Annotated in this window: 38 protein-coding genes, 2 tRNA genes and 1 other RNA gene; 19 read left to right on the plus strand and 22 right to left on the minus strand. The window is 66.3% G+C overall.

From position 1 onward, the window contains the following. Together O5O53_RS03265 and O5O53_RS03270 are read left to right on the plus strand one after the other, a co-directional pair. Positions 1 to 3,326: SdrD B-like domain-containing protein (locus O5O53_RS03265; protein ID WP_302470898.1), on the plus strand; the 3,326-nt coding region annotated here is incomplete at its 5' end. A 183-nt stretch (positions 3,327 to 3,509) separates the two neighbouring features. Beyond that, the gene (locus tag O5O53_RS03270; protein ID WP_269508982.1) at positions 3,510 to 5,723 is read left to right on the plus strand and encodes a hypothetical protein; all 2,214 of its coding nucleotides are present in this window, start codon (positions 3,510 to 3,512) and stop codon (positions 5,721 to 5,723) included. A gap of 63 nt (positions 5,724 to 5,786) precedes the next feature. Here the strand turns inward: O5O53_RS03270 and O5O53_RS03275 are convergent, their stop codons facing one another. Then, entirely contained in the window at positions 5,787 to 6,791 is a 1,005-nt protein-coding gene (locus tag O5O53_RS03275) for a prephenate dehydrogenase (protein WP_269508984.1), read from the minus strand. 50 nt (positions 6,792 to 6,841) lie between these two features. Between O5O53_RS03275 and O5O53_RS03280 the strand changes: the two genes are divergently transcribed. The 6 genes from O5O53_RS03280 (at position 6,842) to tgt (ending at position 11,928) form a co-directional block, all read left to right on the plus strand. After that, entirely contained in the window at positions 6,842 to 7,324 is a 483-nt protein-coding gene (locus O5O53_RS03280; RefSeq protein WP_269508986.1) for a tRNA adenosine deaminase-associated protein, read from the plus strand. Positions 7,325 to 7,346: 22 nt separating this feature from the next. Beyond that, positions 7,347 to 7,781, plus strand: coding sequence for a nucleoside deaminase (locus O5O53_RS03285; RefSeq protein WP_367616711.1), 435 nt, complete (start codon positions 7,347 to 7,349; stop codon positions 7,779 to 7,781). 76 nt (positions 7,782 to 7,857) lie between these two features. Next, complete coding sequence (locus tag O5O53_RS03290) at positions 7,858 to 8,085, plus strand: CsbD family protein (RefSeq protein ID WP_239218283.1); 228 nt, start codon at positions 7,858 to 7,860, stop codon at positions 8,083 to 8,085. A gap of 38 nt (positions 8,086 to 8,123) precedes the next feature. After that, a tRNA-Ser gene (locus O5O53_RS03295) sits at positions 8,124 to 8,211 on the plus strand. 109 nt (positions 8,212 to 8,320) lie between these two features. Next, positions 8,321 to 10,684, plus strand: a complete 2,364-nt coding sequence (locus O5O53_RS03300) for an MMPL family transporter (protein ID WP_269508990.1) — start codon at positions 8,321 to 8,323, stop codon at positions 10,682 to 10,684. Then, positions 10,681 to 11,928 carry a tRNA guanosine(34) transglycosylase Tgt gene (tgt, locus tag O5O53_RS03305; RefSeq protein ID WP_269508992.1) on the plus strand — a complete coding sequence of 416 codons (1,248 nt, stop codon included), beginning with the start codon at positions 10,681 to 10,683 and terminating at the stop codon, positions 11,926 to 11,928. The genes O5O53_RS03300 and tgt overlap by 4 nt, the downstream gene beginning before the upstream one ends. An 83-nt stretch (positions 11,929 to 12,011) precedes the next feature. On the opposite strand, the gene O5O53_RS03310 is transcribed toward tgt, so the two are convergent. Together O5O53_RS03310 and O5O53_RS03315 are read right to left on the minus strand one after the other, a co-directional pair. After that, complete coding sequence (locus O5O53_RS03310; RefSeq protein WP_269508994.1) at positions 12,012 to 13,292, minus strand: zinc metalloprotease; 1,281 nt, start codon at positions 13,290 to 13,292, stop codon at positions 12,012 to 12,014. 536 nt (positions 13,293 to 13,828) lie between these two features. Then, the gene (locus O5O53_RS03315; protein ID WP_269508996.1) at positions 13,829 to 14,470 is read right to left on the minus strand and encodes a queuosine precursor transporter; all 642 of its coding nucleotides are present in this window, start codon (positions 14,468 to 14,470) and stop codon (positions 13,829 to 13,831) included. Positions 14,471 to 14,489: 19 nt separating this feature from the next. Here O5O53_RS03315 and gluQRS point away from each other — a divergent pair, with 19 nt between their 5' ends. Beyond that, a complete protein-coding gene (gene gluQRS, locus O5O53_RS03320) occupies positions 14,490 to 15,410 on the plus strand; it encodes a tRNA glutamyl-Q(34) synthetase GluQRS (RefSeq protein WP_269508998.1) in 921 nt (306 codons plus the stop codon). 1 nt (position 15,411) lies between these two features. Here the strand turns inward: gluQRS and O5O53_RS03325 are convergent, their stop codons facing one another. From O5O53_RS03325 to O5O53_RS03335, 3 genes are all read right to left on the minus strand, one after another. Continuing rightward, complete coding sequence (locus O5O53_RS03325; protein ID WP_269509000.1) at positions 15,412 to 17,136, minus strand: alkaline phosphatase D family protein; 1,725 nt, start codon at positions 17,134 to 17,136, stop codon at positions 15,412 to 15,414. A gap of 89 nt (positions 17,137 to 17,225) precedes the next feature. After that, positions 17,226 to 17,735 (minus strand): ferritin, encoded by a 510-nt coding sequence (locus O5O53_RS03330; protein ID WP_269509002.1) that lies wholly within the window; start codon positions 17,733 to 17,735, stop codon positions 17,226 to 17,228. 55 nt (positions 17,736 to 17,790) lie between these two features. Further along, positions 17,791 to 17,879, minus strand: a tRNA-Ser gene (locus O5O53_RS03335). A 122-nt stretch (positions 17,880 to 18,001) separates the two neighbouring features. On the opposite strand from O5O53_RS03335, the gene ffs reads away from it, so the two are divergent. From ffs to O5O53_RS03365, 6 genes are all read left to right on the plus strand, one after another. Beyond that, positions 18,002 to 18,097, plus strand: an RNA gene (gene ffs, locus O5O53_RS03340) — signal recognition particle sRNA small type. Between the two features lie 21 nt (positions 18,098 to 18,118). Continuing rightward, positions 18,119 to 19,399, plus strand: a complete 1,281-nt coding sequence (locus tag O5O53_RS03345) for an aspartate aminotransferase type Ic (protein ID WP_269509004.1) — start codon at positions 18,119 to 18,121, stop codon at positions 19,397 to 19,399. 10 nt (positions 19,400 to 19,409) lie between these two features. Continuing rightward, a complete protein-coding gene (locus tag O5O53_RS03350) occupies positions 19,410 to 21,581 on the plus strand; it encodes a DNA polymerase III subunit gamma and tau (protein ID WP_269509006.1) in 2,172 nt (723 codons plus the stop codon). Positions 21,582 to 21,620: 39 nt separating this feature from the next. Next, entirely contained in the window at positions 21,621 to 21,995 is a 375-nt protein-coding gene (locus O5O53_RS03355; RefSeq protein ID WP_070475125.1) for a YbaB/EbfC family nucleoid-associated protein, read from the plus strand. A gap of 63 nt (positions 21,996 to 22,058) precedes the next feature. Next, a complete protein-coding gene (gene recR / locus O5O53_RS03360; protein WP_070845387.1) occupies positions 22,059 to 22,685 on the plus strand; it encodes a recombination mediator RecR in 627 nt (208 codons plus the stop codon). 116 nt (positions 22,686 to 22,801) lie between these two features. Further along, positions 22,802 to 23,884 (plus strand): HNH endonuclease signature motif containing protein, encoded by a 1,083-nt coding sequence (locus O5O53_RS03365; protein WP_269509009.1) that lies wholly within the window; start codon positions 22,802 to 22,804, stop codon positions 23,882 to 23,884. A 54-nt stretch (positions 23,885 to 23,938) separates the two neighbouring features. Here the strand turns inward: O5O53_RS03365 and O5O53_RS03370 are convergent, their stop codons facing one another. The 6 genes from O5O53_RS03370 to O5O53_RS03395 form a co-directional block, all read right to left on the minus strand. Continuing rightward, entirely contained in the window at positions 23,939 to 24,658 is a 720-nt protein-coding gene (locus O5O53_RS03370; RefSeq protein ID WP_269509011.1) for a type 1 glutamine amidotransferase, read from the minus strand. Beyond that, the gene (locus O5O53_RS03375; protein WP_269509013.1) at positions 24,651 to 25,919 is read right to left on the minus strand and encodes a Mur ligase family protein; all 1,269 of its coding nucleotides are present in this window, start codon (positions 25,917 to 25,919) and stop codon (positions 24,651 to 24,653) included. The genes O5O53_RS03370 and O5O53_RS03375 overlap by 8 nt, the downstream gene beginning before the upstream one ends. A gap of 10 nt (positions 25,920 to 25,929) precedes the next feature. Further along, positions 25,930 to 26,922, minus strand: coding sequence for an exonuclease domain-containing protein (locus O5O53_RS03380; protein ID WP_269509015.1), 993 nt, complete (start codon positions 26,920 to 26,922; stop codon positions 25,930 to 25,932). 14 nt (positions 26,923 to 26,936) lie between these two features. Further along, positions 26,937 to 28,154 carry a hypothetical protein gene (locus O5O53_RS03385; protein ID WP_269509017.1) on the minus strand — a complete coding sequence of 406 codons (1,218 nt, stop codon included), beginning with the start codon at positions 28,152 to 28,154 and terminating at the stop codon, positions 26,937 to 26,939. A gap of 54 nt (positions 28,155 to 28,208) precedes the next feature. Further along, a complete protein-coding gene (leuA, locus tag O5O53_RS03390) occupies positions 28,209 to 30,020 on the minus strand; it encodes a 2-isopropylmalate synthase (protein WP_269509019.1) in 1,812 nt (603 codons plus the stop codon). A 181-nt stretch (positions 30,021 to 30,201) separates the two neighbouring features. Next, positions 30,202 to 31,053 carry a DMT family transporter gene (locus tag O5O53_RS03395; protein ID WP_269509021.1) on the minus strand — a complete coding sequence of 284 codons (852 nt, stop codon included), beginning with the start codon at positions 31,051 to 31,053 and terminating at the stop codon, positions 30,202 to 30,204. Between the two features lie 90 nt (positions 31,054 to 31,143). Here O5O53_RS03395 and O5O53_RS03400 point away from each other — a divergent pair, with 90 nt between their 5' ends. Both O5O53_RS03400 and O5O53_RS03405 read left to right on the plus strand, forming a co-directional pair. After that, complete coding sequence (locus O5O53_RS03400) at positions 31,144 to 32,409, plus strand: aspartate kinase (protein WP_239357539.1); 1,266 nt, start codon at positions 31,144 to 31,146, stop codon at positions 32,407 to 32,409. Positions 32,410 to 32,421: 12 nt separating this feature from the next. Then, a complete protein-coding gene (locus tag O5O53_RS03405; protein WP_269509023.1) occupies positions 32,422 to 33,447 on the plus strand; it encodes an aspartate-semialdehyde dehydrogenase in 1,026 nt (341 codons plus the stop codon). A 173-nt stretch (positions 33,448 to 33,620) separates the two neighbouring features. On the opposite strand, the gene O5O53_RS03410 is transcribed toward O5O53_RS03405, so the two are convergent. The 8 genes from O5O53_RS03410 to O5O53_RS03445 all read right to left on the minus strand — a co-directional run bounded on the left by O5O53_RS03410 (position 33,621) and on the right by O5O53_RS03445 (position 41,726). Further along, positions 33,621 to 35,144, minus strand: a complete 1,524-nt coding sequence (locus O5O53_RS03410) for a YkvI family membrane protein (RefSeq protein WP_269509025.1) — start codon at positions 35,142 to 35,144, stop codon at positions 33,621 to 33,623. Between the two features lie 80 nt (positions 35,145 to 35,224). After that, positions 35,225 to 35,776, minus strand: a complete 552-nt coding sequence (locus O5O53_RS03415) for an RNA polymerase sigma factor (RefSeq protein ID WP_269509027.1) — start codon at positions 35,774 to 35,776, stop codon at positions 35,225 to 35,227. Between the two features lie 7 nt (positions 35,777 to 35,783). Then, on the minus strand, positions 35,784 to 36,098 hold the full coding sequence (locus tag O5O53_RS03420) for a Na+/H+ antiporter subunit G (RefSeq protein ID WP_269509029.1): 315 nt from the start codon (positions 36,096 to 36,098) through the stop codon (positions 35,784 to 35,786). Continuing rightward, on the minus strand, positions 36,098 to 36,364 hold the full coding sequence (locus O5O53_RS03425) for a cation:proton antiporter (protein WP_181890126.1): 267 nt from the start codon (positions 36,362 to 36,364) through the stop codon (positions 36,098 to 36,100). The genes O5O53_RS03420 and O5O53_RS03425 overlap by 1 nt, the downstream gene beginning before the upstream one ends. A gap of 3 nt (positions 36,365 to 36,367) precedes the next feature. Continuing rightward, complete coding sequence (locus tag O5O53_RS03430; RefSeq protein WP_269509031.1) at positions 36,368 to 36,805, minus strand: monovalent cation/H+ antiporter subunit E; 438 nt, start codon at positions 36,803 to 36,805, stop codon at positions 36,368 to 36,370. Continuing rightward, positions 36,805 to 38,352: a monovalent cation/H+ antiporter subunit D family protein gene (locus tag O5O53_RS03435; RefSeq protein ID WP_269509034.1), complete on the minus strand. Its 1,548-nt coding sequence runs from the start codon at positions 38,350 to 38,352 to the stop codon at positions 36,805 to 36,807. The genes O5O53_RS03430 and O5O53_RS03435 overlap by 1 nt, the downstream gene beginning before the upstream one ends. Further along, the gene (locus O5O53_RS03440; protein ID WP_181890123.1) at positions 38,352 to 38,813 is read right to left on the minus strand and encodes a sodium:proton antiporter; all 462 of its coding nucleotides are present in this window, start codon (positions 38,811 to 38,813) and stop codon (positions 38,352 to 38,354) included. Before O5O53_RS03440 ends, O5O53_RS03435 begins: the two co-directional genes overlap by 1 nt. 3 nt (positions 38,814 to 38,816) lie before the next feature. Further along, positions 38,817 to 41,726 (minus strand): DUF4040 family protein, encoded by a 2,910-nt coding sequence (locus O5O53_RS03445; protein WP_269509037.1) that lies wholly within the window; start codon positions 41,724 to 41,726, stop codon positions 38,817 to 38,819. Between the two features lie 148 nt (positions 41,727 to 41,874). Here O5O53_RS03445 and O5O53_RS03450 point away from each other — a divergent pair, with 148 nt between their 5' ends. Both O5O53_RS03450 and O5O53_RS03455 read left to right on the plus strand, forming a co-directional pair. After that, positions 41,875 to 43,263: an ABC-2 family transporter permease gene (locus O5O53_RS03450; RefSeq protein ID WP_269509039.1), complete on the plus strand. Its 1,389-nt coding sequence runs from the start codon at positions 41,875 to 41,877 to the stop codon at positions 43,261 to 43,263. A gap of 363 nt (positions 43,264 to 43,626) precedes the next feature. Beyond that, complete coding sequence (locus O5O53_RS03455) at positions 43,627 to 46,857, plus strand: alkaline phosphatase (RefSeq protein ID WP_269509042.1); 3,231 nt, start codon at positions 43,627 to 43,629, stop codon at positions 46,855 to 46,857. Between the two features lie 86 nt (positions 46,858 to 46,943). On the opposite strand, the gene O5O53_RS03460 is transcribed toward O5O53_RS03455, so the two are convergent. Together O5O53_RS03460 and O5O53_RS03465 are read right to left on the minus strand one after the other, a co-directional pair. After that, the gene (locus O5O53_RS03460) at positions 46,944 to 47,768 is read right to left on the minus strand and encodes a hypothetical protein (RefSeq protein WP_269509044.1); all 825 of its coding nucleotides are present in this window, start codon (positions 47,766 to 47,768) and stop codon (positions 46,944 to 46,946) included. Positions 47,769 to 48,047: 279 nt separating this feature from the next. Further along, the coding region (locus O5O53_RS03465) for a DUF3800 domain-containing protein (RefSeq protein ID WP_269509047.1) at positions 48,048 to 48,800 on the minus strand (753 nt) is incomplete at its 5' end.

The following is a 48,800-nucleotide window of genomic DNA, read 5'->3' on the forward strand; positions in this document are numbered from 1 at the left end:
AGCAGCAGGTTGTGGTTTCTGATCTGCCGGGGTATTCGATTGAGTACCCGGGCACGGTGACTGTCAGCCCGGAGGGCACGCCGTCGGTTGATGTGACGGTGACCCCGGTGCCGACGACGTCGAAGCCTGCGCCGACGACTACGGCTCAGCCGACGACGTCCGCTCAGCCGACCACGTCGAAGCCTGCGCCGACGACTACGGCTCAGCCGACCACGTCGAAGCCTGCGCCGACGACTACGGCTCAGCCGACCACGTCGAAGCCTGCGCCGACGACTACGGCTCAGCCGACGACGTCCGCTCAGCCGACGACGTCCGCTCAGCCGACGACGTCCGCTCAGCCGACGACGTCCGCTCAGCCGACGACTACGGCTCAGCCGACCACGTCGAAGCCTGCGCCGACGACTACGGCTCAGCCGACCACGTCGAAGCCTGCGCCGACGACTACGGCTCAGCCGACCACGTCGAAGCCTGCGCCGACGACTACGGCTCAGCCGACGACGTCCGCTCAGCCGTCCACGCCGAAGCCGACTGCCGCACCCGCACCTTCCACGGACTCCAAGCCGGAGCCGAAGAAGCCGAGCATCGTCGGCACCATCACCGACCCGGAGGGCAACCCGCTGCCGCCGTCGAAGGATAAGGACGGCAAGCCGCAGCCTCCGACGGTGACCGTCAAGGACAAGGACGGCAACCAGGTCGTCGACCCGATCGAGGTCGACGAGAACGGTAACTTCGAGGTGCCGGCGCTGCCGGAGGACGGCGATTACGTGGTAATCGTCGATGCACCGGACGGCTTCAATGATCCGAAGCCGCAGGTTGTGCCGGTGGAGAAGGACAAGACTTTCGAGCTGCCGCCGATCAAGGTGGGCAAGCCGGAGGTTGAGCTGGACAAGGACAAGCCGGCTGCAAAGCCGGGTTCGGTTCACGGCTGGTTGGTCGATGACTCGAACCGTCCGATCACTGGCTCCGACATCAAGCTGGTGAAGAAGGGCGTCACCGACCCGGAGACCGGTGAGAAGTTCGACTACGAGGTCCCGATTAAGGTCGACGCAGACGGCTACTTTGTCACCCCGTCGATCGACTTCAAGTACTTCCCGGACGGTAAGGCCGACTTCGACCTCGAGGTCACCCTGCCTGAGGGCTGGCCGGATGTGGACGTCAACGGCGACAAGATCAACCGCACCGTGACCGTCAAGTCTGGCGAGTCCACCCCGGTGGAGATCAAGGTTGAGGCACCGAAGACCCAGTCCATCGTCGGCCGCGTTGACGACGGCAACGGCAATGCTGTGCCGGGCACCGTCGTTGTGGTCACCGACCCGCGCGGCAACTCCCGCGTCATTCCGGTCGAGGACGACGGCTCCTTCGAGATCGACGACGTCATTCCGGGCGTCCACGACGTGGAGATCCTCACCCCGGGCCGCGGCAACGACGTGGACCCGATCAAGGTGCCGGTGCGCGCTGGCGAGGACGTCGAGCTGCCGGAGATCCACCTGACCAAGAACAAGTCCCTGAAGCTTGAGAAGCGAGTTTGGGGCCGCGACGCCGACAACAACGGCAAGGTCAAGAACAAGGACGGCGAGCTTGTCGACGATGTGATGACCGTCAAGGACGGCGAGGACCTCCTCTACGCCCTGATCGTCACCAACGACGGCGACGAGCCGATCAAGAACATCACGTTCGACGATCCGGAGCTGGATAAGCGCAACATCGAGCTGACCATGCCGGAAGGCTGGACCGCCGAGTCTGAGCTGGCTCCGGGCGACTCGAAGGTCTTCAACGCCAAAATGAAGGCGCCGGAGGACGCGTTCGACTTCAACAACGTCGCAACCGCAAGTGGTGTCACTTCCAAGGGTGAGAAGGTCAGCTCCCTGCCGGATTCCGCCTACACCAAGTTCCTGCGTGGCGCTGTGGAGAAGAAGGTCAATGCCCGCTTCGCCACCAACAAGGACAAGCCGGTCAAGGCCTCGGCGAACTCCCCGCTGGGCTTCACCTACGAGGTGAAGAACACTGGTTCCACGCCGATGGTCAACGTCAAGCTCACCGACATCGTCTACGAGGACGGCGTTGATGAGGACAACTGCAAGCCGGTCAAGGCGTCCGAAAAGGCGGAGGACGGCCAGTGCTACCAGCTCGACGTGAAGGAGCCGGAAGGCTTCACCGGCACGCTGCTGCCGGGCGAGCGCGTCGTCTTCAGCGCTGAGTTGCCGGAGGGCCTCAACCCGGGTGCTAAGCACCACAACGCCGCTGAGGCTCGTGGCGAGCTGCCGGCACGTCCGGGCCGCGGCGACGGCTACACGGGTGAGCCGGAGTACGGCGAGGATCCGTCGTCCGTGCTGATCATCTCCCCGAAGGACAACATCAAGGGCAACGCCCACGTTGTGGTCTCCGAGGGTGCAGAGCTGGACGCTAGCGATGTCCAGGTGGTTGCTTGGGTCGACGAGAACGGCAACGGCAAGCAGGACCCGGACGAGGGCCTGTCTGGCCTGAAGATCTCGCTGGCACCGACCGACGGCACCCCGTCCTTCGCCGGTGAGTCCAATGAGGACGGCAATGTCCTGTTCGAAGGCTCGCCGTACGGCAAGTACACGCTGAAGATTGATAGCCCGGGCAACCTGCGCCTGGTCGATCCGAAGGATCCGGAGAACAACTCCTTCGATCCGGGTGCGGTCCTCGAGTCCAAGGAATTCGAGGTCAACAAGGCCGAGCAGGTGATCAACCTCCAGCTTGAGACCCCGCGCACCGCTGGTATCTCCGAGGGCGGCGCTCAGGGCGAAGAGGAAGACAGCTCCCTGGGTAAATGCCTGGCGTCTGCGTCCTCCGTGTCCAACCCGGTTGCGTGGCTTGTTCCACTCGGCCTGCTCGGTGCCGTCATGGGCGGCATCGGCGTGATGTTCGAGGATGAGCTGAACCAGATCTCCGCTCAGGCCAACGCAGCGATCCGTGGAGCAATGCCGAACGTCGACCTTGGCATCGGCTTCCAGCAGCCGGAGTGGGTCACTGAGATCCAGGGTCAGTGGCAGGCACAGATCGACCAGGTGAACCGTCAGCTGGCACAGATCAACCCCGCAGCCCCGGCTGCTGCGGGCGGCGTCGCTCTGCTGGCTATCGCTGGTTTGCTCACCGGTGTCTTCTACGCCGGCTGTGAGGCTGGCTGGTTCGAGCCGAGCGAGGAGAGCAGCTCCGCTGGTAGCTCCTCCAAGGCAGACGCTGAGGGCACTGAAGATGTCGCTGGCTCCAGCAGCTCCAGCTCCGAGGGTGGCAGCTCCAAGAAGAATGAGGCTGACGCTGACGCCCAGCCGGAGGCAAAGCCGGAAGAGGCCGCCAACTAAGGCCCCGAGGGCTCTAGTCCATGGCTGAGTTCTAGAACGTGCCCCGGTCTCGTCGATACGCATCGGCGAGACCGGGGCGCTGTGTTTTTACAGGCAATAAATATTGAGACAGCGCGATGAAACGTATACATTCGTAGGTGCTTTTTGGGCTTTCGCGCGCTTTTTCACATTCGAGAGGTAATAATGGCTGCAAACTCCAAGGTCAACCGCATCGCCGGGCTGTCGCTCGCCGCTGCTGTCGCGGGCACGCTGACGCTCGTGCCCGTTGCGAAGGCAGAAACCACGTCTCTGTCCTCGGAGTCCACTACGTCGAAGGCTCCGGTCGTCTCCACGGAGGACACCAGCTCCGCCGCCCCGGCAACCTCTTTCACCGCCGCTCCGGTAACGACGTCGGTGAAGTCGGCTGAGGGGACACCGAAGGCGTCGACAAGCAATGTTGCCCCCACGACCAAGGCTGACAAGTCTGAGGAGTGGGCCGACATCCTCAAGGGCTTCGCCTCCCTGATCGTCTCGGCGACCGCTGCAGGCTCCGGCACCTCGGGTGTGCAGTACACCTCCGACAATCACACCTACAGCGCCGTGGCCAGCAACCCGACCAACGGCCGCCTCTACGCCGTGTCCGACGAGGGCCACCTGCTGCGCATCCACCCGCAGACCGGCAACCTGAAGGGCCTGGGCGAGATCCCGGGCGTCGACGCGAAGAAGATCACCTCCGCAGCCTTTACTCAGGACGGCACGCTCGTGCTTTTCGACGGCGAAACCGTCTACGCCAAAGACCTCGCCGACGACGAAACCGGTCCGAAGAGCAAACCGGAAAACCTCGAATTTGTGAAGAAGCCCGTCGAGGGTGTGCGCGACCTGCCGGAGCTTGCGTGGGCTCCGACCGACAACGACGGCGAGCTGGTCGCCCTGGCCACCAAGGACGGCAAGGCGACGCGCTACACCCTGAACGTGAAGGACGCGAAGGTCGCTGAGGCTCCGGCAGAGGTGAACAAGGGCGTCGACCTGGCCGACGTCGCCGCGTTCGAGTACGCTTACCTCGCCGACGACGCCACCTTCTTCGCTGACGGCGAAGGCAACGCTGTCAAGCTTGAGGACGGCAAGATCGTCGACGTTGAGACCGACCGCACCGAAGAGGACAACTACAAGGCCGTGGCCGGCCTGGAGGCGAAGCCGAAGTCCGCCGCTGGTGAGACCCCGGCCTCCGGTGAGCCGACCACTACGGCCGCTGATGCTCCTGCTGGCGCTGACTCCGCGACCGTTTCCCCGACCACCACCGCTGAGCCGACCCCGTCCAAGAAGGCCCCGAGCGTTGGCCAGCGAAACGCCGAGGTCGTCGAGCTTGACGTGGAGGTTGTCACCGCGGATGGCGGCCTGGTGCGGGACGCCAGCTTTGTGAGCGCAGACGGCACCGTCGACGGCGCGACCGACGAGTCCGGCAAGGGCAAGGTTTCCCTGAAGCTGGACGAGGCCTCCCGCGGCAAGGACACCTTTAACCTGGCGATCGACCAGGCGCCGGAAAACTGGGGCGTGGCTGTCGCCGAGGTTCAGCGCGGTGCCAAGTCCGTGAAGTTCGTCCTCCCGAAGGGGGAGGATGCTTCCGCGACCACCACCGTCGCGGCGCCGAAGGACACCACGTCCTCGACCACTATGAAGACCGCTGCGCAGGGCGATGACGGCCTCATCGAGGTGGACGTCCTGGTCAAGACCGCCGACGACAAGCTCGTCGAGGGCGCCGAGTTCAAGAGCGAGGATGGCCGCGTCTTCGGCACCACCGATGCGAACGGCCGCGGCAAGGTCACTATCGACCCGAAGAAGGACAACGCCAAGCTCGTCCAGCTCACGCTGAAGGAAGCTCCGAAGGGCTACAAGAACGCTGATGTGGTTATTCGCCGCGGCGACACTGAGGCCGAGCTGGTGCTCCCGCGCGACCCGAACGCGACCCCGTCCTCCACGCTGAGCAAGCCGGATCAGGTGCTGAAGGTCCTCGACCAGGTGCGTCCGGTGGCGTCGTCTTTCCTCGCCCCGGCGGCTGCGCTGGCCGGCGCTGGCGGACTGGCGGGTGCCGCGGGTGCGGGCGGCTCGAAGAGCACCAAGAGCACCAACACCACGTTCGGCGGCACGAAGGTCACTTCCAGCAGCACCACGGGTCGTTCCACGGGCCGCTCCACCAGCGTGACCCCGTCCGCGAAGGTGGTCACCCGCAACGGCAACTCCACCAAGGTGGCCAAGGCGAACACGTCTACTCGCGCTACCTCCTCCGACAAGGACACGGAGCGCGACGGTGATCTCGCGGATACCGGTACCCCGATGCGCGCAATCATCGCGCTGGGTGTGCTGTCCGTGCTCATCGGTGGCGCCTACCTGGCCCTGGGCCGCCGCCGCGAGAACCAGTAAGCCCGCGTAGAACACAAAAGGCGGTTCCCAGCCTCGGGAGCCGCCTTTTGTCATCCCGGAAAGCTAGAACACCTCGACGCGCCCGCCCACGGACTCGATCTGCACCAGCTGTTTCTCCCAGCCCGGGGTGCCCGGGTGCACGCGCATGATCGGGCGGGAGGAGATCTCCACGGGCGAGACGGACTCGCGTCGCGCTCCTTTGCGCGCGGCCATGCGCAGGTGGGCGCGGTGGCCGGACTTGGTCAGGTCCTCGAGCGACGGGCGCTCGCCGGACAGGGAGTCGCGGGCGCCTTGGAGCAGGTTGATGAACTCGTCGAGCACCGGCACCAGGGATTCCGCGTTGGTCTCGCACATGTTGCGCACGAGCTCCGGGTCGGTGCTGGCCACGCGCGTGGCGCCGCGGAAGGAGCCGGCGGACAGGGACTGCGCCAGGGTCCCGCCGTGGTCGCCGACCAGCGCCAGTGCCTCGGCGATCACGTGCGGCAGGTGGGACACGCGGGCGACGGCTTCGTCGTGGCGGTCCACAGAGACCGGCACCGCCTCCGCGCCGACCACCGACGCCAAGCGGCACACCACAGTGAACAGCTCGGCCCACGCGGGGTCGCCGGGGTGCTCGCGGGCGTAGTCGAAGGTCACGGCCCACGCGGCGCTGGCGAACAGGCCCTCCTGGGACGCGGTCCACCCGGAAAACTCCGTGCCGGCCATGGGGTGCCCGCCCACGTAGCGGGACTCCAACCCGCGCTCGACCACCAGGTCGTAGACCGGCTTTTTCACGCTGACCACGTCGGTGATGCCGCACGACGGCGCGAACTCGGCCACCTGGTCCAGCACCGAGGCCACGGCCCGCATGGGCACGGCCACGACCACCAGGGCGCCGTCGTCTTCGGCGCGGCGCAGCACTTCTTCCACGGAGTCGGACACGTCGAAGCCGTCCCTGCGCGCGGCACCCGCGCCGTGCAGCGTGAACCCGTAGACGCGCTCGCCGCGCGAGTGCAGGTCGCGCATGAGCGATCCGCCGATGAGTCCGAGGCCGACGATGCACACTGGGGGCAGCTGATGTGTAGTCACCGCACACAGTCTAGTGACACCTCCGCGGACGCGGACTACGCTTCGACACCATGAGCCAGGATTTCCCGGACGGGTACGCAGTCACCGTCGAGCGCACCGGCGGCACGTGGCGTGTGCGCGAGTTCGACGACGACTTTTCGGACCTTTCCACCTCCATCACCGCGGTGCGCAACCTGCGCGCTGAGGGGCCGGCGTTCGCGCTGCTTAATGTGGAGGAGGATTACCTGGTCATCGTGCGCCCGGGGCCGTCGCAAACCCGCGTGCTCATCTCGGACGCGACGATGGCGGTGGACGACGATTTCGCCGCGGACATCCTGGACGAGGCGGGCGCTGAGATCCCGGACATCGACCCGGACGAACTGGACAATGTGGACGCGTGGGCGGACGGGGACTTCGACATCCTCGCAGATCTCGGCCTGTCCGAGGAACAGATGAGCATTTTGCTTGACGACGACGCGGACCCGGCCGACCTCGCCCAGGCAATCGCCGACGAACTCGGGTTTGGCGACGAGTTGGACGACGTTGTCGGCTAGCCTGCGGCGCGCCGAGGAGCGCATGCGCGTCGCGCTCGAGACCACCAAACAGACTCCCGCCGGCGACGTGCCGGTGGGCGCTGTCGTGTTTGATGCTGGCGGGGAGGTGGTGGGCAGGGGCGTGAACCGTCGAGAAGCGAACTGCGATCCCACCGCTCACGCCGAGGTGGAAGCGATCCGCGACGCCGCGCGGACGTTGGGGACGTGGCGGTTGGACGGCTGCGAGCTGGTGGTGACGCTGGAGCCGTGCACGATGTGCGCCGGCGCGATCCTGGGCGCGCGGGTGTCCTCGCTGGTCTTCGGCGCGTGGGAGCCGAAGACGGGCGCAGTGGGCAGTGTGCTGGACGCGATCCGGGACCCGCGCCACCTGCACACCCCGGAGGTGCGCGCGGGTGTGCTGGAGGCGGAAGCTGCCAGAATGCTGAGCGAGTTCTTCGAAGATCTGAGGAGTAATTGAATCGTTACCCACGGCGGGCCGTTTTGGGCCTACAGTGGGGAACCTAGCTGATCCCAACGAATAAAGGAGTAAGACAATGGGTATTGAGGACAAGGCAGACCAGCTCAAGGGCGGCGCTAAGGAAGCGCTGGGCAACGTCACCGATAACGAGAAGCTCGCCAACGAGGGCAAGGCTGACCAGCTGATCGGCTCCGCCAAGGAGAAGCTCTCCGAGGCTGGCGACGCGATCAAGGACAAGGCCAACGAGGTCGCAGCCAAGGTCGAGGACAAGCGCGACGAGGCTGAGGACGCTGCTGAGCGCTAATTTGGTTATCCGGCAGCGCTGCCGTTAATCTGTTCGGCGGTAGCGTGTCCGAGCGGCCGAAGGTACTCGCCTCGAAAGCGAGTGAGGGTAAAACCTCCGCGGGTTCAAATCCCGCCGCTACCGCCAAAGTGTTAAGCCCCCGGAAACGGGGGCTTTTCGCATGTCGGGGGTGGCCACTAGGATGGGCCGGGTTACGCTCGCGCGGGCCGCGGGCGGGAAGGAACGGGTCTTTTACGTGGCGAAACTGCTGTACAAACTCGGGCGCTGGTCGTACCTGCACAAGTGGCGGGTGGTCGTCGCCTGGCTGTTGCTGCTCGGGGCGACGGCTGCTGGCGCGTTGTCGCTGATGAAGCCGTTCACGGACGAGTTCGCCATCGAGGACACCCCGGCTATCGACGCGCTGGACACCATGGCGGAGAACTTCCCGGACGCGGGCAACGTGGCCACCGCGCCGAGCGTGAACCTGGTCTTCGCCGCGCCGGAGGGCGAGCGGCTGGACACCCCGGAGCACATGGCGGCGATGGACAAAACCGTCGACTACATCCGCGACCACCTGGGCGTGGAGGGTCAGCGCTTTGGCAACCCGGTGCAGGTCAACGAGGAGCTGCAGCGCACCATCATCGACCAGATGTCGCAGATGGGCATGCCGTCCGAGCGCGCGGAGGCCGACGCGCACAACATGCGGATGCTTTCCGACGACGCACGTATCGCCTACACCACCTTCGACTTCGATGCCCCGTCCTCGATGTCCGTGGACCAGGCGGACCGCGACGTGGTGACTGAGGCCATGCAGCTGGGCCGCGACGCCGGGCTGCAGGTGGAAGCCGGTGGCGCCGGCTTCGGCGACCCGATCGCGGTGAAGACCACCTCCGAGCTGGTGGGCCTGGGCGTGGCGTTTGTGGTGCTGGTGGTCACGTTCGGCTCGCTGGCCGCGTCGGTGATCCCGCTGATCTCCGCCGTGGTGGGCGTAGGCATCGGCGCCCTGTTGGTGCTGCTGACCACCCACTGGGTGGAGCTGAACAACGTCACCCCGGTGCTTGCGGTGATGATCGGCCTGGCCGTGGGCATCGACTACGCCCTGTTCATCCTCTCCCGCTATCGCCAAGAGGCGCGGGACCTGCCGCCGGACGAGGCCGCGGGCATGGCGGTGGGCACCGCCGGTTCCTCGGTGGTCTTCGCCGGCACGACGGTGTTCACGGCGTTGGTGGCGCTGGCGCTGGCGGGCATCGAGTTCCTCACCTGGATGGGACTGGCGGCCGCGGCCACCGTCGCGATCTCCGTGTTAGTGGCGCTCACCCTCGTGCCGGCGCTGCTGGGCCTGTGGGGCTCGAAGGCGTTCGCCGGCAAGATCCCGGGACTTGCCGGCAATCCCGGGCCCGGCAAGCGCCCGGGCAAGGACCTGGACGAAAACTCCCTGGGCCGGCGCTGGGTCCGCTTCGTGGAAAAGGCCCCCGGCCTGGTCATGGCCGTGGTGGTGCTGGGCCTCAGCGCCCTGAGTATCCCGGTGCTGAACCTGGAGATGGCGCTGCCGTCTGACACCACCTCCAACCTGGACACCACCCAGCGCAAGTCCGCCGACCTGATGGCGGAGGGCTTCGGCCCCGGCGTCAACGCCCCGCTGCTGTTGGTGGTGGACGCACACAGCGTCAACCCGGATTCGGAGATCCTGCAGCCGTACATGGACGCCATCCCGGACGAGGCCGGCGGCGACGCCGAGAAGGCCGCGATGGCCAGCTTCATCTACACCGTGGGCGAGGTCGGTGCCGTCGGCGGCATCACCCACGCCCAGCTCATCGGCGCCAACGATGACCTCACCGCCGCGCAGATCCTGGCTACCCCGGACGGCGGCCCCGAGGAGCAGCGCACCCTCGCCGTCGCCCACGGCGTGCGCGACGTGGTCGGCCAGGTGGAGGATGCCACCGGCACCGACATCGGCCTGACCGGCCTGACCGCGGTGCAAATGGACATCACCGAAGAGCTCGCCGAGGCCATGCCGTTGTACTTGTCCATCGTGGTGGGCCTGGCCATCGTGCTGCTGATGGTGGTGTTCCGCTCCATCCTCGTGCCGCTGGTGGCCGGACTGGGCTTCTTGCTCTCCGTCGGCGCCGCGTTCGGCGTGACCGTCCTGGTCTTCCAGGAAGGGCTGTTCGGCCTGGTCAACACCCCGGGCCCGATCCTGTCGTTCCTGCCCATCTTCATGATCGGCGTGACCTTCGGCCTGGCCATGGACTACCAGGTCTTCCTGGTCACTCGCATTCGTGAGGCGTATCTGCAACGTGGAAACGTCGATAAGCTTCGCGCCGTCCACGAATCCACCGTCGAAGGCTTCGCGCAGGGCGCACGCGTGGTCACCGCCGCCGCGATCATCATGATCGCCGTGTTCATCGCCTTTTTGGACCAGCCGCTGCCGTTCATCCAGATCTTCGGCTTCGCCCTCGGCGTCGCCGTGCTTTTCGACGCCTTCTTCATCCGCATGGCGCTTGTCCCCGCCACCATGTACATCCTGGGACGCTCCACCTGGTGGATGCCGAAATGGCTCGACCGCCTCCTGCCCGAAGTGGACGTCGAGGGCACCGAACTAGAAAAGGAACACGCATGACCGACGTGACGTTTGAGGCCCACACCCAACTCGAGCCCGCGCCGGGCCGCCACGGCCGCACCGGCGTGATCCACACCCCACACGGCGACATCCAAACCCCGGCGTTCATCCCCGTGGCCACGAAGGCGACGGTGAAAACGCTCACGCCGGAGCAGATCCGGCAGACCGGCGCGCAAGCGATCCTGTCCAACGCGTACCACCTGTACCTGCAGCCCGGCCCCGACATCGTGGACGAGGCCGGGGGCGTGGCCGCCTTTGAAAACTGGCACGGCCCCACCTACACCGACTCCGGCGGCTTCCAGGTGATGAGCCTCGGCGTCGGTTTTAAGAAAGTCCTGGCCATGGATGTCGCCGGGCTGACCGAGGGTGATATCCGCGCCGCCAACAAAGACCGCATGGCGCGCGTCGACGACGACGGGGTGGACTTCAAATCCGTCATCGACGGCTCCTCGCACCGCTTCACCCCCGAGGTGTCCATGCAGATCCAGCACCAGCTCGGCGCCGACATCATGTTCGCCTTCGACGAGCTGACCACCCTCGTGGACACCCGCGCCTACCAGGAGCATTCCGTCGAGCGCACCCGCCGCTGGGCCCGCAGGTGCCTGCTGGAGCATGACCGCTTGACGACGGCACGTTCCGACAAACCCCTCCAATCCCTCTGGGGCGTGGTCCAAGGCGCCCAATACGAGGACCTGCGCCGGCAGGCGGTGCGTGGCTTGCTGGACCTGGATAAGGAGGCCCGCGACGAGGGCCGCCGTGGCTTCGGCGGCTTCGGCATCGGCGGCGCGCTGGAGAAGGAGAACCTGGGTACCATCGTCGGTTGGGTCACCGATGAGCTGCCCGTTTCGATGCCCCGGCACCTGCTCGGCATTTCCGAACCCGACGACATCTTCACCGCAGTCGAAGCCGGCGCCGACACCTTCGACTGCGTCGCACCGACACGCTTGGGTCGCCGCGGCGGGGTGTACACCCTGGACGGGCGCCTGAACCTCGCCGGCGCCCGGTTCAAGCGCGACTTCACCGGGGTGGACGAGGAGTTCGGCGGCTACGTCTCCGAGAACTATTCCCGCGCCTACATCCACCACCTGCTCAAAGCCAAGGAGTATTTGGCCGGAACGCTGTGCACCATGCACAACCTGGAGTTCATGATCCGGCTGGTGGACAACATCCGCGCCGCCATCGACGCCGGCGACTACGAGGCCTACCGTGACGAGTTCCTCGGCCGCTACTACGCGGGGAAGTAGCAGACACAAAAGCGGGCCCTTCCCTTTTCGGGAAGGGCCCGCTTGTTGGTTTCTACCTACCTGCTGGCCTTAGCTTTCAAGCCTTAGCGCATTGCGAGGAATGCTGCGCCGATGCCGAGGGCTGCTAGGGCTGCGATGACGCCGCCGATGATGGCTGCGATGTTGACCTGGCTGTCAGCCTTCTTCGGGGCCTCGGCCTTGGCCTTGGCTTCCACCTTCTGCTCGGCCTTGGGCTGCTCGGCGGGGACGACGCCGGGTTGTGCCTCAGCCTCTTCAGCCTCGTCGACCTCAGCTACTTCTGCTTCGATCTCGGCGGGGACTTCGGGTTCTGCGACCTCGACGGGTGCCGGGGTTTCGATTTCGATGTCTTCTTCGACCTTTTCGGCTTCGACTGGTGCGGTGACGCGGGCGCCGATGGACTCGGCGTAGGCGCCGATGCGCGGGTTGTCGAGTACCAGGCTGTCCCAGTCGGCGGGGACGAGGACCTTGCTGGCCGGGGTGTCGGCGAAGTACGGCTTTTCGGAGTAGTTGAAGTAGTCGAACTGGCGGTCGTAGTTCATCACCGAGTGGTAGCCGGCCTGCATCGGGGAACCTTCAGCGATGTCGGTGACGTACTGCTGGGCGCCCCAGTGGCGCAGCCCCAGGGTGTGGCCGAACTCGTGGAGGATGGTGTTTCGCACCTGCTCGTCGTTGGCGCGGCCATCCGGGTTAGCCACGTAGAAGGAGCTGTCGCCCACCAGCGACAGGCCCGTGGCGTTGGAGCCAGCGCGCATCCGGTCGCCCAGCACGCCGGGGCGGAAGATGTTCGCGCGATCACCAAGGTTGTTGATGGTGTTAATGAGCTGGAACGCCTCAAACTTGCTCGGGTCGAAGTAGAAATCGCGGTACTCCAGCGTCTCGCCGCCGTGGACGTCGGAGTAGTTGGGGATGTTGGTGTAGTGCTCGCCGGCATCGATGTGCAGGCTAATGCCGTGGTCGGCAAACAGGTCCACTAAATCGTCCAGGCTCTGCGTCGACGGGGCGTAGGAGGTGCGGTTGGCGTTGGCGCACTCGCGTGCCGCGCGGGTGTCGCACTTCAAGGTGTCGTATTCCGACGACATCCAGTTCAGCTGCATGAACAGATCCGGGCGGTTGGGGTCTGCTCCCCAGTCCGGCAGGGGGATTTCTGTGCCGTCTGCTAAAACGACGCCTTGTTCTTCCCAGATGTCGGGCAGGCCGTCGCCGTCGGAGTCAACGAGGGTGGCGGTGTTGGTCAGCACCGGTGCGAGCTCGATCTCTTGGGCGGCGTGTGCGACGTTCGCGCCGGAAACCGCGATGGCGGCGGCAACTGCTGCGGCGATGGTGTTTCGGAATGCTGCTCGCATCTCGGTGACTCCTTGGTGTGCGTTTTTCTCTTTGTGACATCCCCGAGTTTATGCACCGAATATGCGCAGGTAAACCGCTCGCCGCCAGGCTGAAAAATACCCTAAATCGTTGAACATTCCGTCCGGATTGTTCAACGTTTCCACCCGTTCCTAGCTGCGGATTGTTCATCAATCTGCCCGCGTGATCCGCCGTTTCGTCAGCATTGTTCAACGATCAAACTGCAAACGCGCGCGGATGGTTGAACAATCCACTATCACTGCATTTTATACACGTTAAGGTGTTTTCCAGCATGGATTCCGGCAATTTTGCGTCTACCTGCATGTTTCGGTTGATCATACTTTTCATGCGTTCTTAGTTTTGACGGGTTTTCCCTCAGAAATGCCGTAAACCCCCTGGATTGTTCAAAGATCCGCGGATTGTTCAGCAATCCGGAACACCCCGCTACCCCCGCTTTTTACCCCCGCTGCGGCGGCAGGGCACCGTCGCAAAGCAAAAAGCCCGCAACCGCAACGGCTGCGGGCAGAAAAAGCCTGGTTTAAACGGACGTCTCGGCCCGGCGCACCGCCGCGATGGTCGGGTAGGTCACCGGCAGGAGCAGCACCTCCATGGCGGTCTTCCACAGAAAGCCGACCACCACGTAGTTCACGAATGCGCCGGTGGAGTTGATTCCAATCACAGCTGCGGCAATCGAGCAGAACAACAAGGTGTCGGTGAACTCGCCCACGATGGTGGAGCCGATCAGGCGCGCCCACAAGCGGTCGGTGCCAAAGCGGTCCTTCATCTTCTGCAGTACCCACGCGTTGAGCAGTTGCCCCACCACGTAGCCAGTCAGCGAGGCCACCACGATCCGCGGAAGCAGGCCGAGGACGGCAGCGAAGGTGTCGTTCATGTCGTAGAAATCCGCGGCCGGCAGCCAGATCGCTATATAGAAGGACAACACTGCAATGACGGCGATGGCGAAGCCGGTGAACACGGCGCGCCTCGCCGCGCGAAACCCGTAGACCTCCGCGATCACGTCGCCGATGACGTAGGAGATGGGGAAGAGGAAGAACGCGCCGTCGGTGATCAGCGGCCCGAGCGCGACGCCTTTTTGCGCGGTGATGTTGGAGATCAAAAACACTGCGCAAAACAGGGCGAGCAGGTAGGGGTACGGGGAGCGGGAAACGTGGGGTGACATGCGCTTTATCATGGCACACATGCCTGATTTTCAAGCTCCCGCCGGCCGCTACGCCCCGAGCCCCAGCGGCGATCTGCACTTCGGCAACCTCCGCACCGCGGTGTTGGCGTGGTTGTTCGCGCGGCAGACGGGCCGCAACTTCTACCTGCGCGTGGAGGACATCGATTCGGAGCGCTCGTCCGCGGAGTCCGCGCAGCGCCAGATCGAGGATCTGCAGATGATCGGCCTCGACTTCGATCCGCCGGTGATGTACCAGCACGACCGCGGCGACGCGTACGCCGATGCGCTGTCCCGCCTGGATACCTACGAGTGTTACTGCACGCGCCGCGACATCCGCGAGGCCGCTTCCGCGCCCCACGCCCAGCCCGGCATGTACCCGGGCACCTGCCGCGATCTCACAGAGGAACAGCGAGCTTTTCGACGCTCCGAGCTCCACGCCGAAGGCCGCCTCCCGGCAATCAGGCTGCGCGCGCACGTGAAAGAGTGGACGGTGCGCGACTTCTACCAGGGCGAATACACCGGTCCGGTGGACGACGTGATCCTGAAGCGGGGTGGGCGCATCGACCAGGCGCAGGCGGGGGATTGGGCGTACAACCTGGCCGTGGTCGTCGACGACGGCTACCAGGGCGTGGATCAGGTAGTGCGCGGAGACGATCTGTTGTTTTCAGCGCCGGCTCAGGCGTACCTTGCCGACCGCTTAGGGCTCACAGTTCCCGTTTATATTCATGTTCCGCTCGTGGTGGGGCCGGAGGGGCGCCGATTGGCAAAGCGCGATGGGGCGGTGACGTTGCGGGAGATGCTGCGTGGAGGCAGCGCGAAAGAAATTGTGTCGAAAATCGCGGAATCGCTCGGCTACGTGGGTGCTTCGAGCGTTCGAAAGTTACTGGAGGAATTTGATCCGGCGCAGCTTTCGCGGGAGCCGTGGTTGTGGGCGCGATAGGTTATTGCCCGAAGCCCTCGCCCTTGCGCCACGTCAGGGCCGCGCCGGGGGAGACGGGCGAGGCCGGGTCGAGGATGTTGTGGACGCGAAGCCACTGCATATCCACCTGTTCGGCCGTAATGTCCACGATCGTGTAGCCGTGCGTGTCCAGCGCCACGTGGTGCAGGCTGGGGTTCGCGGCGCGCAGGTAGCCGCACGCCGCGCCGAAGACGGGGTGGCCGGCGCGGATCTTCGTCGACTCCGCCACGTTCGGCGCGGTGATGGACGAGCAGACGATCTCGCAGCCGATCTCCTCGCCGCCGTGAATGATGGTGTGCGCCCACTCCGAGTGGATGTCGCCGGTGAGGAAAATCGGGTTCTTGCCCAGGCGGCCCAGGGTGTTGATCAGGCGGCGGCGCTCGAAGTCGTAGCCGTCCCACTGGTCGCCGTTGAGCGGCATGTCGTTGAGCTCGGGAATCGGCGCCTGCGCCGGCACGATGTTCGCGCTGAGCGACTTAGCGACGGGGCGCGTGGCCGCATGGTTAAACGCCGCGCCGATGTGCAGCGGGGAGAACATCACCGAGTTGCCCAGCGCGTTCCACGTCGCGGTGGAGCGCTCGAGGGTGTCGATGAGCCAGTCGTACTGCTCAGAGCCGAGCATGGTGCGCGCATCGCCGGTCTGGCGGGCGCCGCCGCGCCAGAACTCCTTGTCGCGGTAGGTGCGCAGGTCCATGATGGTCAGCTCAACCAGGTCGCCGAAACGCAGGGAGCGGTAGATGTGGCCCTCGTCGGAGGTTGCGGTCAGGCGCACCGGCATCCACTCGTAGTAGGCGCGCATGGCGGCGTCGCGGCGTGTGTGGAAGTCGCCCTCGTCCGCGTTGTGGTTTTCGGCGCCGTCGCGCCAGTTGTTGTTGGCGAACTCGTGGTCGTCCCACACCACCACCCACGGCATGGCGGCGTGGGCGTCGCGCAGGTTGGGGTCGGTGCGGTAGCGGCCGTAGCGGGTGCGGTAGTCCGCCAGGGTGACAATTTCGTGGGCGGGCTGGTGCAGGCGCACGGGCCCGTAGCCGGCGTATTCGTACTGGGCGTATTCGTAGATGTAGTCGCCGAGGAACACGGTCAGGTCCAGCTCGCCGTCCCAGCCGCGCGCCGCCATGTCCTTGTAGGCGGGGAAGAAGCCGGATTCCCAGTTGGCGCACGACGCGACGGCCCAGCGTTGCCGGTCCACGTGGCCAACGGGTGCGGTTTTGGTGCGGCCGAGCGGGGAGGCGGCGCCTGCGTGCGGGCCGTCTGCCACGGTGAACGCGTAGTAGTAGACGGTGTCCGGCTCCAGGCCGCGCACGTCGACGTGGATGGTGTGGTCGCGCTCCACCAGGCTTTCGGTCTCGCCTTCGGCGATGACGTCGCGGAGCTGTGCGTCGCGCGCGACCCGCCAGCGCACCCGGGTGTTGGCGCCGCCGCCGGAGCCGGGCATCGCCTGCTCGTCGGGGGTGATGCGCGTCCAGATCACCACTGCGTCCGGCTGCGGGTCGCCGGAGGCCACGCCGTGCACGAACGGCAGCGGCGGCAGTTCCATCTCCACGGGCACCGGCTTCGTGGGCAGCGTGCTCTGCGACTGCGCACTCGGCACCGCCACCGCCGCACCCGCCGCCGACGTCGCCACAGCGGCGGTGCGCAGGAAGCCGCGTCGAGACAGGCGCTTTTGCCTATCGACGCCCTCCGGTTGCCTCCGCTCACACCCGTACACGCCCCACAGTGTGGAGCGTGCGTGGCCGGTCCGCTACCGGGGGAGGGCGATGTAGCTGGGAATTCGCCGGAAGTTCGCGCGGAGTTTACTTACTGCGCTTCAGGGGTGGGGGTGGGGCGGCCGGCCAGGCGGGCGTCGATACGCAAAAGCCCCGAGCCGTCCGCGCCGACGAGCTCGAGCTGGTCCACGATCTCGCCCACAGTGGCCTCTTCTTCAATCTGCTCGTTGAGGAACCAGTTGAGCAGCGGGCGGGACTCCAGATCGCCCACCTCGTCCGCCAGGCGGGTGATGGTGCGGATCTGCTCCGAGACCTTCTTCTCGTGCTCGAGCGCGGCCTTGAACGCGTCGAGCGGGCCGGTGATTGCCGGCGCGTCGATCTCGATGGTGTGGGGCACAACCCGCGCTCCGCGGTCAATCAGGTGCTGCGCGAACTTCTGTGCGTGCTCGCACTCCTCGGCGGCCTGGGCGGTGAACCACTCGCAGAGGCCGGGGAAGGACAGCGCGTCCATCTCGTTGGCCAGGTGGCGGTAGATGTAGGCCGCCGCGTACTCCTCGGTGACTTGCTGGTTGATGGCTTCAAAAAGGCGTTCGTCGATCATGTCCCGCGAGTATATGCGTTGAAGCCGGCACCCCGCGGGGCGCCGGCTTCGGATTTGGCGGAGGATGTGGGATTTGAACCCACGAGGGTCGTGAAACCCGCACGCGTTCCAGGCGTGTGACATAGGCCGCTAGTCGAATCCTCCAGCGACACTCGAAAGCGTCTTGCGATATATTAGACCACCCCGCGCCCACCGCCAAAACCGCAGCGCATCCGGCGTTAGTGCGCTTGGCTTGTTTATCGGGGGCCAACATGGCTACAGTATCGGGCAGGATCTCACGCGGTGTTATCTTGTGAACTCCCCCAGGGCGGGAACGCAGCAAGGGTCAGCGAGCTCTGGCAGGTGCGTGGGGTCCCTTTTTCATGCGCGCTACGATGTAACCCATGTCTCTTTCGGATCTCGATCCCACCCAGTTCTCCGAGCTGGCGCAGCGCACCCGCCAGCAGTACGACGAGCTCAAGGCCCGCAACCTCAACCTGGATCTCACGCGCGGGAAGCCGTCGAGTGAGCAGCTCGACTTCTCCAACGCCTTGCTTTCCCTGCCGGGGGAAGGCGACTACACCGACAACACAGGCGCGGACGTGCGCAACTACGGGGGCCTTACCGGCATCCCGGACATCCGCGAGTTGTGGGCGGAGGCGCTCGGCATCGACCCGGACAACCTCATCGCAGGCGATTCCTCCAGCCTGAACATCATGTTCGACCTGATCTCCTGGTCGTATATCTGGGGCAACAACGACTCGCCGCGCCCGTGGAAGGACGAGGAAACCGTCAAGTGGATCTGCCCGGTGCCGGGCTACGACCGCCACTTCGCCATCACGGAGCACTTCGGCTTCGAGATGGTCCAGGTGCCCATGACCCCGACCGGCCCGGACATGGACGCCGTCGAGGAACTGGTCAAGGACCCGCAGGTCAAGGGCATGTGGACGGTGCCGGTATTCGGTAACCCGACGGGGGTGACGTTCGCACCGGAGGTCGTCGAGAAGCTTGCTGCGATGGAAACCGCGGCGCCCGACTTCCGCATCGTCTGGGACAACGCCTACGCCATCCACACCCTCACCGGCGCGCAGACCGACAACCCCGACGTGATTGCGCTCGCGGAAAAGCACGGCAACCCCAACCGCTTCTGGTACATGTCGTCCACCTCGAAGATCACCCTCGCGGGCTCCGGCGTGGCGTTTTTCGCCTCCTCGAAGGCGAACTTGGAGTGGTACGCCTCTCACGCCTCCATCCGCGGCATCGGCCCCAACAAGGTCAACCAGCTCGCACATGCGCGTTTGCTTGGCGACGTCCAAGGGCTGCACACGCTCATGAAACAGCACGCGAACTCGCTGGCGCCGAAGTTTGAAGCCGTCATCGGCATCCTTCAGGGGCGCCTCGGCGAGTACGGGGTCGCGCAGTGGACCGAGCCGGAAGGCGGCTACTTCATCTCCCTCGACGTGCTGGACGGATCCGCCACCCGCGTGTGGGAGCTGGCCAAGGACGCCGGCATCACCCTGACCAAGGCCGGCGCCTCCTTCCCTGGTGGCGTGGACGAACAGGACCAGAACATCCGCCTCGCGCCGTCGCTGCCGCCTCTCGACGAAGTGCGCACCGCGATGGACGGCGTAGCCACCTGCGTGCTGCTCGCCTGCGTGGAAGCTGCGGAGTCCAACGCGGGCTAGACTTGCCCGCGTGGCTCTGTACAGGAAATACCGCCCCGCAACGTTCGGCGAGGTCATCGGCCAGGAGCAGGTGACCCGCCCACTTTCGACCGCCCTGGACAACGGGCGGATCTCGCACGCCTACCTCTTCTCCGGCCCGCGCGGCTGCGGAAAGACATCCTCGGCGCGCATCCTGGCGCGCTCCCTGAACTGCGCCGAGGGGCCGACTTCCACCCCGTGCGGCGTGTGCGAATCCTGCGTTGCACTCGCGCCGGGCGGGTCCGGCAACCTGGACGTGATGGAGCTTGACGCCGCTTCCCACGGCGGTGTGGAGGACATGCGCGAGCTGCGCGAGCGGGCGCTGTTCGCGCCGGCGGAGTCGCGCTACCGCGTCTTCATCATCGACGAGGCCCACATGATTACCAAGGAGGGCAACAACGCTCTGCTGAAGATCGTGGAGGAGCCGCCGGCCCACCTGATTTTCATCTTCGCCACCACCGAGCCGGAGAAGATGCTCGGCACCATCCGCTCGCGCACCCACAACTACCCGTTCCGGCTGCTGGCCCCGCAGGCGATGCGCGAGCTGGTGCAGCACGTGGTGGAGGAGGAAGGCGTCCACGTCGACGAGAACGTCTACCCGCTGGTCATCCGCGCCGGCGGCGGTTCGCCGCGCGACACCCTGTCGATTCTGGACCAGATGCTCTCCGGCGCCGGCGAGGACGGCCTGACCTACGAGCTGGCGCTGCCGCTGCTCGGCGTGACGGACCTGACGCTTCTCGACGCCGCCGTCGACGCCCTCGCCGACCGCGACGCTAGCGCGATGTACCGCACCATCGACCAGGTCATCGAGTCCGGCCACGAGCCCCGCCGCTTCGCCCTCGACCTGCTCGACCGCATGCGCGATCTGCTGCTGATCCGCACCGTCCCGGATGCCTTCGGGCAAGGGCTTGTCGACGCACCTTCGGACCGCGCCGACATCCTCACCCAAGAAGCCCACCAGTTCTCCCCGCAGCACCTGGCGTTGTTGGCGTCCGAGGTCAACGACCGCATCGCGAGCCTGCGCGGCGCCACCTCGCCGCGCCTGCTGCTGGAGATCATGGCCGCTCACCTGCTGACGCTGCAGCCGGGCGGCGGGGCCGCCCTGCCCGCCCCGGCCACCGGTGGTGCCGGTGCTGCTGGTGCTGTCCAGCCCCAGCCCGCGCCTTCCCCGCAGCAGCCTCAGACAGCGCAACAACCCAGCCCTTCCCAACCGGGCGGCGGCGCGGCCGCGGCGGCCGCAGCAGCTGCCGCCGCGGCGAGCGCTACGCGCAACCGCCAGCAGGAGGTGCCTGCGCAGCCCGAGCCCAAGCCGCAACCCGCGCAACCGGAGCCGCAGCCGGCAGAACCCCAGCAGTCTGAGCCTAAGCCTGAGCCCCAGCCGGATACGGACGAGTTGTTCGAGCGCATCGACAAGGACTGGACGCGGCTGCGCCAGTCCGTCGGCGAGCGCAACAAGGTCGCCGAGATCATGCTCACCGAGGCCAAACCGCTCGGCTTCGACGGCGACGTCCTCGTGGTCGGCCACCACACCGGCGCGCTGGCCGAGCGCATCAACGCCGAGAAGAACAACGCCGACATCGCCACTGTGCTTTCGGAGAAGCTCGGGGCGAAGATCCAGGTCCGCTGCGTCATCGGCACCGACCCGTCCACCACGAACCTGCGCCGCCCCGCCAAGCGCGAGGTGTGGAACCCGGGCGCTGAAACCAGCAGCGAGGACGGCTCGAGTTCCGACAGCGCCGAATCCGACGACCCTGCGCCTGCCAGCGGCTGGGACGCGCCCGCCCAGATCGGCGGGCCCGCCGCGGAGCAACCCGCCCCGTCGCAACCACAGGCACAGCAGCAGCCGCAGCAGCAAGCCCCGGCGCAGCCAACGCCCGCCAAGCGCGAGGACGACTGGCGCAGCGCCGCCCTGGCCGCCAGCCAGAAGGCCGCCGAGAAAGCCAAGCGCGAACGCGACGAAATTCCGCCGCCGCCCGAGCCGTATGACTATGACGAGGGGGAGCCGGAGGCGTCGATAGGCAATGTGCCCGAATACACCCGCGAGGACGAAGAACGCGACATGGCTGACCAGGCGCGCGACGAAGCCGGCACCGCCGACCGCCGCGACGCCACCGAAGTCGCGATGGACCTGCTCGCCGCCGAGCTCGGCGCGAAGCCGTTGTAGACTGGCGCGAGAACTATTAGCGAACGAAAGGGGACAACCATGACCCAGCCGCAAGACATGCAGGAACTCATCCGCCAGGCCGCCGAGGTGCAGGCCGCCCTCCAGCAGGCGCAGATGGAGCTGCTGCAGACCGAGGTCACCGGCACCGCCGGCGGCGAACTCGTCACCGTCACCATGACCGGCGGCGCCGAGATCACCGACATCAAGATCAAGCCGGAAGCCGTCGACGCCGACGACATCGAGTCGCTGCAGGACCTCATCCTCGCCGCGTACCGCGACGCGCACAACCAGGCCGGCAAGCTCGCCGAGGAGAAGATCGCCCCGCTGACCGGCGGCGCGATGGGCGGCGGCGCCCCGCAGGGTGGCGCGCCGCAGGCAGGCCCGGGCGAGATCCCGTTCGGCGGCATCATCTAACTCCCGCTCTACGCGTCCGGCCCTTTGCGCGGTCGGGCGCGTTTTCTTATGTGAAAGGACGCCGTGTTCGAAGGACCACTGCAGGACCTTATCGACGAGCTATCGCGCCTCCCCGGCGTCGGACCGAAATCCGCGCAGCGGATCGCGTTTCACCTGTTGAAGGAGGAACCGGAGGACGTCGATAGGCTGCGCGCCGCGTTGGCCGCCGTGCGCGACGGGGTGACGTTCTGCCGCATCTGCAACAACGTCTCGCGCGAGGACGTGTGCCGCATCTGCGCCGACTCCGGCCGCGACAAGGCGCTCGTGTGCGTGGTGGAAGACGCGAAAGACATCCAGGTCATCGAGCGCACCGGCGAATACTCGGGCCGGTACCACGTGCTTGGCGGGGCGCTGGACCCGCTGGCCAACGTCGGGCCGAAGGATCTGGCGATCGCGCCGCTGTTGCAGCGCATCGGCGGGGTGCTGCCGGATCTGGAGGGCGCCGAGGCGCCGGCGGTGTCCGAGGTCATCTTGGCCACCGACCCCGACACCGAGGGCGAGGCGACCGCGTCGTATCTGGTGCGGCTTTTGAAGGATTTTCCGGACCTGACCATTTCCAGGCTGGCCTCGGGCATGCCGCTGGGTGGGGACTTGGAGTTTGTCGACGAGCTCACGCTCTCCCGGGCCCTGACCGGCAGACTGCGGTTGTAGCGCCGCGGTTCCCGGGTGGGGGCGGCTGTGGACAACTTTGGGGCTGGTGTGGCGAGTTATCCACAGATTCTGGTTCGGGGGTTGTGCAGGGTTGCGTGCCGTTTAGTGTTCGTGGCATGAACCCGTTCGACGCGTTTATCGAGGCGATGGCCGCAGCATCCATGGAGACGCTGCGGCACTTCGACCTGTCTGTTGCGCTGGACGCCGGGATGGCACCGGATCGGGCACGCGCGTGGGACGCAATGCAGAAGGTGTACTACGGGCCGACCAAGTTCACCCGGAAGCAAGCCCTGGCGGCGCAGAAGGCCCGCGGGTTCTCTCTGGACGAGCTGGCGCTGATCGAACGCCGCGTCGGAGGCGTGAAAGACGCCGGCGAGCGGTGGCGGCTGCGCCTCGCCTTGCTGGATGTCACCGGCGGGTACCGCGCAATCGAACGCGCCGCACGAGAGCTGGTGCCCCGCGAGGATAACGCGCCGACGAAGAAGCAGGTCGCGTTCTCCGCACCGAAGAATGGGCGGGCGCGCATCACCATCGACACCACCGACCGCAAAGCAGCAGACCTGGAACACCGCCTGAAACAAGGCATCGACGCCACACAGCCGGCCGCACCCCAGATGGAGGAAGCGTTCTGGCGCATCGTCGAAGGCAAAACCGGCGGGGTCGTCGCCGCGGCACCGCGCCCGATCGTGCTGGTGCCGATCACCGAACACGCCCGCATCATGGCGGGCGAAGGCGACGACGTCATCCTCACCTTGACTGACGGCACCACCATGACCGGGGCGGAGTACATGCAGCAAGAGTTCGGCGACACCTTGGAGGTTGCCGCCTTCCACCCGGAGGAAGGGGCGGTGAACCTGTACGACACCGAGCGCTTCGCCAACCAGAAACAACGCGACCTCGCCTGCATGGTCTCACCCGTGTGCGCCTTCCCAGGCTGCAGGCACGGGGCGTTAGGCTCCGAGATCCACCACGTGAACGCCTGGAAACACGGCGGCTACACCAACATGAACAACCTCGTGCCGCTGTGTAAGTACCACAACCGGATCAACGACGACGACCCCTGGCGCAAGAGCCGCGGCCGCATCACCATGATCAGAGGCGCACCCTGGTGGATCTCACCCCGCGGGTACCACCTGAAAAACACCGACCGCGGAGCACTCGACCAACTCTTCGGACCCAGAGGCACACCCCTGCCCTAACAACGCGAAACGCCGCCGCCCAACAACGGACGACGGCGCTCACGCATGCGGTTTTTAGCGCAGGCGCTCCTCGCGCAGCTTGGTCACCGCGTCGAGCTCAAGCGGCTCCAGCTCCGCGAGCGGGATGTCAAGGGCCCGGGCGATGAGCAGGTCCGCCAGCTGCGGGTTGCGGGCGAGCGCCGGGCCGTGCATGTAAGTGGCGATGACGCTGCCCTGCACGACGCCGTCGACTTTTTCGCCGTCGGCGCCGTTGCCCACGCCGCGGGTCACGCGCCCCAGCGCCGACGCATCTGGGCCCAAGACGGTTGCGCCCATGTGGTTCTCAAAGCCGGTCAGTGGCTCGGAAAGCTCGGCGGTGATGCCGGCGCGGGTGGGCTCGGAGGCGAGTTCGCCGGTGGCGCGGCGGGTCAGCGGGGCGGTGGTGACGTCGAGAAGCCCGACGCCCTCGACCTCGTTGCCGTGGGCCCGGAAGGTATGCCCGAGCACCTGCAGGCCCGCGCACACGGCGAAGATGGGCCGGCCGTCGGCGGCCGCGGCCTGCAGCCCAGGGGACGCGCTCAGTCGCGCCGCGGCGAGCAGTTGGGCGGAGTCTTCGCCGCCGCCGAGGGTGTAGAGGTCGTGGGAGGGCGGGACGTCGTCGTGAAGCATGATGCGCTCGACGGACGCCTCGATGCCGCGGCGGCGCGCGCGTTCGCGAAGGACGAGCGCGTTGCCGTCGTCGCCGTAGGTGCCCAGCACGTCGGGCAGGACGAGGCCGATGGTGAGTTTAGGCACGGTAGTCCTCCTCCTTGGTCAGCGCGCGGCGCAGGTTGAGCAGCGCAGTGTAGTTGGCCAGCACCTCGACGCGCCCGGGCGGGCAGGCGCGGATGGCGGCGATCGGGTCGTGGACGACGTCGTGGCCGATGCCGCCGTAGGTCAGGCGCACGGCGAGGTCGGTGGCGCGCTCGCCTGCGGCGACGACGTGGGTGTCGCCGAAGTCTTCGAACTTGACGTCCCAGAGCCAGGAGACGTCCTCGCCGTCGCCCTGTTGCGCGTTGACGGCGATGACCACGCCGTCGGCGTCGCGGTCGACCATGGACAGCGCCTCTTGCCAGCCGGCGGGGTTCTTCGCCAGGAGGAGGTGGACGTCGTGGTCGCCGAGGTGGACGGTGGTGTAGCGGCCGGCGACGTTGTCCACGTCGGCGGCGGCGCGCACGGCGGCATCGAGGGGGACGCCGAACGCTTCGACGGCGGCGGCGATGGCTTGGGCGGCGTTGCCTCGGTTGGCGCGGCCGGGGAGTTTGAGCTCAAGCTTTGCGACGCCCTCCGGTCCCACCAACGTTTCCCCCTCAACCCGGTACTTGGGGGTGGGGCGGCGGAATTCGCGGCCGTCGGGGAGCGGTTCGACGGCGTACCAGTCGTCGTCCTCGCGCACGACGTGCCCGCCGGAGCGGGGGTTGGTCACGGAGTCGCCGGTCCAGCCGGCGCCGGCGGATACCCAGACGACGTTGGGGTGGTCGTAGGCGATGGAGGTGATCAGCACGTCGTCGCAGTTGGCGACGACGGTGGCGTCCGGGTGGGCCATGACGGCGGCGCGCAGGGCGCGTTCGATGGAGTTGATTTCGCCGACGCGGTCGAGCTGGTCGCGGGTGAGGTTGAGCAGCACGAACGCTGCCGGCTGCAGGCGCTCGGCGACTTTGGGCACGTGTAGCTCGTCGCACTCGAGCACGATCGCGTCGGCGTCTTTGCCGGCGAGGAGGGCGGAGATGATGCCGGCGTCCATGTTGTCGCCGCCGTCGTTGGTGGCCACGGTGTGCTTGGCGCCGACCGCGCCGGCGAGCATGCGGGTGGTGGTGGATTTGCCGTTGGTGCCGGTGACGAGGACGGTCGGGCGGCCGCCGCCGAGGGAGGCCATGATGTTCGGGTCGATCGCCGCGGCGACGAGGCCGCCGATCATGCCGCCGGCGCCGCGGCCGGTGGCCCGCGAGGCGGCCGTTGCCAGGTTGGCGGCGGTGGCGGCTACCGCGGTGCGGAAGCGGGAGATGGGTTCTTGCATGCGGACAAGGCTACTCCGCGGATTCCATCTGTCCGACTAGCCGCGCGAATTCTTCGCCGGAGACGATGGGGATGTCTTTGCGGTGGGCGTGCATGGCTTTGCCTCGCAGGTCGGCGCCGCGTTGAATGGCGTCGGTGACGGTGACGGACGTTTCGCGGGTGACTTTTTCGCGGTAGGTCAGGCCGGCGCGCACGCCGGCGTCGATGAGCTCGTCGGGGTTGAGGGCGATGTCGTCGGAGACGACGAATTCCATGCCGCGCAAAAGTCCGCCTTTGCCGAGGTGGCCGGGGTTCGCGCTGACTGCGGGGGCTTTTTCCGCATCCACGCGTATCGACGAGCGCTGCAACCCGAACGCGTCCGGCGCCAGGTCCTCGGGGTTGAGCTCGACCAGCCCGCCGGGGGCGAGCTGCAGGTACATGGCGACGAGTTTCAGGGTTTGGCCGCGCGAGAAGTCGGCTTCGGCCTCGCCGATGCGCTCGGTGGAGGCGGTCGGCGGGGTAGACGCCACGCCGACGAGGTTGGCAACGGCGTTGATGCGGGTGTCCACCGGGATGTGGCCCTGCCTGCGCGCACTAGCCAAAAGGTCCACGATCGCAGTTGGCTTAGGGACGTGGCCGACCCTCTGGCGGCGCCTGTTGCCGCGGCCGCGGCGCGAACGGTTCGCCCGGGCCGCGGCGTTCATGGCGCGGCGCGCCTCGGAGACGAGGAAACCCCAGGTGGTGGGGGAGTCGTGGGTGACGAGCACGCGGCCGTCGAGAAGCTTGTCCAGCGTGCGCAAAAAGCGGGAGAAGCGCGGGGCCTGGGCGAAGTCGTGCGGGGTCAGACCGTGGGTGTGGGCGGGGCCGGGGTCGGTGCCGGGGTTGACCACGGCGTGGAACTCCTCGCCCACGCGCCCGGCGGCGTCGAACGTGACCGCGTCGATGGTGAGCAGGCGCCCCGTCGACGGGTGAATCCCCGTGGCCTGGGTAAACAGCGCCACGTAGGGGTAATCGTTCTCAGTCATCGTTCCAACGTAGCTTACGGCTCGGCCACCTCGTACAGCGGCTGATCCAGCCTGGTGTTGGAGCGCACCTTCAGCCCGCCGATGTTGTACTCGTACGGCTGCTGCTGCGGCGCGGGATCCGGGGCAGGCGCGGGAGCCGGTGCGGGGGCGGGAGCGGGCGCTGGCGCCGGGGCCGGTGTGGGGGCCTGCTGCTGCGGCACCGGTGCCGGGGCTGGCGCGGGCGCGGGGGCCGGGGCCTGCTCCTGCGGGGCAGGGGCGGGCTGCTGGACCTCCACCACGGGCTCCGGGGCCTTTTCCGGCAGCTCGGTGCTGAACTGGGAGGGCGAGGGTTCGGTGGATTCCTCGGTCGGCTCGGTGGAGGGCTGTGTCGAGGGCTCTGCCGAGCTGCTCGGCTGCGAGACCTCCACGGTTTCCTGGTACGCCGAGGTGGAGTCGCGCTCCAGGCTGGACGGCGAGCTCATCACCACGGTGCCCACGCCAGCCAGCACGAGCGCCGCGACGGCCGCGGCGGCGGCGATCAACGGGCCGCGGGACTTGCCCGGCTCGCGCACGGACTCTGCCGGGCGCTCCTCCGTGTCCGCGGCAAGGGCTGCGGCCTCCGCGTCCACGGTGGCGAAGAAGTTCGTGCCCGGGTGCGCGACTTCCACCTCGCGCACGATCGGCGGCAGCGGGGAGATCGGGATGTCATCGGTCGGGATCGGGCCGGCGATCACGGCCAGCGACGTGCCAGCCTCCACCGCGGTGGTGTAGCCGCGCGCCACGGCGATCAGCCCGCGGTCCTCCAGGCGCCGCAGCGTCGGGGTCAGCGCCTCGCCGGCGGCCGGGTCCAGCTCGCCGATGATGTCGCCGTCGACGCACAGCACGATCTCGCCGGCGTCGTCGAAGCCCATCGACACCAGCACCTGCGCCGGCGCCTCCACCGGCAATGAACCGCGCAAATCCGCCACGTAGCGCTCGCCTGCTGGCAGCAGCGCCCACGGCTCGCGCGGTGGGGTGTTCACCGGCAGCACCTGGCCGGCCGGCGGCAGCACAATTGCCCCGCCATCTGCGGCCACCACCGGGGTCACACCAGACGACGCCAGCTGGGCTAGCTCCGCGTCCTCCACCGAACCGACGACCTCGCCGTCCACCACGACGTCGAGGTCCGGGGTGAGGGTGGCCGAAGGAACGTCGATAGGCAAATGCTCCACGGGGAGGCGACGGGGGCCCGAAGGCACCTCGTACATGGCCATCGCGAACCTCCCGCTGAAATGTGTGGTTAAGTCACGCAAGTATAGCGCGCGGGCCTAGTTCGCGGCAGTCGAACGGTTCACCGCGGAGACGATCGCCTCCAGCGACGCGCGCGTGGTCGACCCGGCGATACCCACGCCCCACGCCGAGGTGCCGTCGACGTCCGCGTGGATGTAGCAGACCGCGTCCGCGTCGTCGCCCGCGCTGCGGGCGCGCTGCGAGTAGTCTTGCACCTCGAAGTCGATGCCGACCTGCTCCAGCGCGTTCGCAAACGCCGCGATCGGGCCGTTGCCGGTGCCCGCGACCTCGCGGGAGGCGCCCTCGTAGACCACCGTGGCCTCCACGCGGGTGTCTTCGCCCTCCTCCTCGGCGGCGTCGATGCGGTAGTGCGCCAGCTCCAGCGGGGAGTCCAGGTCCAGGTAGGTGGTGGCGAAGACGTCCCACATGTTCTTGGAGTTGACCTCGCCGCCTTCGGAGTCGGTGATGTTTTGCACGATCGCGGAAAACTCCGGCTGCATCGCGCGCGGCATGTTGATGCCGTGGTCCGTCTTCATGATGTAGGCCACGCCACCCTTGCCGGACTGCGAGTTCACGCGGATCACGGCCTCGTAGGTGCGGCCGACGTCCTTCGGGTCGATGGGCAGGTACGGCACCTCCCAGGTGGTCTCGCGCAGCTCTTCCCAGGTGACGTCGGAGCTCGTTGCTTCTGGACGCACATTCTGTGCCAGCGCATCCAACCCTTTGTTGATCGCGTCCTGGTGCGAGCCGGAGAACGCGGTGAAGACCAGGTCGCCGCCGTAGGGGTGGCGCTCCGGCACACGCAGCTGGTTGCAGTACTCGACCACTTCGCGGATGCGGGTGATGTCGGAGAAGTCGATCTGCGGGTCCACTCCCTGGGTGAGCATGTTCAGCCCCAGCGTGACCAGGTCGACGTTGCCGGTGCGCTCGCCGTTGCCGAACAGGCAGCCCTCGATGCGGTCGCCGCCGGCCAGGTAGCCCAGCTCGGCGGCCGCGACACCGGTGCCGCGGTCGTTGTGCGGGTGCAGGGAGATGATGATGGACTCGCGGTTTTCCAGGTTGCGGTGCATCCACTCGATGGAGTCCGCGTAGACGTTCGGCGTGATCATCTCGACCGTGGACGGCAGGTTGATGATCATCGGGTTCTCCGGCTTCGGCCCCATCACGTCCACGACGGCGTCGCAGACTTCCTTGGCAAAGTCCAGCTCGGTGCCGGTGAAGGACTCCGGCGAGTACTCCCAGCGCCAGTTGGTGTCCGGGTAGTCCGCGGCGATGGTCTTGATCAGCTCCGCGGCGTCGGTGGCCAGCTTCTTAATCGCGTCGCGGTCCTTGCGGAAGACCACGCGGCGCTGCAGCTTCGAGGTGGAGTTGTAGAAGTGCACGATGACGTTCTTCGCGCCGGCGCACGCCTCGAAGGTGCGGCGGATCAGGTGCTCGCGCGCCTGCACGAGGACCTGGATGGTCACGTCGTCGGGGATCATGTCCTTTTCGATGATCTCGCGCACGAAGTCGAAGTCCGTCTGGGAGGCGGATGGGAAGCCGACCTCGATCTCCTTGAAGCCCATCTCCACCAGCAGGTTGAACATGCGGCGCTTGCGCTCGGGGCTCATCGGGTCGATCAGCGCCTGGTTGCCGTCGCGCAGGTCCACGGCGCACCACTGCGGCGCGCGGGTGATTTTCTTGTCGGGCCAGGTGCGGTCCGGCAGTTGGATGTCTTCGACCTCTTCGGCGAAGGTGAGGTAGCGGTCCACCGGCATCTGCGAGCCGCGCTGCTTGTTCCATGCGGGCTGGCCGTCGTAACGCGGGCCGGAAGGGGTCTGGATCTCGCGGGGTGCGAAAAAGTCGGTCATTGGAGTTCTCCTTTTGTTGGGGGTGTGTTCCACGGCCGGCCAACAGAAACTCCGCGACGGGGTGCCGGCCGTGTTAGTTGGCCTGATTCCCGCCGCGGCGTAGAAGGAGAAGCGCCCTGTGCGACATGTGGCACACCTTACATCAGGCGGGCGGTGTCGCGCGGGATTTATATCCATCCAGTCACCGGATGCTCACCCGCGTGAGCATTGCGGCGGCCACGAGCATCACGCCTATCGACGTCCCGACGGCCGCCCACCCCAGCACCGAATCCACGCGGAAGGATTCGCCGAGCACAAGCAGGCCCAGGGAGAACGCGACGAGCGGCTCGATGATCTTCGACGCCGGCAGCGAGGTGGCCAGCCTGCCCGCGGCGAAGGCGTACTGCTGCACGACCGTGCCGGCCGTGGCCGCGGCCAGCATCGCCCACAACTGCCACGTGGCGAGCAGGCCGGTCACGCCGCCGTGGACGAAGCCGTCCACCGCCACCTTGGAAAACACGGCTTGGTAGCCGTACATGGCGCCGCAGGCGGAGCCGAAGATGAGGGCTTTGCCGGCGGGGGGACGTCGAGAAGCAATGGCGTACGAGGCCGCAATGATGGCCACCGCGGTGCCCACGACCGCCCACCACTCCCAGGCGGCGGGGTCGCGCTCGCCGGGCAGCGGGCGGCCGAGCACGACCACCCCGCCCACAGACGCGGTGAGCAGCACCGCCCAAAACGCCTCCGTGGTGTGCATGTGGCGCTTGTCCGCCCACGCCGAAAACAGCAGCGTGAGCATCAGCGACAGCGCCAGGATCGGCTGCACCACCAGCAGCGACCCGAACGCCAGCGCCGCGGCCTGGAAGCCGTACGCCAGAAACGCGATGCCCATCGACGCCCACCACGCCGGCCGCTTCAGGGACTCCAGGGGCGAGTCGTTGTTCTCCCCCTCGGGGGCGCCCGCGCGCATGATGCGGTGGCGCCACACGGTCCCCGCCGCCATGGTCGCGGCCGAGATCAGTGCGAACGCGACGGCGAGAAAATTGTTGTGCACAGTGAATGATATTAACGCGGGTGGCTGAATCGGCAGTTTTGGGACGCTATTCTTGACCGTTGGAATGCACGCAGATCCGCGGAGGTACGAATGGCACTGATCGTTCAGAAATACGGGGGATCCTCCCTGGAAAGCGCGGAGCGGATCAAGGCCGTGGCCCAGCGGATCGTGGACACGCGCCGCGCCGGCAACGACGTCGTGGTGGTCTGCTCCGCCATGGGCGACACCACCGACGAACTGCTCGACCTCGCCGCAGAGGTCAACCCCACCCCGCCCGCGCGCGAAATGGACATGCTGCTCACCGCCGGCGAGCGCATCTCCAACTCGCTGGTGGCCATGGCGGTGCACGCGCTGGGGGAGAAGGTGCAGTCCTTCACCGGCTCCCAGGCCGGCGTGATCACCACCGAACGCCACGGCAACGCCCGCATCCTGGAAGTCACCCCGGGGCGCGTGCAGGAGGCTGTGGACGAAGGCAACATCGCCATCGTCGCCGGCTTCCAGGGCGTCAACCGCGAAACCAAGGACGTGACCACCCTCGGCCGCGGCGGCTCCGACACCACCGCCGTCGCCCTGGCCGCGGCGATGAACGCCGACGAATGCGAGATCTACTCCGACGTCGACGGCGTCTACACCGCCGACCCGCGAATCGTGCCGGACGCCCGCAAGCTGGACACCCTCTGCTTCGAGGAGATGCTCGAGCTCGCCGCGTCCGGGTCGAAGATCCTGGTGTTGCGCAGCGTGGAGTACGCCCGCGCGTTCAACGTGCCCATGCGGGTGCGCTCGTCTTACAGCACAGATACCGGCACCCTGGTCGCCGGAGCATTGGAGGATATCCCCATGGAAGAAGCAGTACTTTCCGGCGTGGCCACCGACGACTCGGAAGCCAAGATCACCATCCTGGGCATCAAGGACGAGGTCGGCGAGGCCGCCAAGGTCTTCCGCGAGCTCGCCGACGGCGAAGTCAACATCGACATGGTGATCCAGAACATCTCCAGCGCCGAAGACAACAAGACCGACATCACCTTCACCCTGCCCAAGGCCGACGGCGCGCGCACCATGGAGAAGCTGCGCGAGCTGCAAGCCGCCGAGGGCTGGGACGATCTGAGCTACGACGACGAGATCGGCAAGGTCTCGCTCGTCGGCGCGGGCATGAAGTCCCACCCGGGGGTCACCGCAGACTTCTGCGACGCGCTGCGCGATGCCGGCATCAACATCGAGATGATCACCACCTCCGAGATCCGCATCACCGCCGTGGTGCGCCAGGCGGACGTGGCCGAGGCCGCGCGCGCGATCCACACCAAGTTCGACCTCGGCGGCGACGAGCCGGCCGTGGTCTACGCAGGCACCGGACGTTAGAAGGAGTTTTCAATGACCACTCTCGCAGTCGTCGGCGCCACCGGCCAGGTCGGCCGCGTGATGCGCGACATCCTCACCGAGCGCAACTTCCCGGCCGACAAGGTCCGTTTCTTCGCCTCCCCGCGCTCCGCGGGCACCGTACTGGAGTTCTGCGGCGAGGACATCACCGTCGAGGACCTCACCCAGGTCACCGAAGAGTCCGTCAAAGACGTGGACATCGCCCTGTTTTCCGCCGGCGGCGCGACCTCGCGCGAGTGGGCGCCGGTGTTCGCCGCCGCGGGCGCGACCGTCGTGGACAACTCCTCGGCGTGGCGCAAGGACCCGGACGTCCCGCTGATCGTCACCGAGGTCAACCCGGAGGCGGCGCGCGAGCTGCCCAAGGGCATCATCGCCAACCCGAACTGCACCACGATGGCGGCGATGCCGGTGCTCAAGCCGCTTCACGACGCCTTCGGTCTAACCACCCTCCGCGTCGCCTCCTACCAGGCAGTTTCCGGCTCGGGGCTCGCTGGCGTCGAGGCGCTGGCCACCCAGGTTGAGGCGCTGGGGGATCCGCGCGGGCTGGTCCGGGAAGACGTCGAAAAGCCTAGCGACCTCGGGCCCTACGTCGAGCCCATCGCGTACAACGCGCTGCCGTTTGCGGGTTCGCTTGTCGACGACGGCTCCGCCGAAACCGACGAAGAGCAGAAACTGCGCAACGAATCGCGCAAGATCCTGGGTATCCCGGAGCTGAAGGTGGCCGGCACCTGCGTGCGCGTGCCGGTGTTCACCGGCCACACGATGGTGGTGCACGCCGAGTTCTCCGAGGCCGTCACCCCGCAGCAGGCGGAGGAGATCCTGGCGGGCGCGCCGGGCGTGAAAGTGGTGGACGTGCCAACGCCTCGCGCCGCCACCGGCATCGACGAGTCCCTGGTGGGCCGCATCCGCCAGGACCAGAGCGTCGACGGCGGACGCGGGCTCGTGCTCGTCATCGCCAGCGACAACCTGCGCAAGGGCGCGGCGCTGAACACCATCCAGATCGCCGAGCTGCTGGTCTAGCGCCGGGTGGCGGGGCGGAATAGTTCACTCGCGGCGCCTCGGTCGCTGAATTACCCCGCAGCCGCGCGCCGAATAATTCACTACGCGCAGGTCGCGAAAACCCCCGTGCAAGATCGTTCACTATCTCGTGAACTTTCCCGCACAGGGGTTGTTTTTGCTTCGACGTTGGGGCGCTACAGCTTGGTGGAGCCGTTGTCCTTCGCGGAGACTGCGGTCGAGCCGCCGGTTTCCTCCGCGGCATCCTCGTCCTCTTCGTCCGCGTTGGCGTCGCCGCCCAGGCTGTTGTCCGGCCCGGCTGCGGCCTCCTCAGCCTCTTCGGCGGCGATCATGTCGTCGACGGTGTGGTCGTTCCACGGCTCGTCGGGGTTGCGGCGGTACTCATCGGCGGAGACGGGGTCGGTGTAGGAGACGTAGACCACGTCGGAGGGGTTCTCGCGGTCGTCTTCCTCGAACTCGCTCTCATCGTCGTCGAGCAGCTCCTGGGCGACCTCTTCCTCGAGGGCCTCGGACAGCTCCTCGGAGTCCACGTTGGACTTGGAGGTGAGGTACTCGAGCTCGCGCTCGTCGTTCTTGGTGAAGCGCTCGGCCGGGTCCATCTTCTTGCGGGTCAGCTCAAGGGCGCGGCGGCGGCGGTCGCCTTCCTTGCGCAGCTTGGGGATGCCGCGGACCCACGCGATGGTCATCACGAGGATGAGCAGCAGGCCCAGGTAGCCCAGGATCGGGTAGACGGTGGAGACCAGCTGCTGGAAGCCCACGAACGACAGCACGAAGCCGATCAGGCAGGCGGAGATGAAGATGACGCGGAACTTGTCTTCGCGGCCGCGGGCGAGGCGCTTGCCTAGGGCGAAGAACATGCCCAGGGAGGTGGCGAAGATCATGCCGAAGATGACCAGCGACATGATCAGGCCCATGGTGGGGTTGATGTCGGTGATCAGGGTCAGAAGCGGCATGTCCTGGCCTTCGACGGTCTCGATCTTGACCAGCAGCGCCAGCGCCAGCATCATGAGCATGACCAAGTAGCCGATGCCGCCGAACAGCCCGCCGAGGCCGGCTGCGCGGGTGTCCAGCTGGTTGCCGCCGATGACCAGCGCCATGGACACCACGCACATGACGTTCAGGCCGGTGTAGTTCAGCGCGGAGATCCACCAGTTGGGCAGGGAGGTATCCACCTGCGCCGCCGCGGCGTTCAGCGCGTCCCAGTCCGGGTGGGCGTTGATCAGGGTCCAGCCGCAGCCGAAGATGACAAAGATCAGCAAAAACGGGGTGAGCGCGCCGATGGCGCCGGTGACCTTGTCCACATCCAGCATGCCGAAGCCGATGGTGGCGGCGAGCATGAGCACCGCGCCGATCCACACTGGGATGCCGAATTGCTGGTTCAGGTTGGCGCCGGCACCGGCGAACATGACAAAGCCGATGGAGAACAGGGTGACAATGGTGGCGATGTCCAGGATCCAGCCCATCACCTTCGAGGAGATGGAGCCGAGGACTTCCATGTGCTCTTTGGCTTGGAAGAAGGAGCCGAGCTGGAGGATGGTCACGCCGGCGATGAGCATCAGCGCGGAGCCTAAGACTGCGCCCCAGATGCCTTGGGTGCCGAAGGCGGAGAAGTACAGCATCGCTTCCTGGCCGGATGCGAAGCCTGCGCCGACGACGGTGCCGATGAAGGCGAATGAAATTAGTAGTGCGTTTTTCAGCATGAAAAAACTCCGGGAGTTGTTTAGCAAAACCTTTTACAAACTTATGCGAATTTCTCCCGGTTGGCACCTTTGCATGCGCTTTACGACGATCCTTCGGCCGTGCCCGCCACCAGATCCCGCCGGGCGCGGGCCACCCGGGAGCGAATAGTGCCGACGCGCACGCCGGCGATGCGGGCGGCTTCTTCGTAGGTGTAGCCCATCACTTGCGTGAGTACGAGGGCTTCGCGGCGTTCGGGCGGCAGCTCGTCGAGAAGCGAGCGCGCGTCGATGACGTCGCCCCAGGTGTTGGGGTTGTCGGGGCTGGGGTTGGCGGCGGCGACGTCTTCGTATTCGGCGGCGGATTTGCGGGGCCGTGCCATGTCGTGGCGAACGGAGTCCACCCAGGCGCGGCGCGCGAGCGACAGCAGCCAGGTGCGCGCGCTGGAGCGGGCTTGGAAGCGCGGAAGCGACCCGAGGACGCGCAGGTAGGTCTCTTGCGTGAGGTCGTCGGCGTGTTGGGGTCCGGCGAGGTGGGCGAGTAGGCGCCACACGTCGTTTTGGGTGAGCCGGATGAATTCGGTGAGCGCGTGTTTGTCGCCACGGCCGGCGCGCAGTGCCAGGTCCGTGACGTACGCGTCGTCGCTAGTGCTCACAAGCCCATTAGGTGGTTTTGTCCGAGACGGTGACGCCGTACAGGGAGCGGCCCATGACGAACGACGCGACGGAGCCGACGATCCACACCGCGGCGATGGCCAAAATGGCGCGGATGAAGTCGTTGAGGTCGAAGCCGGTGGTGGACCAGGAGTGGATCAGCTTGGCCACGATGAGGATGGGAAACGCGATCACGACCAGCGGTCCGAGCACGTTCACGCGGGTCAGGGCGTCGGGGGCGCGCAGCTGCAGGATGGTGGTGGCGACCACGCAGATGGTGGCCAGGACAACCAGCACGGCGACGATGATTTCGGCGATGGTCATTAGCGGCGTCCTCTCGAGATGATGCGTGCCATGGAGATCGTCGGGATCACGCCGCACACCAGGCCGGCGAGCAGCGGGATCTCGTACGCGATGGCAGACGAATTGAACAGCGTCCACACGAGGAAGATGGCGATCATGGAGTAGAAGATCACATCCGCCATCACGGCGCGGGAGAGCTCGTCTTTGGTCAGGATCACCGCACCCAGCGCGATGAGCAGGCTGACGGCCATGATGATCAGGCAGATCTGCATGATGGTGGTGAACATGGCTTAATCCATCCTTTCGGCCGGCGGCACGTTGTCGCCGTTTGTGTCCGGGCCGTGGTCGACGTAGGGCTCCCAGGCGACGGTTGCCGGGTCGATGGGGCTCTTGCTTAGCGACGGCCGAAGGTGTTCCTCCATATCCGCCAAACCCGCGATGACATCTTCCGGGTCGGAGCCGAACGCCGCCTGCACCAGCAGGATGATCGGCCCGTTGTCGGCGACGGGGTGGCGCAGCCCCATGGACAGCGTGCCCGGCGTTGCGGTGATCGAGGTGGTGAACCAGAACACGTCCCAGTCCGTGTTCACGCGCAGCGGGTAGTAGATCACGATGGGGTCGAACTTCGCCGCCGGGTTGAACGCCTTGGCGACGGCATCGAAGCCGGCCACGAAGATCTCTTTGGCAAGCCAGACGGCGTACTTCACGCCGTGGAAGAAGCCTCGCATTAGTTCTCGCCTCCATTGGTTTCGGCGCCGAAGGTGTCGCCGGGTGCGGGGACGCCGATGGGGTCGTCGCCGAGCACGGCGGTGGTGTAGGCGTCAACGTCGAGCAGGTCGTCGACGGCGTTGGTGGTGATGTCCCACATGTGGCCGGCGAAGATGAACATGCACAGCGACATGACCATCAGTACTGCGGACGGCAGCATGAAGCTGGCGCGGACGTTGAGCGCCTCGGGGTAGTTCTGCATCGGCCGGCCCCAGAACACGCGCTGCCACATGCGCATCATGGACAAAAGCGCGCCGAAGGATGCGATGATGATGGCGGTGATGGCGACCCAGGAGCGCCAGTCCCCGGCGGAGGCTGCCGCGAGCACGACGGTGACCTTGCCGAAGATGCCGGAAAACGGCGGGAAGCCCACGATGGAAAACGCGCCGGCGACGAAGACTGCGGACGTCCACGGGTCGCGCCGGGCGATGCCGGAGAGTTTCGCCATGGTGCCGGTGCCGTAGGTTTCCTCGATCGCGCCGGAGTTCAGCACGAGCGCGGCGATGGTGATCATGTGGTGCAGGGTGTAGAGCAGGCCGGCGGCGAGCGCGTAGCGTGCGTCGTCGTTAGTGAATGCGAGCATGATCAGGATGAACGGCATGCCGTTGACCATCTGGTAGGCCAGCACGCGGCGCATGGTGGCCTCGGCCAGGCCGGCGTAGCCGCCGATGATCATGGAGATGACCATGACCACGATGAGCAGCGTGTTCCAGCGCGGGTCCATGTCGAACATGATCACCCAGATGCGGAAGAGCATGTACACGGCCACCTTGGTGTGCAGGCCGGAGAACAGGCCCATCACGGCTGCGGAGGTGGACGGGTAGGTGCGCGGCAGCCAGGTGTAGACGGGGAATACGCCGGCCTTCGCGGCGATGGCGATGACGACGATGCCGGTGGCCACCGTCGCCGGGCCGCCGCCCGCGGCCACGCCTTGCAGCGAGGCGAGGTTCACCGCGCCGGTCACAGCGTAGAGGTAGCCCACGCCGAGCACGAGCATCGTCGACGCCGCCAGGTTGACCAGCACGAACATGCGCGCGGACAGCAGGCGGTGGCGGGTGCCCGTCATGGCGATCAGGCCGTAGGACGGCAGGAGGCACACCTCGATCATGACGAAGAAGTTGAATAGGTCGGCCGTCAGCAGCGCGCCGGAGACACCGGTGACGAGCACGAGCGAGAGCGGCACGTAGAACCGCGACTGGGTCTCGCCGACGACGATGGCGAACCAGTTGGACGTCAGCGCCACGATCATGGTGGTCACGATCATCACCGCGGAGAACGTGTCGGCGGCGAACGAGATGCCCACGCCGCCCTGGTACAGGCCGATGACGTGGCTGATAGTGCCGTGGTCGCGCGTGTAGCCGTAGAACCACACGCCCATACCTAAGTTGATGGCGGGGATGAGGATCGCCAAAGCGTCGTTGAGCCACTTCCAGGGGCTTAGGGCCGTGACCGCGGAGACGATCAGCGGCAGCGCCACAAATACGGGCAGGATTGCGTCTACGGCCATTAGTCGGTCACCCTCAGGCTTTCGTTGTCAACGTGGCTGATCTCGCGTGCGCGGATCTCCTCCAGCTTCTTCTGGTTTAGCCGGGCGTTGCGGCCGGCGGTGGACAGGGCCGAGGGGCTCAGCCGCATCTTGGAGTAGCCGGCGTCGGTGCCGGTGGGCTGCTCCGCGGTGTCGTCGTTACGCCCCAGCGCGGACAGCATCAGCAGGATCGTCGTGGTGGCCATCGCGATCACGACGGCGGTGAGCACGAATGCCTGGGGCAGTGGATCCGCCATGTCCTCGAACGGCACACGCGACGGGAAGGCTTCCCCGCGCCATGCGCCGACGCCTGTGGCGAGCAGGGTGAGGTTGGTGGCGTGGCCGAACAGGGACATGCCGAAGATCACCCGCACGAGGCCGCGCTGCAGAACCAGGTACACCGATCCCGCGACCAGGACTGCGATGGTAAGTGCCATGACCATGGGTTAGTGCTCCTTCGTGATAACCGGTTGCGGGTCGTGTGCCGGGTTGATCGGCTCCGGGTGCGCGTCCACGGGGTTTTCGGGCGCCAGCGGGGCCGGGATGCTCGGCAGCGGGTTGTCTTCTTCGTCGCGCGAGTAGTCCAGGTCCGACAGGTCCATGCCGGGGCGCAGGTAGCCGCCGAGCGCGTTGATCGCGGCGGTGACCATGCCGAGCACGGCGAGGTAGATGCCGAAGTCGAAGATCAGCGAGGTGGTCATGTGCTCGCCAGCGATCTCGCCGTGGATGGCGTACATGAACCCGCCCTCGATGAAGCCGAGGAAGCCGGAGGAAATGGCGATGATGATGCCCCAGCCGGTCAGGCGGATCGGGGTGAAGTTCTTCACCACGTCCGCGTCCGCGCCGCGGGACAGGTAGTTGATGGCGAACGCCGTGGCCATCACAAGCGCTGCGACGAAGCCGCCGCCGGGGGCGGTGTGGCCGCGGAAAAAGATCAGCACGGACAGCACCACCAGCACCGGTGCGACCAGGGCCGCGGCCTTGCGCAGCGGGATGGAGTTGAGCTGGGACTGGCCGAAGGGGCGTGGGCGGGTGCCGGCCTCGAACAGGTGGCGCGGCATGGAGCTGACCACTGCGGCGATGACCACTGCGGCCATGCCGAGGACGGACAGCTCGCCCAAGGTATCGAAGCCACGGAACTCGACGATGATCACGGCGACGATGTTGTCGGCGCCGGTGACGTCGCCGCCTTCGGTGAGGTACCACTCGGCCAGTTCGGAGCGGCCGCGGCGGCCGGTCAGGCCGTAGACGCCGAAGAAGGTGACCACGCCCGCGATCAGGGCGAAGATGGAGGCAAGAGCCTTGCGACGAGCCTTCGTCTCCGGGAACATCCGCGGCTGGTAGCGAAGCACCACCAGGATGACCACCACGGTCAGCGACTCGACCAGGAACTGCGTCATGGCCACGTCCGGGGCGCCCAGCAGGAACATCTGCAGGGTCATGCCCACGCCGACGGTGCCGAGCAGCACAGCGGAGGCAAGACGGGAGCGGGTGAACACCATGCCCAGCACGGACATCGCGATGATGGCGAACGGGATGAGGTCCCACCACACGTCCAGGCCCTCGGCGCGCGGGGCCGGGGTGACGCCGTCGATGCCGTCGGTCAGGCCGATCACGCACAGGCCCATCGCGGTGACGGACGCCAGCAGCGGGAAGAGGTGGCGCGACGGGTTGAAGCCGTCGGCCAGCGAGCCGAGCTGTTTGCCCAGGTTGGACAGGCTGCGGGTGAGCCAGGCCAGGACCTCGGTGCCGTCTGCGGGCAGAAGGTCCTTGTTGCCCAGTGCTGCGAAGACGCGCTTGCGGAAGAACACCACGAACACCACGCCGGCGACCAAAACTGCCAGGGACACAAGGAACGGCGGGGTGACGCCGTGCCAGAGTGCGAGGTGGGTGGTGAAGCTGTCGTCGCCCGTCACGGCCCGCACGCCTGCGGAGACGGGGTTGTCCACCCAGAACAGCAGGAACGGCAGGACCGCAGAGGTCAGGCCGGGCAGCGCGGCGGGCAGCCAGAGGGCGGTGGGGGCTTCGTGGACGTCGGGGAGGTCCTTTGGTCCGTCGATAAATGCGCCGAAGACGATCTTCGCCGAGTACACGAAGGTGAGGAACGCGGCGATGCCGGCCACCGTGAGCAGGAGCGCGCCGTGGGAGGATTCGTGGAAGGCGTCCAGGATGGATTCCTTGGACACGAAGCCGAACAGCGGCGGGATCGCGGCCATGGATGCGGCGGCGACGATGGTGGAGGCGAACGTGAACGGCATCTTGTTGTAGATGGGGCCCAGGCGGCGCATATCGCGCGTGCCAGCCTCGTGGTCCACCACGCCGATGAGCATGAACAGCGAGGACTTAAACAGCGCGTGGGCGAGTGTGTGCGTCAGCGCCGCGGCCAGCGCGACCGGGGTGCCGATGCCGATCGCGGCGACGATCCAGCCCAGGTGGGAGACCGTGGAGTAGGCGGTGAGGTGCTTCAAGTCTGTCTTGGTGATCGCGAACAGCGCGGACATCAGCGCGGTGAACAGGCCGGCGATGACCAGCAGGTAGTTCCACGCGGCGACGTCGGAGAAGATGGTGGAAAAGCGCACCAGCAGGTAGATGCCGGCCTTGACCACGGCCGCGGCGTGCAGGAACGCGGACACCGGTGTGGCAGCGGCCATGGCCTCGGGCAGCCAGAAGTGGAAGGGGAACTGCGCGGCCTTGGTGAACGCGGAAAACGCGATGAGCAGCGCGACTACGACGGTGACGCGGTTGTCGCCCCACACATTTGCCGCGAGGATGTCCTGCAGGCGCGTCGTGCCGGTCTGCGCGGAGGCCACGGCCAGGCCAGCCAGCAGCGTCAGGCCGCCGAAGAAGGTGAGGATCAGGGTGCGGTAAGACCCGGCCTCGCCGGAGGAGCCGGAGCGCGCGATGAGCAGGAACGACGCGATGGAGACGAGCTCCCAGGCGATGAACAGCAGCACGGCATCGTCGGCAAGCACGAGCAACAGCACCGACAGAGTAAACGCCGTCATGATGGTGTAGAAGCTGGTGTTGCCGTCGCGCTCGGGCAGGTACGCGGCGGAGTACAAAAAGACCACGCCGCCGATGACCAGCGCCAAAAGCGCGAAGAAGATACCCAGCCCGTCCGCGCGCAGCGCGAAGTCCACGGAGGTGCCCGTGCCCATCACGTCGCGCGCCCACTCCTTGGACCATTCAAGGTTCGTACCGCGGGAGACTTCTGTGAACTTAGAGCCGAGCACGGCCGCGGCGGCGAAGAGTATCGCCGCGAGCGGGTACCCGGCCTTCTTGTCCATGACTCGCACGAGGATCGGTGAGAGCACCACCGTCGCTGCGACGAGCCCGATGACAAGGGGAAGTGTCATGGTGAACCCATTTCATTCCATGGTTTTGGCAAGAACCCTTACGACAGTATCAAGGCTGCCGACACGGTTCTAACGGTGCGCAGTTCGGGCGATGTGCTGGCGGTGCGCCTCCCGCAGCAAGTTGGGCGCGAGTGCTAAGAACAATGCCATGAAATCGGGCAACGCGTGGCGGTTGGTGTGTGCGCTTCTGGCGCTGGTTGTCGGGGTGTTTTTGCCCATGAATCCGGCCGAAACGTGGACGAACGCGGGGCGCGATGCTGAGGTTTCGGGCGCCCCGCAGGTCGGCCCGGACAATCTTGGCGATGCGCGCCGCGCCGCCGGTGAAGCCGGGCAGCAGGCGAAGGTGCTCAAGGAGGGCGCCGGCCAGCTCGCCGCGGGCATCGGTGAGGCGCAGGGGCAAACTCAGCAGCTTATCGACGCCCTCGCGGCCGCCCAGTCCGGCTCCCAGCAACTCGCCGACGGCATGGTCGAGCTCCAGGCTGGCACCGGCCAGTTGGGCGCGGGCGCGACGCAGCTGGCGGATTCCATCGGCGAGGTCGTCGGCCAGGTGTCCGGGTTTGAGGCGGTGCGCGGCCAGGTGGTCGCTGCCATCGACCGCTCCATGGAGGAGCTCAAGGGCGCGAAGGACCCGGAGGCGGTCAATGCCCGCGAGTCGCTAAAGGACCTGCGCGCCCAGGCGGAGACCGCCCAGCTGCCGCCGGATGTGGTAGCGAAGATGAACCAGCTTCGCGACGGCTCCCGCGACCTGGCCAATCAACTCGCCGTCCCCGGCTACGGCTTCCACGACGGTATATATACAGCCACCAACGGCTCCGCCGAGTTGGCCGCGGGCCTGCGCGAGCTGCAGGCGCAGACCGGGCAAGCCACCGGCGGCATCGACGAGCTGGTTTCCGGCGTGGAAAAGATCAACCAGATGGCGGGCATGAACGCCGACAAGGTTGGCGCGGTGCGCGCGGCCCTGCCGGTGCCGGCGGTCGCGCCGGGTGCCGCAGAGTCTGGGCCGGCCGGGTCCACGTTGGCTCCGGTGGCGGCGATGCTGCTCGCCGCCATGGCCGTGCTCGGCGGCACCGCACTGGCGGCGGCGGCGTGGTTCGCATCCCGCGGCCGCTGGTGGATCCTGGGCGCCGGTTCCGTGGTTTTGGCCGCCGCGGGCACCATCTTGGCCGGGGTGATCGGATCCGGGTTTGGCGCGCAGGAATACGGGGTTGCGTTTGTAGGTCTGCTGCTGGGCACACTCGCCAGCGCGGGCCTGGCTTCCGTGTTAAGTCGAGCATTCGGCACTGGGGTTGGTCTTGGCGCAGCTGGCGTGCTTGCGCTGGTGCAGGCCGGGCTCGTCGGCTGGGTGTGGCGCACCGCGACCACCGCGCAGGTTGATTCTGTGTGGGTGGCGTTGTCGCAAGCAGCGCCGATGCACTGGGCGTCGACAGCGGTGTCCGCAGCGGGCAACGGCGGCGACTACCGCGGCATCGTCTCGGCGGTGTTGCTGTCCGCTCTGCTTGCGGTGGCGGGCCTGGTTGGGGCACGGGGTCGTCGTTAAGCAAACGCTTAGGTAGACAGCAGTTTCTCCGATCCCTAAAATGTGATGTTAACTGTCACCTCTCTGTTGGAACGTGGTGACACCCGCGCTAGCCCGCGCGAAAAAAGACGGCTCCCGGAGCGATCCGGGGGCCGTTTTTTGCATTGAAGGTCCGGTTGCTGGGGGAGTAGTTAAACCCCTCGTGATGAAAAAGCGCCGCTAATTGAACACCGATTTCACTTACCTACAGCACATATAGGGCCCGGGAGCTGCGATGATGCGGACGTAACCTGAAATTAACCTGAATGTAGCCTCCTGTACGCAACCTGAGAGTAGCTTGCGCCGTGGTTACAAAAACCATCCCTCTTACCTCAAGGAAGTCTTATGCGTTTCTCCTCCAAGGCAGTGGCAGCTGTCGTCAGCGTCTCCGCGCTGGCACTGGCGAACCTGCCGGTTTCTCTCGCTCAGTCCGCGGAGCAGGCGTTCAACGGCAAGGACACCTGCATCACCATTGATTCCGAAGGCAACGTCGTCGCGCCGCAGCCGGGCGACTGCACCCAGTTTGGCAAGGGTGGCCAGGGCAACTCCGACGCTCAGGCCCGTAACGTCATCTTCATCCTGGGCGACGGCATGGGCCACCAGGAGATCACCGCGGCGCGCAACTACCTCAAGGGCGCGAACGGCCGCTTCGAGGGCCTCGACGAGCTCACCGCGTCCGGCGCGTACACCACCTTCGCCGTGGGCAAGGACGGCAAGCGCCAGTACGTGACCGACTCCGCCGCGTCCGCGACCGGCTGGTCCACGGGCGGAAAGACCTACAACGGCGCGCTGTCCGTGGACATTACGGGCAAGCCGCACGAGAACCTCTTGGAGATGGCCAAGAACGCCGGCATGCGCACCGGCAACGTCTCCACCGCGGAGATCCAGGATGCGACTCCGGGCGCGATGCACTCGCACATTTCCAAGCGCGGCTACTACGCACCGTCCGGCGAGGCGAAGCCGGTCAAGGGTGCTGAAGCTCGTGAAAACGGCGGTCTCGGCTCCATCTCCGAGCAGATCATCGATACCCGCGCCGACGTCACCCTGGGCGGCGGCCGCAAGTACTTCGACGCTGAGGTGCTTGAGGGCGGCGAGAACCGCAACCCGTTCCTGACCGAAAAGAACGACGGCGGCGCCGACTGGGAGGCCGGCAAGTCGGTCCGTGAGAATGCGATTGCCAAGGGCTACCAGGTTGTCGACGACAAGCAGGGCCTCGAGGGCATCACCGTCGCAAACCAGGACCAGCCGGTGCTCGGTCTGTTCCACGACAAAAACATGACCCGCAAGTTTGAGCAGACCGTGCCGGTGAAGTCCGATGGCACCACCGAGCCCGAGGTCTGCAAGGAAGCGGATCGCGGCGACGAGCCGTCCGCAGCTGAAATGACGAAGAAGGCCATCGAGCTTCTCGACGACCCGTCGGCGGACAAGGGCTTCTTCCTGCAGGTCGAATCCGCATCCATCGACAAGGCGGACCACGCGGCCGACGCCTGCGGAATGATCGGCGAGACCGATCAGATCGACGAAGTGATCAAGGAAGCCCTGGACTTTGCCAAGAAGGACAAGGACACCCTGATCGTGGTCACCGCCGACCACGCGCACACCGCCGAGATCATTCCGGACGGCCGCCCGTCTGTGTCCGCCGTGACCCGCCTGCAGTCCCCGAAGGACGGCGGTGCGGTCATGTCCGTCGGTTTCGGCACCCAGCCGTGGCTGGATGAGGAGGGCAACCCGGTCTTTGACAAGAAGGCAAACGGCGACCCGTTCGACACCCCGAACTTCTCCATGATGCACACTGGCACCCAGGTACGCATCGCCGGCTACGGCCCGGGCTCCGAGAACGTCAACGGCCAGATCGACCAGACCGACGCGTTCTACGTCATGGCCAACGCGCTCGGCCTCAACGGCGGCACCGACGGCGGCCAGAAGCCGTGGAAGATCAATAAGGACAACAAGGTCGTATCCCTGGCCAACCGGTCGAAGGCCAAGTCGGGCGACGAGCTGTGCTACCTCGTCGCCGCCGGCGAAGCTCCGAAGGTGGGCGACTGCGCCCAGTTTGGCAAGGACGGCCAGGGCATCGACAACGCCAAGGCGAAGAACGTCGTGGTCCTGATCGGCGACGGCACCGGCGACTCCGAGATCACCGCAGCCCGCAACTACCTGAAGGGCTCCGCTGGCCGCTTCGAGGGCCTGGACAACCTGGACTACACCGGGTACCTGACCACTTTCTCCCTGGATAAGGAGACCGGCCTGCCAAACTACGTGGCAGACTCCGCCGCCACCGGCACCGCGTGGAACTCCGGCGTGAAGACCTACAACGGCGCCATCGGTGTGGACAACGCCGGTAAGCCGGTCGCCACCATGGGTGAGCTGGCCAAGGCCCGCGGGATGAAGATCGGCAACGTCTCCACCGCCGAGATCCAGGACGCTACCCCGGCTGCCTTCGCCGCGCACGCGCTCGACCGCTCCTACTACGCACCGTCCGGCGACAAGAAGGTGGCCAAGGGCGAGCAGCTGCGTGAAAACGGCGGCTTGGGCTCCATCTCGGAGCAGATCGTGGACCTGCGTGCCGACGTCACCCTCGGCGGCGGCAGCAAGTACTTCGACACCGAGGTCGTTCAGGGCGGCAAGTGGAACGCCAGCGGCAACACCTGGACCGCCGGCAAGTCGGTGTTGGACAACGCGAAGGACAACGGCTACCAGGTGGTGACCAACGCGTCTGAGCTCGAGGCCATCGCTGAGGCCAACTCCGACAAGCCGGTGCTGGGCCTGTTCTCCGAGGGCAACATGCCGCGCGTGCTCAACCAGTCCATCCCGACGACCGACGGCGGCGACCTGCAGCCGGCGACCTGTGTGGCCAACCCGGAGTTCACCGAGGAGACCCCGCGACTGGGCGCGATGACCTCCAAGGCACTCGAGCTGCTGCGCAACGACAACGGCTTCTTGCTCCAGGTCGAGTCCGCGTCCCCGGACAAGGCCGACCACCAGGCGGACGCCTGCGGCCTGATCGGTGAGGTCGGCCAGCTGGACGAGGCCGTCCAGGCCGTGCAGAAGTGGGTCGAAGAGACCGGCGAGGAGACCCTCATCGTCGCCACCGCCGACCACGCCCACACCGCACAGATCACCTACGACAACGCCAACACTGCCGGCCGCGTGACCCAGCTGACCACGGTGGATGGCTCCACCATGGCGGTCAACTTCGCCACCTCCAAGACCAACGAGGACGAGGACGCCCTTGGCGGCCAGCAGCACACCGGCGCGCAGCTGCGCGTCGCGGCGTCCGGCCCGGGTGCGGCGAACGTGACCGGCCAGATCGACCAGACTGACCTGTTCTTCCTGGTCAACAACGCCCTCGGCATCGAGAGCATCAACCACGGTCTCACCTTCGACACCACGATGACGCCGGTTGAGGCCCAGCCGGAGGGCGACTCCGAGGGCTCTGCGCAGGGCTCCTCGATTACCAGCCCGTTGCTGATCGCGGTGCTGTCCATCTCGGGCATCATCGGCCTGCTATCGCTCATCGCGCTGCTCTTCCCGTTCCCGGTCGATGAGGTGCTCGGCCCGATCGCGAAGCGCTAGACGCCTCCCGCCTATCGACGCCATATCCCGCCCACCCCGCAATGCTCAGGGGTGGGCGGGATATGTCGTTGACGCGACTGTAGGGACTACATGCGAGGCATGTTCATGCCGGGCACGTTGATGCCCAGCATCGGCAACGCCGCAACGATGCCAGCCAGCGCCAGCAGGGCAGCGATCACGCCGCCGACGATGGCGGCGACATTCGGGGTGTCCTTCATGTCGCCCTTATCGGACGAGCCCTTGTCACCCGGCTTCATGCCATCCTTATCGCCCGGCTTCATGCCGTTCATGCCGTCCATGCCCGGCTTGGTCTTATCCAGCGCGATGGGGGCGGTGGGGTAGTCCATTTCCTTCACGTCGCCCTTGGCACAGGAGGCGGCGGCTGCGGCGTTAGCTACGTCGATAAGCTGCTGGTTCATGAAGAGCATGCCGCTGGGGGTTGCGGACCATGCCTCGTAGAGCTCGGTGCCCTCGGTGAACGGGGCCTCAGCCATCGGGGTGGTGGAGGGGCCGACCTTCCACGCGTCCACGTCGACGTCCTCGAGGGTGGTGACGGTGGTCGGTTCGGTCTCGTCGAGCATCTGCATTGCATCGGTGTACGGCTTGACCAGATCGGCCGGCAGGATCTTGGAGTAGTCCGGCGCCTCGCCCTTGAGGTCGGACTCGTTGGCGGCCATGACACCTGGGTAGACCGTCTCCACAGCGGCGACGAAATCGCGGGCGCGCTCGTGCTCGCCGATCTGCTTGGACTCGTCGAAGGTGCCCATGATGAACTCCTTCTCCATATCGGTGAGGGTGACTGCGCAGTTGCCGTCTGCGTCCTTCTCGCTGACGGTGGCGGCGTGGGCCGGGGCGGCGACGGTGCCGAGGGCGATCGCGCAGGCGGCGGCGCTGGTGATGATGCGTTTCATGTAGGCCTCCTTGAGGTGTTGGTGTGTACTCGAAGCGGTACGTTCATCAGTGTGATGGGGGCCATGTTGCGAGAGCGTTAACGGGAGGGGTGGGACGAAAAAGAGTGGTCCCCGCATCCCACTTAAGGAATGGAAGACCACTCACGTTTGTCATGCGCAACGATTCATGCGCTATCCGGTACTGCGAACTCAATCCCAGCCGGTCCGAGAGGTGGTGGGCAATTAGCCCAATTCCCTCGGACAGTTAATTATAGGGTGGCGCGAGCCAAAGTCAATGAGTTATTTCTCCCGCATGGTCACAATGTTGACTTTGCCCTGCTGAATATCGTCAAAACTATCCAATTCCAGCGCACGGCGAAGGCGAGCTGCAACTCGAGCCTTCGGGGTGTTGCGTCGAGCTGGATCCATTCTTCCGTGTCGGCGCTCATACGCTATTGAGCTAGCAACAATATCGGCTAGCTGCAGGAAATCGCTTGCTTCAGAATTGAAGTCGTAGGCCTCCAGCACGCATCGGCTTCCTAAGGCACGGTTAACATCGCTTTTCACGGTTTGTGCTACTGATTCCCCGCGGGGAGTCTGAACGAGATCGACGAAGACGTTTACAAGTTCTCCGCGATTGATATTTCCGCGAATCAACCTTGATGCCATGGTTGCTTGCTGTTCCCATGTGTCCTTGTCGGGATGGAAAGAACCTGTGGAGTCATAAACGGAGCCGCCAACGCGTACATCGGCTGCGGCTAGAAGTTCGACAAGATCAAAGTAGAAGTTGACCTTGTTGTTTTTGATATCGGCGAAGTGGATCTCTTGGTGGAATTTGTGGGCTTGGCGCAGGTGGCGGATCTCTCTGTCGAGAAGCTGGAGATCTCTAACCTTTACGAAACCAACTACGAAGAAGCCGCCCGAAGAATTCGGGTTAAGGGTCAAAAAGTGTGTCCAGAATCGCGGATTTTTAGGGATTGACCTGTAGGTTTCAGGAAAGTATATGCTTCCGGGGCATATATCTGGGTCTCGAGCGTTCAATCCTCGGTGTGG

The organism is Corynebacterium faecium, from assembly GCF_027257105.1.
Lineage (GTDB): Bacteria > Actinomycetota > Actinomycetes > Mycobacteriales > Mycobacteriaceae > Corynebacterium > Corynebacterium lehmanniae.

What these genes read in the sequence shown, in the direction of transcription:
- O5O53_RS03270 (WP_269508982.1), top strand. Translation starts at nt 3,510, where the DNA reads ATGGCTGCAAACTCCAAGGTCAACCGCATCGCCGGGCTGTCGCTCGCC.
- O5O53_RS03280 (WP_269508986.1), top strand. Translation starts at nt 6,842, where the DNA reads ATGAGCCAGGATTTCCCGGACGGGTACGCAGTCACCGTCGAGCGCACC.
- O5O53_RS03285 (WP_367616711.1), top strand. Translation starts at nt 7,347, where the DNA reads ATGCGCGTCGCGCTCGAGACCACCAAACAGACTCCCGCCGGCGACGTG.
- O5O53_RS03290 (WP_239218283.1), top strand. Translation starts at nt 7,858, where the DNA reads ATGGGTATTGAGGACAAGGCAGACCAGCTCAAGGGCGGCGCTAAGGAA.
- tgt (WP_269508992.1), top strand. Translation starts at nt 10,681, where the DNA reads ATGACCGACGTGACGTTTGAGGCCCACACCCAACTCGAGCCCGCGCCG.
- O5O53_RS03310 (WP_269508994.1), bottom strand. Translation starts at nt 13,292, where the DNA reads ATGCGAGCAGCATTCCGAAACACCATCGCCGCAGCAGTTGCCGCCGCC.
- O5O53_RS03315 (WP_269508996.1), bottom strand. Translation starts at nt 14,470, where the DNA reads ATGTCACCCCACGTTTCCCGCTCCCCGTACCCCTACCTGCTCGCCCTG.
- gluQRS (WP_269508998.1), top strand. Translation starts at nt 14,490, where the DNA reads ATGCCTGATTTTCAAGCTCCCGCCGGCCGCTACGCCCCGAGCCCCAGC.
- O5O53_RS03330 (WP_269509002.1), bottom strand. Translation starts at nt 17,735, where the DNA reads ATGATCGACGAACGCCTTTTTGAAGCCATCAACCAGCAAGTCACCGAG.
- O5O53_RS03345 (WP_269509004.1), top strand. Translation starts at nt 18,119, where the DNA reads ATGTCTCTTTCGGATCTCGATCCCACCCAGTTCTCCGAGCTGGCGCAG.
- O5O53_RS03355 (WP_070475125.1), top strand. Translation starts at nt 21,621, where the DNA reads ATGACCCAGCCGCAAGACATGCAGGAACTCATCCGCCAGGCCGCCGAG.
- O5O53_RS03365 (WP_269509009.1), top strand. Translation starts at nt 22,802, where the DNA reads ATGAACCCGTTCGACGCGTTTATCGAGGCGATGGCCGCAGCATCCATG.
- O5O53_RS03375 (WP_269509013.1), bottom strand. Translation starts at nt 25,919, where the DNA reads ATGCAAGAACCCATCTCCCGCTTCCGCACCGCGGTAGCCGCCACCGCC.
- O5O53_RS03380 (WP_269509015.1), bottom strand. Translation starts at nt 26,922, where the DNA reads ATGACTGAGAACGATTACCCCTACGTGGCGCTGTTTACCCAGGCCACG.
- O5O53_RS03385 (WP_269509017.1), bottom strand. Translation starts at nt 28,154, where the DNA reads ATGGCCATGTACGAGGTGCCTTCGGGCCCCCGTCGCCTCCCCGTGGAG.
- leuA (WP_269509019.1), bottom strand. Translation starts at nt 30,020, where the DNA reads ATGACCGACTTTTTCGCACCCCGCGAGATCCAGACCCCTTCCGGCCCG.
- O5O53_RS03400 (WP_239357539.1), top strand. Translation starts at nt 31,144, where the DNA reads ATGGCACTGATCGTTCAGAAATACGGGGGATCCTCCCTGGAAAGCGCG.
- O5O53_RS03405 (WP_269509023.1), top strand. Translation starts at nt 32,422, where the DNA reads ATGACCACTCTCGCAGTCGTCGGCGCCACCGGCCAGGTCGGCCGCGTG.
- O5O53_RS03410 (WP_269509025.1), bottom strand. Translation starts at nt 35,144, where the DNA reads ATGCTGAAAAACGCACTACTAATTTCATTCGCCTTCATCGGCACCGTC.
- O5O53_RS03420 (WP_269509029.1), bottom strand. Translation starts at nt 36,098, where the DNA reads ATGACCATCGCCGAAATCATCGTCGCCGTGCTGGTTGTCCTGGCCACC.
- O5O53_RS03425 (WP_181890126.1), bottom strand. Translation starts at nt 36,364, where the DNA reads ATGTTCACCACCATCATGCAGATCTGCCTGATCATCATGGCCGTCAGC.
- O5O53_RS03430 (WP_269509031.1), bottom strand. Translation starts at nt 36,805, where the DNA reads ATGCGAGGCTTCTTCCACGGCGTGAAGTACGCCGTCTGGCTTGCCAAA.
- O5O53_RS03435 (WP_269509034.1), bottom strand. Translation starts at nt 38,352, where the DNA reads ATGGCCGTAGACGCAATCCTGCCCGTATTTGTGGCGCTGCCGCTGATC.
- O5O53_RS03440 (WP_181890123.1), bottom strand. Translation starts at nt 38,813, where the DNA reads ATGGTCATGGCACTTACCATCGCAGTCCTGGTCGCGGGATCGGTGTAC.
- O5O53_RS03445 (WP_269509037.1), bottom strand. Translation starts at nt 41,726, where the DNA reads ATGACACTTCCCCTTGTCATCGGGCTCGTCGCAGCGACGGTGGTGCTC.
- O5O53_RS03450 (WP_269509039.1), top strand. Translation starts at nt 41,875, where the DNA reads ATGAAATCGGGCAACGCGTGGCGGTTGGTGTGTGCGCTTCTGGCGCTG.
- O5O53_RS03455 (WP_269509042.1), top strand. Translation starts at nt 43,627, where the DNA reads ATGCGTTTCTCCTCCAAGGCAGTGGCAGCTGTCGTCAGCGTCTCCGCG.
- O5O53_RS03460 (WP_269509044.1), bottom strand. Translation starts at nt 47,768, where the DNA reads ATGAAACGCATCATCACCAGCGCCGCCGCCTGCGCGATCGCCCTCGGC.